This is a genomic window from Pseudomonas danubii, from assembly GCF_042980055.1.
Taxonomy (GTDB): Bacteria; Pseudomonadota; Gammaproteobacteria; order Pseudomonadales; family Pseudomonadaceae; genus Aquipseudomonas; species Aquipseudomonas danubii.
This window is the reverse complement of the sequence record NZ_CP116502.1, coordinates 4050750-4107424: the sequence shown is the minus strand read 5'-3', so window position 1 is coordinate 4107424 and position 56675 is coordinate 4050750. Positions and strand designations below refer to the sequence as shown.

General features: G+C 64.3%; 51 protein-coding genes and 2 pseudogenes (2 of these 53 cut by a window edge). 24 read left to right on the top strand and 29 right to left on the bottom strand.

Annotated features, from left to right (window positions below; genetic code table 11):
• The 3 genes from PFZ56_RS19040 to PFZ56_RS19030 all read left to right on the top strand — a co-directional run.
• On the top strand, window positions 1-458 hold the 3' end of the coding sequence (locus tag PFZ56_RS19040) for a polyamine ABC transporter substrate-binding protein (protein WP_102879720.1). 664 nt of this gene lie to the left of the window's left edge; 458 of the gene's 1122 nt are visible here — the last part of the coding sequence; the start codon falls outside the window, past its left edge; it ends in the stop codon at window positions 456-458.
• A gap of 105 nt (window positions 459-563) precedes the next feature.
• On the top strand, window positions 564-2012 hold the full coding sequence (locus PFZ56_RS19035) for an amidase (protein WP_394304412.1): 1449 nt from the start codon (window positions 564-566) through the stop codon (window positions 2010-2012).
• 63 nt (window positions 2013-2075) lie between these two features.
• A complete protein-coding gene (locus PFZ56_RS19030) occupies window positions 2076-2405 on the top strand; it encodes a hypothetical protein (RefSeq protein ID WP_102879722.1) in 330 nt (109 codons plus the stop codon).
• Between the two features lie 33 nt (window positions 2406-2438).
• On the opposite strand, the gene PFZ56_RS19025 is transcribed toward PFZ56_RS19030, so the two are convergent.
• On the bottom strand, window positions 2439-2870 hold the full coding sequence (locus PFZ56_RS19025) for an HD domain-containing protein (protein WP_170003250.1): 432 nt from the start codon (window positions 2868-2870) through the stop codon (window positions 2439-2441).
• Window positions 2871-3138: 268 nt separating this feature from the next.
• Here PFZ56_RS19025 and PFZ56_RS19020 point away from each other — a divergent pair, with 268 nt between their 5' ends.
• The 3 genes from PFZ56_RS19020 to PFZ56_RS19010 all read left to right on the top strand — a co-directional run bounded on the left by PFZ56_RS19020 (window position 3139) and on the right by PFZ56_RS19010 (window position 6582).
• The gene (locus PFZ56_RS19020) at window positions 3139-3705 is read left to right on the top strand and encodes a GNAT family N-acetyltransferase (protein ID WP_170003252.1); all 567 of its coding nucleotides are present in this window, start codon (window positions 3139-3141) and stop codon (window positions 3703-3705) included.
• Between the two features lie 138 nt (window positions 3706-3843).
• Window positions 3844-5775, top strand: a complete 1932-nt coding sequence (locus PFZ56_RS19015) for a serine hydrolase domain-containing protein (RefSeq protein WP_394304411.1) — start codon at window positions 3844-3846, stop codon at window positions 5773-5775.
• A gap of 6 nt (window positions 5776-5781) precedes the next feature.
• Window positions 5782-6582, top strand: coding sequence for a MipA/OmpV family protein (locus tag PFZ56_RS19010; protein WP_102879724.1), 801 nt, complete (start codon window positions 5782-5784; stop codon window positions 6580-6582).
• An 84-nt stretch (window positions 6583-6666) separates the two neighbouring features.
• Here PFZ56_RS19010 and PFZ56_RS19005 read toward each other — a convergent pair whose 3' ends face one another.
• From PFZ56_RS19005 to PFZ56_RS18995, 3 genes are all read right to left on the bottom strand, one after another.
• Window positions 6667-7956 carry an ATP-binding protein gene (locus PFZ56_RS19005; RefSeq protein WP_102864488.1) on the bottom strand — a complete coding sequence of 430 codons (1290 nt, stop codon included), beginning with the start codon at window positions 7954-7956 and terminating at the stop codon, window positions 6667-6669.
• On the bottom strand, window positions 7957-8667 hold the full coding sequence (locus PFZ56_RS19000; RefSeq protein WP_102879726.1) for a winged helix-turn-helix domain-containing protein: 711 nt from the start codon (window positions 8665-8667) through the stop codon (window positions 7957-7959).
• 185 nt (window positions 8668-8852) lie between these two features.
• On the bottom strand, window positions 8853-9458 hold the full coding sequence (locus tag PFZ56_RS18995; RefSeq protein ID WP_102879727.1) for a tRNA-(ms[2]io[6]A)-hydroxylase: 606 nt from the start codon (window positions 9456-9458) through the stop codon (window positions 8853-8855).
• A gap of 292 nt (window positions 9459-9750) precedes the next feature.
• On the opposite strand from PFZ56_RS18995, the gene PFZ56_RS18990 reads away from it, so the two are divergent.
• A complete protein-coding gene (locus PFZ56_RS18990) occupies window positions 9751-10614 on the top strand; it encodes a universal stress protein (RefSeq protein ID WP_110653529.1) in 864 nt (287 codons plus the stop codon).
• 113 nt (window positions 10615-10727) lie between these two features.
• Here the strand turns inward: PFZ56_RS18990 and PFZ56_RS18985 are convergent, their stop codons facing one another.
• The gene (locus PFZ56_RS18985; protein ID WP_102879728.1) at window positions 10728-11195 is read right to left on the bottom strand and encodes a DUF1289 domain-containing protein; all 468 of its coding nucleotides are present in this window, start codon (window positions 11193-11195) and stop codon (window positions 10728-10730) included.
• 409 nt (window positions 11196-11604) lie between these two features.
• On the opposite strand from PFZ56_RS18985, the gene acnB reads away from it, so the two are divergent.
• Complete coding sequence (gene acnB / locus PFZ56_RS18980) at window positions 11605-14205, top strand: bifunctional aconitate hydratase 2/2-methylisocitrate dehydratase (RefSeq protein WP_102879729.1); 2601 nt, start codon at window positions 11605-11607, stop codon at window positions 14203-14205.
• A 147-nt stretch (window positions 14206-14352) separates the two neighbouring features.
• Here the strand turns inward: acnB and PFZ56_RS18975 are convergent, their stop codons facing one another.
• On the bottom strand, window positions 14353-16032 hold the full coding sequence (locus PFZ56_RS18975; protein ID WP_170003256.1) for a SulP family inorganic anion transporter: 1680 nt from the start codon (window positions 16030-16032) through the stop codon (window positions 14353-14355).
• A 342-nt stretch (window positions 16033-16374) separates the two neighbouring features.
• Entirely contained in the window at window positions 16375-17655 is a 1281-nt protein-coding gene (locus PFZ56_RS18970) for a serine/threonine transporter (RefSeq protein ID WP_102864482.1), read from the bottom strand.
• A gap of 501 nt (window positions 17656-18156) precedes the next feature.
• Between PFZ56_RS18970 and PFZ56_RS18965 the strand changes: the two genes are divergently transcribed.
• From PFZ56_RS18965 to PFZ56_RS18940, 6 genes are all read left to right on the top strand, one after another.
• Window positions 18157-18696 carry a cysteine hydrolase family protein gene (locus tag PFZ56_RS18965; RefSeq protein WP_102879731.1) on the top strand — a complete coding sequence of 180 codons (540 nt, stop codon included), beginning with the start codon at window positions 18157-18159 and terminating at the stop codon, window positions 18694-18696.
• Window positions 18697-18830: 134 nt separating this feature from the next.
• A complete protein-coding gene (locus tag PFZ56_RS18960; RefSeq protein WP_170003258.1) occupies window positions 18831-19226 on the top strand; it encodes a VOC family protein in 396 nt (131 codons plus the stop codon).
• Window positions 19227-19242: 16 nt separating this feature from the next.
• A complete protein-coding gene (locus PFZ56_RS18955) occupies window positions 19243-20193 on the top strand; it encodes a 2-hydroxyacid dehydrogenase (RefSeq protein WP_170003260.1) in 951 nt (316 codons plus the stop codon).
• Between the two features lie 311 nt (window positions 20194-20504).
• Window positions 20505-21572, top strand: a complete 1068-nt coding sequence (locus PFZ56_RS18950) for a phosphotransferase family protein (RefSeq protein WP_110653615.1) — start codon at window positions 20505-20507, stop codon at window positions 21570-21572.
• Window positions 21573-21611: 39 nt separating this feature from the next.
• On the top strand, window positions 21612-22379 hold the full coding sequence (locus PFZ56_RS18945; protein ID WP_110653616.1) for an SDR family oxidoreductase: 768 nt from the start codon (window positions 21612-21614) through the stop codon (window positions 22377-22379).
• A gap of 225 nt (window positions 22380-22604) precedes the next feature.
• A complete protein-coding gene (locus PFZ56_RS18940) occupies window positions 22605-23714 on the top strand; it encodes a Gfo/Idh/MocA family protein (protein ID WP_170003262.1) in 1110 nt (369 codons plus the stop codon).
• A gap of 139 nt (window positions 23715-23853) precedes the next feature.
• On the opposite strand, the gene PFZ56_RS18935 is transcribed toward PFZ56_RS18940, so the two are convergent.
• The 6 genes and pseudogenes from PFZ56_RS18935 to PFZ56_RS18910 form a co-directional block, all read right to left on the bottom strand.
• Window positions 23854-25290, bottom strand: a complete 1437-nt coding sequence (locus PFZ56_RS18935; RefSeq protein ID WP_110596982.1) for an FAD/NAD(P)-binding protein — start codon at window positions 25288-25290, stop codon at window positions 23854-23856.
• A 13-nt stretch (window positions 25291-25303) separates the two neighbouring features.
• Window positions 25304-25554: pseudogene (locus PFZ56_RS18930) on the bottom strand (ABC transporter ATP-binding protein); the annotation flags it as partial.
• A gap of 324 nt (window positions 25555-25878) precedes the next feature.
• The gene (locus tag PFZ56_RS18925; protein WP_170003266.1) at window positions 25879-27276 is read right to left on the bottom strand and encodes an LLM class flavin-dependent oxidoreductase; all 1398 of its coding nucleotides are present in this window, start codon (window positions 27274-27276) and stop codon (window positions 25879-25881) included.
• Window positions 27276-27740, bottom strand: a complete 465-nt coding sequence (locus tag PFZ56_RS18920; RefSeq protein WP_170003268.1) for an acyl-CoA dehydrogenase — start codon at window positions 27738-27740, stop codon at window positions 27276-27278. The genes PFZ56_RS18925 and PFZ56_RS18920 overlap by 1 nt, the downstream gene beginning before the upstream one ends.
• Window positions 27741-27752: 12 nt before the next feature.
• Window positions 27753-28955, bottom strand: coding sequence for an SfnB family sulfur acquisition oxidoreductase (locus tag PFZ56_RS18915; protein ID WP_394304410.1), 1203 nt, complete (start codon window positions 28953-28955; stop codon window positions 27753-27755).
• 201 nt (window positions 28956-29156) lie between these two features.
• A complete protein-coding gene (locus tag PFZ56_RS18910) occupies window positions 29157-29720 on the bottom strand; it encodes a helix-turn-helix domain-containing protein (protein ID WP_102879741.1) in 564 nt (187 codons plus the stop codon).
• Here PFZ56_RS18910 and PFZ56_RS18905 point away from each other — a divergent pair.
• Window positions 29715-30741 (top strand): annotated as a pseudogene (locus PFZ56_RS18905) (DMT family transporter). The gene PFZ56_RS18910 and the pseudogene PFZ56_RS18905 sit on opposite strands and share 6 nt — an antisense overlap.
• Window positions 30742-30797: 56 nt before the next feature.
• Here the strand turns inward: PFZ56_RS18905 and PFZ56_RS18900 are convergent.
• Complete coding sequence (locus PFZ56_RS18900) at window positions 30798-31157, bottom strand: hypothetical protein (RefSeq protein WP_170003248.1); 360 nt, start codon at window positions 31155-31157, stop codon at window positions 30798-30800.
• A 205-nt stretch (window positions 31158-31362) separates the two neighbouring features.
• Between PFZ56_RS18900 and PFZ56_RS18895 the strand changes: the two genes are divergently transcribed.
• From PFZ56_RS18895 to PFZ56_RS18870, 6 genes are read left to right on the top strand one after another with little or no spacing between them, the layout of a single operon-like run.
• Window positions 31363-34281, top strand: a complete 2919-nt coding sequence (locus tag PFZ56_RS18895) for a monovalent cation/H+ antiporter subunit A (protein ID WP_102864466.1) — start codon at window positions 31363-31365, stop codon at window positions 34279-34281.
• The gene (locus tag PFZ56_RS18890) at window positions 34281-34625 is read left to right on the top strand and encodes a Na+/H+ antiporter subunit C (protein WP_011060906.1); all 345 of its coding nucleotides are present in this window, start codon (window positions 34281-34283) and stop codon (window positions 34623-34625) included. The genes PFZ56_RS18895 and PFZ56_RS18890 overlap by 1 nt, the downstream gene beginning before the upstream one ends.
• On the top strand, window positions 34622-36310 hold the full coding sequence (locus tag PFZ56_RS18885; RefSeq protein WP_102864465.1) for a monovalent cation/H+ antiporter subunit D: 1689 nt from the start codon (window positions 34622-34624) through the stop codon (window positions 36308-36310). The genes PFZ56_RS18890 and PFZ56_RS18885 overlap by 4 nt, the downstream gene beginning before the upstream one ends.
• Entirely contained in the window at window positions 36307-36795 is a 489-nt protein-coding gene (locus PFZ56_RS18880; RefSeq protein WP_102864464.1) for a Na+/H+ antiporter subunit E, read from the top strand. The genes PFZ56_RS18885 and PFZ56_RS18880 overlap by 4 nt, the downstream gene beginning before the upstream one ends.
• Window positions 36792-37070 carry a K+/H+ antiporter subunit F gene (locus PFZ56_RS18875; RefSeq protein ID WP_016962858.1) on the top strand — a complete coding sequence of 93 codons (279 nt, stop codon included), beginning with the start codon at window positions 36792-36794 and terminating at the stop codon, window positions 37068-37070. Before PFZ56_RS18880 ends, PFZ56_RS18875 begins: the two co-directional genes overlap by 4 nt.
• Window positions 37067-37435 (top strand): Na+/H+ antiporter subunit G, encoded by a 369-nt coding sequence (locus PFZ56_RS18870; RefSeq protein ID WP_102864463.1) that lies wholly within the window; start codon window positions 37067-37069, stop codon window positions 37433-37435. Before PFZ56_RS18875 ends, PFZ56_RS18870 begins: the two co-directional genes overlap by 4 nt.
• Before the next feature lie 130 nt (window positions 37436-37565).
• Here the strand turns inward: PFZ56_RS18870 and PFZ56_RS18865 are convergent, their stop codons facing one another.
• Window positions 37566-38003 carry a DUF3995 domain-containing protein gene (locus PFZ56_RS18865; RefSeq protein WP_102864462.1) on the bottom strand — a complete coding sequence of 146 codons (438 nt, stop codon included), beginning with the start codon at window positions 38001-38003 and terminating at the stop codon, window positions 37566-37568.
• Between the two features lie 96 nt (window positions 38004-38099).
• Between PFZ56_RS18865 and PFZ56_RS18860 the strand changes: the two genes are divergently transcribed.
• Entirely contained in the window at window positions 38100-38486 is a 387-nt protein-coding gene (locus PFZ56_RS18860) for a DUF2946 domain-containing protein (protein WP_170003274.1), read from the top strand.
• A gap of 87 nt (window positions 38487-38573) precedes the next feature.
• Window positions 38574-40709 (top strand): TonB-dependent siderophore receptor, encoded by a 2136-nt coding sequence (locus PFZ56_RS18855; protein WP_170003276.1) that lies wholly within the window; start codon window positions 38574-38576, stop codon window positions 40707-40709.
• A gap of 36 nt (window positions 40710-40745) precedes the next feature.
• Here PFZ56_RS18855 and PFZ56_RS18850 read toward each other — a convergent pair whose 3' ends face one another.
• The 3 genes from PFZ56_RS18850 to PFZ56_RS18840 all read right to left on the bottom strand — a co-directional run bounded on the left by PFZ56_RS18850 (window position 40746) and on the right by PFZ56_RS18840 (window position 42561).
• Window positions 40746-41759: an ABC transporter substrate-binding protein gene (locus PFZ56_RS18850; protein WP_123393869.1), complete on the bottom strand. Its 1014-nt coding sequence runs from the start codon at window positions 41757-41759 to the stop codon at window positions 40746-40748.
• Window positions 41760-41887: 128 nt separating this feature from the next.
• Window positions 41888-42091 (bottom strand): hypothetical protein, encoded by a 204-nt coding sequence (locus PFZ56_RS18845; RefSeq protein WP_102864458.1) that lies wholly within the window; start codon window positions 42089-42091, stop codon window positions 41888-41890.
• Window positions 42091-42561: a hypothetical protein gene (locus PFZ56_RS18840; protein ID WP_102864457.1), complete on the bottom strand. Its 471-nt coding sequence runs from the start codon at window positions 42559-42561 to the stop codon at window positions 42091-42093. The genes PFZ56_RS18845 and PFZ56_RS18840 overlap by 1 nt, the downstream gene beginning before the upstream one ends.
• 672 nt (window positions 42562-43233) lie before the next feature.
• Here PFZ56_RS18840 and PFZ56_RS18835 point away from each other — a divergent pair.
• Entirely contained in the window at window positions 43234-43464 is a 231-nt protein-coding gene (locus PFZ56_RS18835) for a hypothetical protein (RefSeq protein ID WP_102864456.1), read from the top strand.
• A 179-nt stretch (window positions 43465-43643) separates the two neighbouring features.
• Here PFZ56_RS18835 and PFZ56_RS18830 read toward each other — a convergent pair whose 3' ends face one another.
• The 11 genes from PFZ56_RS18830 to iolB all read right to left on the bottom strand — a co-directional run.
• A complete protein-coding gene (locus PFZ56_RS18830; protein WP_102864455.1) occupies window positions 43644-43862 on the bottom strand; it encodes a hypothetical protein in 219 nt (72 codons plus the stop codon).
• Window positions 43863-43977: 115 nt separating this feature from the next.
• On the bottom strand, window positions 43978-45600 hold the full coding sequence (locus tag PFZ56_RS18825) for a methyl-accepting chemotaxis protein (protein WP_170003278.1): 1623 nt from the start codon (window positions 45598-45600) through the stop codon (window positions 43978-43980).
• A gap of 162 nt (window positions 45601-45762) precedes the next feature.
• A complete protein-coding gene (locus tag PFZ56_RS18820; RefSeq protein ID WP_011060892.1) occupies window positions 45763-46167 on the bottom strand; it encodes a TraR/DksA family transcriptional regulator in 405 nt (134 codons plus the stop codon).
• Between the two features lie 421 nt (window positions 46168-46588).
• Window positions 46589-47611, bottom strand: a complete 1023-nt coding sequence (locus PFZ56_RS18815) for an ABC transporter permease (RefSeq protein WP_102864453.1) — start codon at window positions 47609-47611, stop codon at window positions 46589-46591.
• 68 nt (window positions 47612-47679) lie between these two features.
• Entirely contained in the window at window positions 47680-49245 is a 1566-nt protein-coding gene (locus PFZ56_RS18810; protein ID WP_170003280.1) for a sugar ABC transporter ATP-binding protein, read from the bottom strand.
• 105 nt (window positions 49246-49350) lie between these two features.
• Window positions 49351-50277, bottom strand: a complete 927-nt coding sequence (locus tag PFZ56_RS18805) for a sugar ABC transporter substrate-binding protein (RefSeq protein WP_170003282.1) — start codon at window positions 50275-50277, stop codon at window positions 49351-49353.
• A gap of 538 nt (window positions 50278-50815) precedes the next feature.
• Window positions 50816-51826: a Gfo/Idh/MocA family protein gene (locus PFZ56_RS18800; protein WP_102879750.1), complete on the bottom strand. Its 1011-nt coding sequence runs from the start codon at window positions 51824-51826 to the stop codon at window positions 50816-50818.
• A gap of 34 nt (window positions 51827-51860) precedes the next feature.
• Window positions 51861-53798: a 3D-(3,5/4)-trihydroxycyclohexane-1,2-dione acylhydrolase (decyclizing) gene (gene iolD, locus PFZ56_RS18795; RefSeq protein ID WP_170003284.1), complete on the bottom strand. Its 1938-nt coding sequence runs from the start codon at window positions 53796-53798 to the stop codon at window positions 51861-51863.
• A 69-nt stretch (window positions 53799-53867) separates the two neighbouring features.
• Window positions 53868-54689 carry a TIM barrel protein gene (locus PFZ56_RS18790; protein ID WP_170003286.1) on the bottom strand — a complete coding sequence of 274 codons (822 nt, stop codon included), beginning with the start codon at window positions 54687-54689 and terminating at the stop codon, window positions 53868-53870.
• A gap of 36 nt (window positions 54690-54725) precedes the next feature.
• A complete protein-coding gene (locus tag PFZ56_RS18785; protein ID WP_170003288.1) occupies window positions 54726-56225 on the bottom strand; it encodes a CoA-acylating methylmalonate-semialdehyde dehydrogenase in 1500 nt (499 codons plus the stop codon).
• 43 nt (window positions 56226-56268) lie between these two features.
• Window positions 56269-56675, bottom strand: partial view of a 5-deoxy-glucuronate isomerase gene (iolB, locus tag PFZ56_RS18780; protein WP_170003290.1) — the 3' portion only. It continues 400 nt past the right edge of the window; only the last 407 of its 807 coding nucleotides appear in the window; its start codon lies off the right edge, out of view; the stop codon is at window positions 56269-56271.

Genomic DNA, 56675 nt, shown 5'->3' with positions numbered 1-56675 from the left:
CCTATGTGCGCTACTTCCACAGCGCCAAGTGGATGGGCGATATCGCCAACGGCAACATCTGCGTGGCCGTGGGCTACTCCGGCGGCTTCCTGCAGGCGGCCAACCGCGCCAACGAAGCCAAGAACGGCGTGCACATTGAAATGCGCATTCCCAAGGAAGGCACCCTGGTGTGGATCGACACCGTGGCCGTTCCCGCCGGCGCCAAGCACGTAGACACCGCCCACGCCTTTCTCAATTACCTGATGGAACCGAAAGTCATCGCCTCCATCAGCAACTACGTCGGCTACCCCAATGGCGTGACCGACTCCAAACCGTTCATCCAGCAGACGCTGCTGGACAACCCGGACCTGTTCCCCAGCGCCGAGACCATGACCCGCCTGTACCCCCTGGCACCGCTGCCGGCCAAGGCCGAACGCACCCGGACCCGGACCTGGGTCAAGGTCACCAGTGGCCGCTGAGTTTTTGACCCTCAAGGGTTTGCGGGCCGCCACCAGCGGCGCGTCCGCAGCCCTTGCCCGTTGGCCCGCCACCGGCACCCCACGGCCTTGATAGAAGAGCTGCCCATGTCGTTATCCCCGTCCAGCACACCGGCCCTGCACCTGCTGTCCATCGAGGCATTGCTGCACGGCTTTGCCGCCCGGCAGTTCACCCCGGTCGATCTGCTGCACGCCGTACTGGCCCGGATTGAACGCCATGAGCCGCAACTCAATGCCCTCTGCGAGCGCCAGGACGAAGCAGCCCTCGTCGCCGCCCAGGCGGCTACCGCGCGCTGGGCCGCCGGGCAACCGCTGGGCCGGCTGGACGGCATCCCGATCCTGGTCAAGGACAACAGCGACATCCAGGGCTGGCACACCCGCAGCGGCTCCAGGGCACTGGCCGACCGCCCACCCATGACCCGCGACACCAGCCTGGTGGCGCGGTTGCGCGAGGCCGGGGCGATCTTCATTGGCAAGACCACCCTGCCGGAACTGGGCAGCACGCCCCTGACTGACAGCCCGCTGACCGGCATCACCCGCAACCCCTGGAACCTGGCCCTGCATGCCGGTGGCAGCAGTGGCGGCAGCACCGCAGGCGTGGCCGCCGGTTACGCCCCGGCGGCCACCGGCAATGATGCCGCCGGATCGATCCGCACCCCGTCGAGCTTTTGTGGGGTGATCGGTTTCAAGCCCAGCCATGGCCTGGTGTCCGCCTGCCCGAGCATCGACCCGGGGGGCATGGCCGCCGAAGGCCCGATTGCCCGGCATGTACGGGATATCGCCCTGCTGATGGAGCTGATGAGCGCCCATGAGCCTGATGAACCTTTCGCCTGGCCCCATGCCCCCGGCCAGTTCCTGTCCGGCATCGAGGACGGCATCAGCGGCCTGCGCATCGCCTTCAGCGCCGACCTGGGCCATGCCGCCCATGTCGATCCGCAGATTGCCGCCCGTTGCCTGGCCGCTGCCCAGTTGCTGCAGCAGGCCGGGGCAACCGTGGTCCAGGCCTCGCCGGACATCGGCCAGCCGGCCGCGAATTACCTGCGGGCCTGGCCGGTGGAAGTGGCCAGCGCCATGGCCGAGGAAATCCCGCCGGAGCGCCAGCACCTGGTCGGCGACTTCCTCCAGCAGGCCCAGGTCCGCGCACGCCAGCTCAATGCCCTGGATTACGCCTGCGCGGTGCAGGAGCGGCATCGGGTCGCACAAAAACTGCATGACTTTCTCGGCGACTACGACCTGCTGCTGACCCCCACTGCGGTGGTCGAGCCCTTCGCCGTGGAGCGCCAGATGCCGCCCGACTGGCCGGAGCAGATCAGCGCCATGTGGCAGCCCACCACCTTCCCGTTCAATTTCAGCCGCCAACCGGCGCTGAGCATGCCCTGCGGCCTGAGCGCCGCCGGCCTGCCCATAGGCCTGCAGATCGTCGCCCGCTTCGGCCATGACGAACGGGTCCTGCGGGCCGCCCGGGCCCTGGAAAAACTGCTGCCTGCCGGGGTGTTCGCTCATCCCGCCGGCCTGCTGGACGCCCCCCGGGCGTGAACTGCACTGAACAACCCGCTGACGCAGCAACATCGCGCCGCTTTACGGACAAGGAGGTGGACCATGGAGTCTTCTAGCAGTTGGTATCAAGACACTCAATTCGACCACGACATCTACGTGATGATCATTCGTGAGCCGAGTTCGCCGAGCCTCTATGCACATCAATCCGGCGCCAGCTTCAGCTACGTCGGGCGGCTCACCGGCCATGGCCAGCACCCGTGCTTTTCCGTGCACTTTGCCTGCCCGCCCTACGGCAACGACTACGCCAGCACCGAAGCCGCCCTGCAAGCCGGGCTGGCCCATGGTCGCGCCCTGATCGAACACTGGCGCACCCGGGGCAGCAAGCCACCGGCGCGCAACACCGAAGTCGCCCTTTCCAACTACAGCAACTGAACGCCCCGGCGCCGCTGGCCCTGGGCTAGCGGCTCAAGGCCGGTCCAGGCTGTCGAGGTATTGGATGGCCTGGCGGTACTTCTCCAGGCGCCGCCGGTCATCCTCGCTGGGTTCGGGGATGCGTGACAGGTCACTGTTCTCCGCCAGGTCCGCCCGCTTTACCCGCCGCGCCAAAGGATTCTGTGCAGCGCGGCGGATAAACCCCGGATAGTCCTCACCCTCGACCTTGGTCAGCGCCGCCAGGGCCTGCAGCACCTCTTCACTGAAACCTTCGCCACGCAGTTGTTCCAGGGTCACCGGACTGTCTTCGATGACGTCGTGGAGCACCGCGACCAGCTGTTCCCGGGGGTCGGACACACGCAGCATGACCCGCAGGGGATGGAGGATATAGGGCGCACCGCCCTTGTCGACTTGCCCGGCATGGGCCCGGGCAGCAATGGCGATGGCGCGTTCCAGGGTACTCATGGGCGGTGGCTCCGGATCTCGGCAAAAAATGCTACGGCCATACTAACCCGGCCGATTCAGGCCAGGGCCAGCAGACGCCGGGCCCGTTGCAGCACTGGCGCGTCGACCAGCTGCCCGTCAACCTGATAGGCACCGGATGGGGCCATGACCGGTGATCGCCAGCCGAGGCGCGACAGCAGCGGACATTGATGCTGATCAAGCGCCCGGGGCGCCGGCGGAGTAAAGCTTGTGGCAATCACCTGCCCTTTGCTTCCCCGGAGACTTGATCATGTCCAGCAGCGCCCTCGATGTCCTCGCCCAACCGCCATTTCCGGCCCAGCAAGGCCAATACTGGATCGACGCCCTGAGCGACGGCAGCCACGTGCTGATCCGCCCGCTGCGCCCTGAAGACCGGGGCCGGGAAAAGGCCTTTATCGAAAACCTCTCCCCCGTCACCCGGCACCAGCGCTTTCTCGGTGAGGTCAAGGAAGTCGGCGATCAGTTGCTGGATCAGCTGATGGACGTCGGCACCCCGCAACGGGTGGCCTACGTGGCCCTGGTCCACGACAACGGCGAACTGCGGGAAGTCGGCATCAGCCGCTATGCCCAGGTCGACGACCAGCCCTGGCGCTGCGAGTTTGCCGTGACCATCGCCGATCAATGGCAAGGCAAGGGCCTCGGTGCCCTGATGATGCAGCATCTGATCGACGAAGCCCGTACCAATGGCTTCCAGCAGCTGTATTCGGTGGACAGCGCCGCCAACTACAGCATGCGCCGCCTGGCGAAGACCCTCGGTATGCGCAGCGCCATCGACCCCGACGATGCCACCCAGGTGATCCACAGCCTGGAGCTGTAACCCGCCCAAGCCGCGCCTCGGTCCGAGGCGCGGCCACCTTCGCTTAACACTCTTTGACAGTTTCCAGACAAAGCTGCCAAAGACTCCTCAGACGCCCTTCCCTAGCATCCGCTCATCGAATTTCCGGTCGGGTGCTGCATGTCCCCCAAACTTCTCGGCCTGCCACTGCTGGGCATCCTGCTGAGCAGCCTCGGCTGCAATGGCCAACCACCTGCGCCGCCGGTCATAGCGCCCGGCGACTACGCCAGCATCATCAGCTACTTGAAGCAGTACATCCCCCGGGAGATGGCCGAGCACCGGGTCCCGGGGCTGTCCATCGCCCTGGTGGACGGCCAGGAGCTGATCTGGGCCCGGGGCTTCGGGTTTGCCGACCAGGCACGGGGCCTGCAAGTGACCGAGAACACCGCGTTTCGCGCCGGCGCCCTGTCGCAGTTGCTGACCGCTACGGCGGTCATGCAACTGGTGGAACAGGGACGCCTGCAGTTGGATGCGCCCCTGCAGGACAGCCTCAAGGAATTCTACGTCCGCTCGCGCTTTCACCAGGACCAGAACGCCGCCGACCAGGCCGTGACCGTGCGCCGTCTGCTCAGCCATCAGGCCGGGATGCCCGCCGAGTACCTGCGCGACTCACGTACGCCCCAGGCCCTCAACGAGCTGCCGAGAAAGGTCAGCGGGGTCTGGCTGAACAATGCCCCGGGCACCCGGACCGCCCCCTCCAACCTGGGCTACGCCCTGCTGGGCGCGGCGGTGGAACGCAGCAGCGGCCTGGATTTCGAGATGCAATTGCAAAAAAGCCTGCTGCGCCCGCTGGGCATGAGCCAGTCGAGTTTCATAGGCGGCAGCGGCGCACAACCCTACCGCACCCAAGGCTATACCGACGGCTCCCGCAGCAATGATGTCCTGGTGCGCGACCTGTCCGCCGCTGGCTTGTGGAGCAATCCACGGGACCTGAGCCACTTCGTGCGCATGCTCTTCGCCCAGGGCAGCTACAAGCACCAGGCGTTGCTCTCACCGGCCTCGATCAAGGAGATGGTGCGTCCGCAGAACAGCGGCAACCCGCTGGATTTCGATTGTCAGGTGGGCCTGGGCTGGTTCCTCTCGCCCTGTGGCGACGAGTGGGTCAACCCGGGGATTGGCACTTGGCAGCGCAGTGGCTCCGGCGATGATTTCCACGCCCGGATCAGCGTGCTCCCGGAGCAGCAACTGGCGGTGATCGTGATGAGCAATTCCGGCTCTGGCGCAGCCCTGGCCCAGCCGTTGGTGCCGCAGATTCTGCGCATGCTGCAGCAGGCCCATGGCGCCCCCGAAGGGATGCAAGCCGGCCCTGTTCAGCAGGGCTGCGTTCAGCACGATTCCGGCCAGGATGGCTCCGTCCCGAATGGCTCCGTACCGAGTAGCTCCGTCCAGAGTCGCACTGACCAGAAGGGCTCAGACCAGAACGGCTCCGACCAGCCCAGCCCGCGGCGCCGGGTGCCGGAAGCCGCCGACCGCCAGCATCTGGCGGGGTTCTATGCCACGACCTGGGGCGTGCTGCGCATCAAGGACCAGGACCAGCGGCTGTTTGGCGAACTGGCCGGCACGCGCTTCGAGTTGCTGCGCGACGAACACGGCTGGCTGCGGGCGCAGAAGAAAATCCTCGGCCTGTGGCAGCAGGACCTGGGCGACCTGGGACGGGTGCAACTGGACGTCATGAACGTTCAGGGCAACCGGGTGTTTACCGCCAAGCGCCACGGCCAGCTACTGGCCATGGGGGAACGGATCGACCCGGTGCCCCTGCCCGACAACTGGCTGGCCATGGTCGGCACCTATCACGCCCTCAACGATGACGAAGCCAACGCCCCCTTGAACGGCGTCAGCATCGCCCTGGAAGACGGCTTCCTGATGATCCGCAGCCTGCAACAGGGCCGCACCCTCACCGATTACATCCTGGCTCCGGTGGACAACGCCCATGCGGTGATTGCCGGCCATGGCCCCGGGCTGGGCGACACCGTGCGCCGTCAGGTCAACGGGGTCAACGTCCTCGGCTACTCCTTCAAACGTATCTACACCCCCCACTACCTGAGGTTCTAAAACACTATGAAAAGCCTGAAACGCTGCACCACCGTCGCCCTTTGGGCGGGCACCCTCGGCCTGGCCACAGGGTCTGCAGCGCTGCATGCCGAGGACTGGAAATATGGCGTGCGCGGCGGTGTTGCCAGCGTGCCGCGCTACAGCGGCAGTGACGAGCGCACCGTGGCGCCGATTTTCGGCGGCGAAATCATCAGCCCCTATGGCCTCTTCCTCAACACCGACCAGGGCCTGGGCTGGGGCCATGAATGGGGCGACCTGTCGTTCAGCACCTGGGTCGGCCCCAGCGAAGAACGGCGCGACAAGAACCACCTGGGCCAAGGCTCCAAGCGGCTCAAGGGCATGGGCCAGATCAAGTCACGTGCGCAGTTCGGCGCACACCTGGGTTACGACCTGGGCCCGTTCGAACTGGGAGCCACGGTGACCCACGCCGTGAAGAAGAATGACAACAAGGACACCGGTTCAGCTTACAGCCAGCTGCAGCTGAGCATTGGCACCAACCTGTACGAGGGACGTTTGGGCAGCCTCGATGCCAGCCTCAACAGCCTGTTCGGCAATGCCGACTATATGCAGACCTGGTACGGCGTGAGCGGCACCCAGGCCGCCAACAGCCGCTTCAGCGCCTACCGCGCCAAGGGCGGGCTGGTGAGCAATGGCCTGGACCTGGAATGGACCCTGCCCCTCAACGAGCAGACCAAGCTTTCGACCCTGCTGTCCCTGCAGTACCTGGGCAAGGAAGCCGGCGACAGCCCGATCGTCGATCGGCGCATGCAGACGGTGCTGGGCACCCAGCTTGAGTACAGCTTTTAAGCGGTAGGCTTCGAGCGGCAAGCGGCAAGCAGCGAACTGGCGGCTTGAAGCTTGCCGCTTACCGCTTGCAACTTGCCGCTGCCGCTAATCGACATGGGCCCAGGTCAGGCGAAACGAGGCCCCGCCCCACTCCGAATCCACCACCTCGACCTTGCCGCCATGCCACTGGGAGACCCGTCGCACCAGGGCCAGGCCCAGGCCGAAGCCACCGGTACGCCGGTCGCGGCTGGCGTCGAGCCGGGAAAAGGGTTCAAAGATTTTCTCCCGTCCATCCACCGGCACGCCGGGCCCGTCATCATTGACCCGCACTTCGTAGCCCTGCTCCAGGCGCACCAGGGACACCTCCACCCGCCGGTCGGCGTAGCGAATGGCGTTGCGCAGCAGATTGATCACCGCCCGGGCCATGAAGCGTGGCTCGATCCGCACGTACTCGACCTGGCAGGAGCGGATCAGCAACTGCACCCCCGCCGCTTCCGCCTCCAGGGCGACACTGCCGACCACGCTGTCGAGCCAGCTCTGGGCCTGGATATTCTCGCGACTGATGGTGGCCGCGCCGTGCTCCAGGCTGGCGTAGGACAACAGCTCGGAGACCATGTCCTCCAGTTCGCCAAGGTCGGCGTACATGTCGGCGATCAGTTCGCGGTTTTCCTCCGGGTCCGGTTGCTGCTGCAACTGGTCCAGCTCGAATGACAGCCGCGCGATGGGCGTGCGCAACTCGTGGGACACCGCGTTGGTCAGCTCGCGCTGGTTGGCGATCAGGCCCTCGATGCGCGCCGCCATGCGGTTGAAGTGCTGGGCCAGGTCGCGAATGTTGGAACGCTGGGACAGTTGCAGGCGGGTGCTGAGGTCATTGCCGCCAAAACGCTCGGCGGCCAGGCGCAGGCGCTCCAGGTCGCGCCAGTGCGGGCGCACCCAGAAGTACAGGACGATGGCCAGCAGCGTGCCGAGCAAGGCATAGGCGGCGATGTTGTAGAGCAGGGTCAGGGGTGGGTCTTCCGGCAGCTTGATGCTCAGTAACTGGGGACCGTCGTCGATGCTGGAAATGAATTCGTTGAAATCATCCCGGACCACCAGCTGCTTGGCGCTCAGCAGCGCCCGCTCCTTCTGGTTGAGGTCCAGCTCGCCGGCCTGCACCAGCTTGAGCCCCAGCCCGTAATGGGGTTTGAGCAACTCCAGTTGATGCTGACGCCCGGCCTCGTCAAAGGGCCGCAGCTGCTCGCTGAGGCTGTAGGCCGGCCCGCGCACCGCATCACGGTTGTAGGCCTCGATCAGGTCCACCGCCAGGTAGTTGAGGAAGATGTGTTGCACCGCGGTCATGGCTCCGGCAAAGCCGAGGGCCAGGAACAGGTAGAGCCCCAGAAACAGCCGCAGCATTCAAATCTCCCAGGCGAATGGATTGAACAGATAGCCCTTGCCCCACACGGTCTTGATGCACACCGGCTCGCGCGGGTTGTCCTTGAGCTTGCCGCGTAATTTGCTGATGTAGACGTCGACGCTGCGGTTCAGACCGTCGAACTCGATGCCGCGCATGCGGTTCAGGATGTCATCCCGGGACAGGGTCTTGCCTGCCGCATTGGCCAGCAGCCAGAGCAGCTCGAACTCCATGGTGGTCAGTTCGATCGGCTCGCCGGACAGACGCACCTCGCGGCTGCTGCGGTCGATGCTCAGCACGCCGAACTCCAGGGCCCCGCGCAAGGCGGTCGACTCCGGCACCTGGCGCCGCTGCAGGGCCCGCAGCCGCGCCAGCAGCACCGCCGGCTTGATGGGCTTGATCACATAGTCGTCGGCGCCGGACTCCAGGCCGAGGATGTGGTCCAGGTCGTCTTCCTTGGCGGTGAGGATGACAATCGGGGTATCGGCCACGGCGCGGATTTCCCGGCACACGTGCAGGCCGCTCTGGCCCGGCAACATCAGGTCGAGCACCACCAGCTTCGGTTTGAATTCGAGAAACGCCGCCAAGGCCACATCGCCCCGGTGTACCGTCAGCACTTCAAAGCCATGCTGGGACAGGAAGCTGGCAATCAGCCCGGCGAGCTTCTCGTCATCTTCCACCAGCAGGACTTTGCCAAGACCCAGGTTTTCCATACCTTCCCGTTCGCAAGCACACAATTTTGAGTGCGCGCATTATAGAAGGACCCAGGTTAAAAAAAGGCTAAGGTCGCGGCAAAACCAGCGACTTATCGCGGTTTTGCGCAAAGTTTCATTCTTTTAAGAGTTTTTAACAATTTGCCCCTGTTTTTACACAAGGGCTGCGACACAAGGGTTGTGCCTTACCAGGCCGGCACGCCGCTGTGGAAGCGGAATTCCGGGTCCGGGGACTCGATCAGCTCCTGCTCGGCGGCCCGCACCTTGTCGATCACCTGAGCGATGTCCCGGGCGTCGCCATACTGGTAGGCCAGCTTCAGGTAGCCCTGATAGTGCCGGGCCTCGCTTTTGAGCAGGCCGAAATAGAACTTGCCCAGTTCTTCGTCCAGGTGCGGCACCAGGGCTTCGAAGCGCTCGCAACTGCGGGCTTCGATAAAGGCGCCGACCACCAGGGTGTCCACCAGCTTCACCGGCTCATGGCTGCGCACCACTTTGCGCAGGCCCGAGGCGTAGCGCCCGGCGTGCAGTTGGCGCAGCTCGACCTTGCGTCGTTTCATCAGGCGCATGACCTGTTCGTGGTGCACCAGTTCTTCCCGGGCCAGGCGCGACATCATGTTGATCAGGTCGACATGGGAGTGGTACTTGGCGATCAGGCTCAGGGCGGTGCTGGCGGCCTTGAACTCACAGTTCTTGTGGTCGATCAGCAGGGTTTCCTGGTCGGCCAGGGCCGCCTGGACCCAGGCGTCGGGAGTCCGACAGCCGAGGAAGTCATGAATTTCCAAAAAGTTCATCGGCGCATTTCCGAGCAATCCGCCAGAGCAAGGCGAGCAATGGCGGCACTATCAGTGATCGATAACATGAGGCTCACGAGACAAATAAGGCTTCACAGCGAAAGGCTGGCGATTATACCGGCCACGTCGCAGACCACCAGCGGCCGCGCTTGATATGCATCAACATGCGGCGCGGGCGCCAGCAACTATAGTTGTGCACGCTAGGGTCTGTTCCCGTTTGGTGACGAGCCGCGTTGCTGGGCCAAACGGGAACAGACCCTAACCATTCATCCCTTTCCTGGAGATCCCGATCATGCAAAGTATCCGCAGCATCCTGGTGGTCATCGATCCCACGCCTGGCGAAAGTCTGGCCCTCAAGCGCGCCAAGCTGATTGCCGGGGTCACCCAGGCCCACCTGCATCTGCTGGTCTGCGACAAGAAGCACGAACACTCGGCGCTGCTCAGCGTGCTCAAGAGCAGCCTGACCGGCGAAGGCTACAGCGTTACCACCGAGCAGGCCTGGAACGAGAGCCTGCATGAAACCATCATCGACGTGCAGCAGGCCGAGGGCTGCGGCCTGGTGATCAAGCAGCATTCCCATGACAATCCGCTGAAGAAAGTCCTGCTGACCCCGGCGGACTGGAAGCTGCTGCGCTACTGCCCAACCCCGGTGCTGCTGGTCAAGACCGCCACCCCCTGGGCCGGTGGCGTGGTCATGGCGGCCATCGATGTCGGCAACATGGACGGCGAACACCGCACCCTGCATGCCAGCATCGTTGACTATGGTTTCGACATCGCCAGCCTGGCCAGGGCCCAACTGCACGTGATCAGCGCCCATCCATCACCGATGCTTTCGGCATCCGACCCGGTGTTCCAGCTCAAGGAAACCATCGAGAAGCGCTACCGCGAGGAATGCAGGGCGTTCCAGGCCGAGTTCGATATCGACGATGCGCACCTGCATATCGAGGAAGGTCCGGCGGACGTGCTGATTCCCCATATGGCCCACAAGCTGGGGGCCGTGCTGACCATCATCGGCACCGTGGCCCGTACCGGGTTGTCGGGGGCCTTGATCGGCAACACCGCCGAAGTGGTGCTCGACTCCCTGGACAGTGACGTGCTGGTGCTCAAGCCGGCGGACATCATGGACCACCTGGAAGAACTCGCCGCCAAAGCCTGAGCCCCTTCCCCGCAACGCCAGCGCGTAACCTGCGTCGCCCATGACGACGCTGTCGCTGGCAAGCCCACGCCTGCAGCACCCTTTGCGCAGGAAGTGGCTGGCCGACGAACCTCTCAGCCCAGGGCGTCCTTGAGAAACCCCGGGGCGATGTAGCGCTGGTAGTGGGCTTCCGACAGCAGGAAGAATTCCCGATCGATGGCGTCACGCAACTCCGGCAGGCCCCAGTCGCGGAACTCCGGCAACAGCGCCATGCCGTAGGCGTCGAGCTGGTTGATCACCCGCGCGCCCCGGGCAATCAGCTGGTAGGCCCAGCAATACTCGGACTGGTGCGGCACGAAACGGATCTTGCGCTGCTCCAGTTGCCCGCGCAGACGCGCCGGGTCGAAGACTTCCAGCTTGGCCGCCATCACCTGCACCAGCAGTTGTTCAAGACGCAACCAGACCGCGCGTTTCTCCTCCTCGTTGTAACCGTTCCAGTTGATCACTTCGTGATGGAAACGCTTGCAGCCGCGGCACACCAGGTCGCCGTAGACGGTGGAGCAGAGGCCGACGCAAGGGGTCTTGATGGTCTGATTGGGCATAGAAAAACAACACACGCAAAGGCAAAACAGTCGGCAATGTTAGCCCTTTGTCTAAGATTGATCACCCCTCAAACTTCAATACAGCAACTTACGTTTAGATTTTTTTTGCCGTAGAATCAGCCAGCCTTTTTAGGCGCCAATGTCCGTTTGAAGCTGTTTTCAAAGCGTCACGAGCACAGTCGTTCCTTCAGAGCGGTGTTGGCGAGGGATTTTTCCAGCGGGGAAAAATCCAGCGCCAACCCTCATCAGCTCCCCGTTCTGCAGGCGTAAAACTTTGAAAGCAGCTTCTGTAAGGAATTGTCGGTAATTCTGGCTAAGTGGCCCACAACGCCACGCAGCGCATGAGTACGGCAATTTCGGGATGAGCGTCCCGGACACCCATTTGGGACCACTGATGAGGGTAATAACTGTGCTTGAAGCCTACCGCAAACATATCGAAGAGCGCGCAGCACTGGGTATCGTTCCCCAGCCGCTTAACGCCGAACAAACTGCAGGCCTGGTCGAGCTGCTGAAGAATCCCCCGGCTGGCGAAGAAGCTTTCCTCGTTGACCTGATCACCAATCGCGTTCCACCAGGAGTCGACGAAGCCGCCTACGTCAAGGCCGGTTTCCTCTCCGCGCTGGCCAAAGGCGAAGCCTCCTCCCCTCTGATCGACAAGAAGCGCGCCGTAGAACTGCTGGGCACCATGCAGGGCGGCTACAACATCGTGACCCTGGTCGACCTGCTGGACGACGCCGAGCTGGCGCCTGTTGCTGCCGCTCAACTCAAGCACACCCTGCTGATGTTCGACGCCTTCCACGACGTCGCGGAAAAAGCCAAGAACGGCAACGTTCACGCCCAGGGCGTACTGCAATCCTGGGCCGACGGCGAGTGGTTCAAGAACCGCCCGGTACTGGCCGACAAGATCAGCCTGCGGGTGTTCAAGGTCACCGGCGAAACCAACACCGACGACCTCTCCCCTGCCCCTGACGCCTGGTCCCGTCCGGACATCCCGCTGCACGCCCTGGCCATGCTGAAAATGGCCCGTGACGGCATCGTGCCTGACGTGCAAGGTTCCATCGGCCCGATGAAACAGATCGAGCAGATGCGCAACGACGGCTTCCCGATCGCCTACGTTGGCGACGTGGTCGGCACCGGTTCGTCCCGTAAGTCGGCGACCAACTCGGTCCTGTGGTTCTTCGGCGACGACGTTCCTTACGTGCCGAACAAGCGTGCCGGCGGCTTCTGCTTCGGCAGCAAGATCGCTCCAATCTTCTACAACACCATGGAAGACGCCGGCGCCCTGCCGATCGAATTCGACGTGTCGAAGATGAACATGGGCGACGTGATCGACCTGTATCCGCACGCTGGCAAAGTCACCAAGCACAACAGCGACGAAGTCCTGGCCACCTTCGAAATGAAGACCCCGGTCCTGCTCGACGAAGTCCGTGCTGGCGGCCGTATCCCGCTGATCATCGGCCGTGGCCTGACCGAGAAGGCGCGCGCCGAGCTGGGTCTGCCACCGTCGGACCTGTTCAAGAAGCCTGAAGCTCCAGCCGAAAGCACCAAGGGTTTCACCCTGGCGCAGAAGATGGTCGGCAAGGCTTGCGGCGTGACTGGCGTGCGTCCAGGCACCTACTGCGAACCGAAGATGACCACCGTCGGCTCCCAGGACACCACCGGTCCTATGACCCGTGACGAACTGAAAGACCTGGCTTGCCTGGGCTTCTCCACCGATCTGGTGATGCAGTCGTTCTGCCACACCGCGGCCTATCCAAAGCCGATCGACGTCACTACTCACCACACCCTGCCTGACTTCATCATGACCCGTGGCGGCGTGTCCCTGCGTCCGGGCGACGGCATCATCCACAGCTGGCTGAACCGCATGCTGCTGCCGGACACCGTCGGCACCGGTGGTGACTCCCACACCCGTTTCCCGATCGGCATCTCGTTCCCGGCCGGTTCCGGCCTGGTGGCCTTCGCCGCCGCCACTGGCGTCATGCCACTGGACATGCCGGAATCGATCCTGGTTCGCTTCAAGGGCAAGCTGCAGCCTGGCGTCACCCTGCGTGACCTGGTCCACGCCATCCCTTACTACGCGATCCAGAAAGGCCTGCTGACCGTCGAGAAGAAAGGCAAGAAGAACGCCTTCTCCGGCCGCATCCTGGAGATCGAAGGTCTGGAAACCCTGACCGTCGAGCAAGCCTTCGAACTGTCCGACGCCTCGGCCGAACGTTCGGCTGCCGGTTGCACCATCAAGCTGTCCAAAGAATCGATCGCCGAGTACCTGAAGTCCAACATCACCCTGCTGCGCTGGATGATCGGCGAAGGCTACGGCGATGCCCGTACCCTGGAGCGTCGCGCTCAAGCGATGGAAGCCTGGCTGGCCAACCCTGAGCTGCTGGAAGCCGACAAGGACGCCGAGTACGCCGAAGTCATCGAGATCGACCTGGCCGACGTCAAGGAGCCTGTGCTCTGCGCGCCGAACGACCCGGACGACGCTCGCCTGCTGTCCAGCGTTGCTGGCCAGAAGATCGACGAAGTGTTCATCGGTTCCTGCATGACCAACATCGGTCACTTCCGCGCCGCCGGTAAGCTGCTGGATCAGGTCAAGGGCCAGCTGCCAACCCGTCTGTGGCTGTCGCCGCCGACCAAGATGGACGCTCACCAACTGACCGAAGAAGGCTACTACGGCATCTACGGCAAGGCTGGCGCGCGCATGGAAATGCCGGGCTGCTCGCTGTGCATGGGTAACCAGGCACGTGTAGAGCCGAACTCGACCGTGGTGTCGACTTCGACCCGTAACTTCCCGAACCGTCTGGGCGATGGCGCCAACGTCTACCTGGCTTCGGCCGAGCTGGCGTCGGTGGCTTCGATCCTGGGTCGCCTGCCGACCGTCGAGGAGTACATGGAATACGCCGGTAAGATCGACAGCATGGCAGCGGACGTGTACCGCTACCTGAGCTTCGACCAGATCGCCGAGTTCCGTGAAGCGGCGGCCAACGCCAAGATCCCGGTGGTGCAAGCCTAAGGCTCTAGCGTTGTAAAAAAGAACGCCGCGTATTCCACGATACGCGGCGTTTTTTTATGCCTGTGACTTGTGCTGACTGCCCTGCCCGCTAGTTCGCCCTGCGCTGCGCTGCCACAGGCCAGGCGCGATACACCCAAGCGCCAAGACTCAATGCCAGAGTCCTGCCTGAGCCTGACCGCTCCAGATCTGCAGGCTTTCCTGCAGCGTATCGTCGACGCTGGTGCCACTGAGCAACACCTGATGCTCGGCAGTCGACGGCAGGCCCGCCAGGGCTTCCTTGGCCCTGTGCTTGAGCCGGGCCAGGGCCAGGCGCTTGTGCTCCAGGCGGACCTGACGGAAGAAGTCGTCCAGGGCCTCGATGCTGGTGCCGTCCAGATTCGGCGACTCTTCCAGGCTGAGAATGACCGTGTGAATCGGCGTCTGCGCATGCCGGATCAGGTGCAAGGCACCGCCCAGGATGCGCTCGGCGTTGGCGAAGAACAGCGCCTCCCCCGGACGCAGAATCAGCACCCCCGGCACCTGCCGCGCCTGAGGATGGCGGCTGAGGTCGACAAAATCATGTCCGCTGCCCAATTGACCGAGGATCTGGATATCCGCCGCCGACAACTGGCGCAGCATCAACAGAATGCTCACCCCTACCGAAAGCAGCAAACCATCCAGCACCCCCAGCACCAGCACCGCGGTGACCGCACAGATCACCAGCAACCGATCCCGGCGCCAGATGAAATAGCGCCCCAGCGGTTGCAGGCTCAGGCCATGGCCCAAGGCATAGATGACGATCGCCGCCAGCACCGGCTCCGGGGTCAGGGCGATATAGGGCAGCACCGTCAGAACGATGATCAGCATCACCGCAGCAGCGGTCAGCCCGGCCAGCCGCGAGCGGGCCCCCGCCGCTTCGTTAGCGGAAGTGGCCGAATAGCCGGCGCCGACGGGCATGCCATGGAACAGACCGGAGAGCAGATTGCCAGCGCCCAGGGCCAGCAGGTCGCGGTTGGACGAGACCCGGTCGCCATGCTTGAGCGCCAGGGAGCTGATGGAGCCGTAGGACTCGGCATACAGGATCATCACCAGGGCAAACGCCAGTTCCCCCAGGCGCAACCAGTCGGCAAAGGGCAGGTCCGGCAGGCTCGGCACCTGCAACTTGAGTTCGATCACCCCGATCAGGGCCACCCCATGAGCCGGCAGATCGAGCCATTGCCCGGCGCCAATGCCGATCACCACCGCCACCAGCCCACCGGGCACGTAGGGAATCCGCGAACAGATCGCCAGCACCAGCAAGGCCAATGCCGCCACCGCCGCGCCGGCCCAGTTCCACTGCGGCCACTGCTCCAGCAACTGCGGCAGAAAACGCACCAGGTTGCCGGTGCTCAGGTGCACCCCCACGATGGTGGCGAACTGCTTGAGGATGATGGTCACCGCCAGGCCGAAGGCGAAGCCGCGCAGCACCGGCTTGGCAATGAACGCGGTGACGCCGCCGAGGCGAAACAGCCCCGCCAGGACGAAGAAGCCTCCGGTCAGCAGCACCAGGGCGAACGCCAGGTTCAGGCGCAGCTGCACGTCGCCCTCTGCCAGGGACAAGGTGGCAGCGGCCAGCACCGCCGCCGATGAGGACGTAGCCGAGACAATGGCGAAGCGGCTGCTGCCCAGCAGGCCGTAGCACAGCAACCCGGCGAACAGGGCAATGACCCCGGCCTGGGGCGGCAAGGCGGCAATACCGGAATAGGCCACAGCCTCCGGCAGCAACAGGCCGGCGATGGACAAGCCGGCCAGCAGGTCGCGGCTGCGCTTGGGGACAACAGTTGGCTGGGTGAGGGGTTCAGTGGCCAATCGGGTTCGTCCGTGACAAGGCAAGATTCGAATTCAGAGGGTGTCGCCCAACGGCATCAACGCCTTTGGGCCAGATTGCAGCCCGTGTGGCGGGAGTGGCCATTGACGGGTTCCGGGCAGCAATAAGAGCACCAGCTTAGACCTTTATTCAAGGCAGCAAACGATCCTGATCAATGCCTTGAACGACAACGCCGCCGGTGCTGTGAGCACCGGCGGCGTTGGTTGTGTTGCCAGCAATCGCGTCAGGCTTGAGGGCCTGTCCGCCGGCAAGCCGGCTCCAGGCGGTGAGCGTCGCGCAGGTGTGGAATGCCGGCGAAGGCAGCCGCCAGCGCGTCGCACAAATCACGAAGCCAGGGAGTACACCAGGGCGGTAATGGCCACCAGGCCCACCAGGGTCACGAAGACGTTGGAGGCCTGGCCGCGATAGCGGGCCATGGCCGGCACTTTGCGAATGGCGTACATCGGCATCAGGAACAGGATCGCCGCGATCACCGGGCCACCCATGGTCTCGATCATCGTCAGGATGCTCGGGTTGAGGGTCGCCACGGCCCAGCAGATCACCAGCATGAAGGCAGCGGTAACCCGGTCCAGGGTTTTCGCCCCAGGACGCCGGCCGCTCTTGCCGATCAGGCCCTTGAGGCCTTCGCTGGCACCGATGTAGTGACCCAGGAAGGACTTGGCGATGGCCACGAAGGCAATCAACGGCGCGGCGAAGGCGATGGTCGGATTCTGGAAGTGGTTGGCCAGGTAGGACAGGATCGACAGGTTCTGCGCCTTGGCTTCGGCCAGTTGCGCCGGGTTCAGGGTCAGCACACAGCTGAAGACGAAGAACAGCACCATGCCCACCATCAGCAGGTGGGCACGCGAAAGGATCTGCGAGCTGCGCTCTTGGGCATGCACGCCATAGCGGCGCTTCTGGTCCACGGCAAAGGCCGAGATGATCGGCGAGTGGTTGAACGAGAAGACCATCACCGGAATCGCCAGCCACAGGGTATGCAGGAAGGCCGAAGGCGCCGGGACATCGCTGACGGTGGCAAGGATGCCGCCATTCCAGTGCGGGATCAGGAACACCGCGAGGAACAGCAGGGCCACGATGAACGGATAGACCATCAGGCTCATGGCCTTGACGATCACCTGCTCGCCGCAACGCACCACCACCAGCAGGCCGAAGATCAGCACCAGGGCCAGGATCGCCCGCGGTGGCGGCGCGATGTGCAGTTGATTGGTCATGAAGCTGTCGACGGTGTTGGTCAGGGCCACGCTGTAGATCAGCAGGATCGGGAAGATCGCCAAAAAGTACAGCAAGGTGATCAGGGCACCGGCGGTGAGGCCGAAATGCTCTTCCACCACGTCAGTGATGTCCGCACCGTCACGCCCGGAGAGCACGAAGCGGGTCAGGCCGCGGTGTGCATAGAAGGTCATGGGGAAGGCCAGCAGCGCCAGGATCAACAGCGGCCAGAAACCGCCGATGCCGGCATTGATGGGCAGAAACAGGGTACCGGCACCAATGGCGGTGCCAAACAGGCCCAGCATCCAGGTGGTGTCTTGGCGGTTCCAGCTACTCAGGGTCGCTGGGGTCGCCGTTTCAAAGCGTTGATCAACGCTGTTGGCCTGATCATTCATCCGGTGGGATCTCCACATTCCGGTCGTTTGCCATTCGATCAGGGCGCGTCGGAGTACCCGACAGACAGAGCCCCGACCGAAACAGAGGGGGCGCGATTGTCCGGGATTCCGCGAGCGCTGCATAGACTTAGCTGAGGAACGGTTTGTACGGTGCAGATTTATTTTTTTGCCGTGGCGAAGCGTCTGGCCCGGCTCTCTCCCGCCTTCCCCTGGCACCGGCTTGCCGGCGCAAGCGTCCGCGAAGGCGATGCACATCCCACGCACCTGTTCCTCGGCAAGCCGACGCGCGCTGGGCTGCGTTGACAAGATTCACGGCCAGGCGGCATGATCGGACCCCATGAATATCTACGCGCTCAACCCTACCTCTACCACCACGACTGCCTACGGCGGGTCGTGTGGTAGCTGTGCGGGATGATGCAAGCACAGTAAAACCAAGGCCCCGCCAGCAATGGACGGGGCCTTTTGTTTCTCCGTCCAGCTGGCACTACAAGGAGAGACAAGATGCCTTTATCCAACGCCAAGCGTGCCCTGCTGGTCATCGACATGCAGGTCGGCCTGTTCAACGGACCGGACAAGCCCTACAAGCGCGAACAGACCCTGGAAAACATCAACCAGCTGATCCGCCGCGCCCGCCAGGCCGGGGCGCCGATCTTCGCCGTGCGCCATACCGGCCCCGCCGAATCGCCGATTGCCGCCGGCAGCCCGCTCTGGCAACTGCTGCCGACCCTGGAAGTGGATGAAGAACTGGACTGCGTGCTGGACAAGACCCGCCCCAGTTGCTTTGTCGGCACCGGGCTGGCCGAGCGCCTGCAGGAAGCCCAGGTCAATGAACTGGTGATCGTCGGCATGAAGACCCAGTACTGCGTCGATGCCACCTGCCGCGCCGCCGGCGACCTGGGCTTTGCCGCCGTGCTGGTGGAGGACGCCCATACCTGCATGGACACACCCGTGCTGGGGGCGAAGAAAATCATCGCCCACCATAACGCCACCCTCAACGGCCCCTTCGTGCGCCTGGCCACGACCGCCGATGTGACCTTCTGACCCCATAGTCCCCACACCGCCCCGGGCACGCCGAACATGGCGTGACTCCCCCGGGAACGGTGCCGGCGAGCATTGCCAAAATCCCTCGCAACCCGCACCCTTGAGCCTTCGTCCCCGCCTGTATGGAATCCTCCATGAGCGCCACCACGATCGCCGGCTGCATCCTCTACAGCCTCGACCCGCCGTCACTCGCCCGCTTCTATGCCGACCTGCTGGGCTGGCCCATCACCGAGCAACAGGCCGATTACCAGCAACTGGTGCATCAGGGCTTCGAGCTGACACTGGTCCAGGTGCCTGCGGCGATTGCCGCGCGCATCGTCGTGCAGGAACCGCCACTGCCCCGTAGCGATGGCGCGTGCAAGCCGCTGTTCCAGGTCGCCGATCTGCAACAGGCCAGGCAACGGGCCGCCAGCGCCGGGGGCCGGTTGTACGAGGCCGAGCGCGAATGGTCATTCATGGGGGCGCAGATCTGCGACGGCGTCGACCCGGAAGGCAACATCTTTCAATTGCGCCAGCCCTTGCCCCATTAACTGCTGAGGAACCGTCATGCGCGCCACCGTCCTGGTCCTGGTCGAGAACGTCAACGCCTACCTGCCCTTGCTCGAAGCGCTGGGCTTCAACCTGATCCTGGCCCCCACGCCCGCCGAACGGGCCCAGGCCATCAAGACCCACGCCCCACAGATCGACGCCGTGCTGACCCGAGGCCCACTGGGGCTGACTGCGGCGGAAATCAACGCCCTGCCCCGGCTGCAGATCATCTGCGTGATCGGTGCCGGCTATGAGCAGGTGGACCTGCAAGCGGCGAGCAACCGCGGGATTGCCGTGACCAATGGCGCCGGGGTCAATGCCTCGTCGGTGGCCGATCATGCCCTCGCCCTGTTGCTTTCGCTGGTCCGGGGCATTCCCCAGTCCGATGCCGCCGTGCGCCAGGGACAATGGCCAAAAGTCCTGCGCCCTTCCGTGGCCGGCATGCGCCTGGGCATCCTCGGGCTGGGCGCCGTGGGCCAGGCCATCGCCCGGCGCTGTGCCCTGGGGTTCGACATGACCGTGAGTTATCACAGCCGCCAGCCCCGGCCGGACCAGCCCTACCGCTTTTGCCCGACCCTGCTGGAACTGGCCCGGGACTCGGATGCCCTGGTGATCGCCACCCCCGGCGGCGCCGACACCCGGCATCTGGTGGACCAGCCGGTGCTGCAAGCCCTTGGCGCCGAAGGTTTCCTGGTGAACATCGCTCGTGCCAGCGTGGTGGACACCAACGCCCTGCTGCAGGCCCTGAAACAGCGGCGGATTGCCGGCGCGGCCCTGGACGTGTTCGATGACGAACCGCAAGTGCCGGACGGTTTCAAGGGCCTGGACAATGTGGTACTGACGCCCCACGTGGCCGGCCTTTCGCCCCAGGCCAGCCGCGACACCGTGGACATGGTCGGCCAGAACCTGCTGGCCCACTTCGAGGGCCGGCCACTGCTGACCCCCCTTCCCCTGCCGGCACCGAACTGACCCATCCCCGAGTCAACGCCTATGCTCGTGGGGCGGACAACCTCTGGCCTGCATGGCTTGTGCAGGAGCTGGCTTGCCAGCGAAAGCCAGCGCCGGTCAGGACATCCTCTTCGCCGGCAAGCCGGCTCCTACGAGGGCTTGGTCTCACCGGGTCGTAGATACACGGGGGTAAATTCAAACGCTTGTATCAAAAGCAATGATTGTCCGGCAACACGCGCACCTATAAAGGCTCGCCGCGATTGTGAGGGGCCGGTAGGCGCATTAGATTAGTCAATAATCTCTGGCCTCCAGAATAAGCAGAAGGGATAAGCATGGCGCTTACAGACCAATCCACCCGTACTCGCCCCGGCGAGGAGCTCGATGCCAACCTGATCGATCCGTACCTCAAGGCGCATATTCCCGGCCTCAGCGGCACACCGCAAATCAGCCAGTTCCCGGGCGGTGCCTCGAACCTCACCTACTTGCTGGAGTACCCGGACCAGGAATTCGTCCTGCGGCGCCCGCCCTTCGGTCACAAGGCCAAGTCCGCCCATGACATGGGCCGCGAGTTCCGCATTCTCAACCAGCTCAGGGACGGTTTCCCCTACTGCCCCAAGGCCTATGTGCACTGCACCGACGAGTCGGTGATCGGCGCCGAGTTCTATGTCATGGAACGGGTCAAGGGCATCATCCTGCGCTCCGACCTGCCGGCGGAACTGGGCCTGGATGCCGGCAGGACCCAAGCCCTGTGCAAGAGTTTCATCGACCGCTTCGTCGAACTGCATCGGGTCGACTACAACGCCTGCGGCCTGGGCGACCTGGGCAAGCCTGAAGGCTATGTGCAGCGTCAGATCAAGGGCTGGAGCGAGCGCTACGAGAAAGCCCTGACCCCCGATGCGCCGCACTGGGAAACCGTGAAGGCCTGGCTCAACGACAAGATGCCCGCCGATCACCCAACCTCAAGCATCGTGCATAACGACTACCGCTTCGACAACGTCATCCTCGATCCCCACAACCCGATGCAGATCATCGGCGTGCTGGACTGGGAACTGACCACCCTGGGCGATCCGCTGATGGACCTGGGCAACACCCTGGCCTACTGGATCGAGGCCGCCGACCCGGCGCCAGTGCAACTGATGCGGCGCCAGCCGAGCAACGCCCCGGGCATGCTGACCCGCCAGGAATTCGTCGATTACTACGCCGAACGTTCGGGAATCGAAATCGGCAATTTCGACTTCTACTACACCTACGGCCTGTTCCGCCTGGCCGGCATCGTGCAGCAGATCTACTACCGCTTCTACCACGGCCAGACCCAGGACAAACGCTTCGCGCAGTTCATTCACATGAACAAACTGCTGGAGCAGATGAGCCTGCAGGTCATCGAAAAATCCAGCCTCTGACCGCGCCCTCGGCGCCCGACAGCCCAGCAAGGAAAAACCATGTCCAAGACTCAGTTGTTCGACCTCGACGGCAAGATCGCATTCGTCTCCGGCGCCAGCCGCGGTATCGGTGAAGCCATTGCCAAGCTCCTGGCCCAGCAAGGGGCCCATGTGATCGTGTCGAGCCGCAAGCTCGAAGGCTGCCAGCACGTGGCCGACGCCATCATCGCCGCCGGCGGCAAGGCCACGGCGATTGCCTGCCACATCGGCGAAATGGAGCAGATCAGCCAGGTCTTCGCCGGGATTCGCGAGCAGTTCGGCCGCCTCGACATCCTGGTCAACAACGCCGCCACCAACCCGCAATTCTGCAACGTCCTGGACACTGACCTGGGGGCCTTCCAGAAGACCGTCGACGTCAATATCCGCGGCTATTTCTTCATGTCGGTGGAAGCCGGCAAGCTGATGCGCGACAACGGCGGCGGTAGCATCATCAACGTCGCCTCGATCAACGGCATCTCGCCGGGGATCTTCCAGGGCATCTACTCGGTGACCAAGGCGGCGGTGATCAACATGACCAAGGTCTTCGCCAAGGAATGCGCACAGTTCGGCATCCGCTGTAACGCCTTGCTGCCGGGCCTGACCGACACCAAGTTTGCCTCGGCCCTGGTGAAGAACGACGCCATCCTCAAGACCGCCCTGGCGCAGATCCCCCTCAAGCGCGTGGCCGACCCGAGCGAAATGGCCGGCGCGGTGCTCTACCTGGCCAGCGACGCTTCCAGCTACACCACCGGCATTTCGCTGAACGTGGATGGCGGCTTCCTCTCCTGAGGCCCGCTTGCACCACCGAAAAGGCAGCCTCCGGGCTGCCTTTTTCATTTCCCTTGGCAGCGGCCAGCGAACAGGGCCTTGAACCCAACGCAAGCCACAGGGGCCCTGTCGCCGGCAAGCCGGCTCCTACAGTGCCCGTCAAAATTTTAATTCCAGCAATTGCAATTAGAGAATTTTTATTCCATAACTAGCCCTTCCTAAAACAATAATTCTGCAGGTGCGGCTATGGATGAACTTGGCATTGGCTTGATCGGTACCGGCTTCATGGGCCGGGCCCACGCCCTGGCGTTTCGCAGTGTCAGCGCAGTGTTCGAACTGCCGGTGCGCCTGCACCTGGCGGCCCTGGCCGATGCCGATGCGCAGCGCGCCGAGCACTGTGCCGGGGCCTGGGGCTTCGCCCGGGCCCATAGCGACTGGCAAGGCTTGATCGCCGATCCCCGGGTCAATCTGGTGGCCATCACCACCCCCAACCATCTGCACTTCCCCATGGCCATGGCGGCCCTGGCGGCAGGCAAGGCGGTGTACTGCGAAAAGCCCCTGGCCATCAGCGTCGAGGAGGCCCGGCAGATGCACCACGCCGCCCAGGCCGCTGGGCTGGTGACCCGGGTCGGTTACAACTATCAGCACAACCCGATGATCGCCCTGGCCCGGCAGTTGATCGGCCAGGGCGAGCTGGGGCAACTGGTGAGTTTCCAGGGCGAGTTCAGCGAGGATTTCATGGCCGACCCGGATTCACCCTGGTCCTGGCGTTGCGACCCGCAGCACGCCGGCGGCGCCCTGGCCGACCTGGGCAGCCACCTGCTGGCCATGGCGCGCTTTCTCATGGGGCCGGTGCAGGCGGTGTGCGCCGATGTACAGACGGTGCATCTGCAACGACCGACCCACGCCGGCAGCCAGGAACGGCGCCACATTGCCGTGGACGATCAGGCCCACGCCTTGTTGCGTTTCGCCAATGGTGCGCGGGGCACGTTGAGCAGCAGCTGGATCAAGCATGGCTACAAAAACCACCTGAGCTTCGAGATCAGCGGCACCCTGGGCACCCTCGCCTTCGACCAGGAACGGCTCAACGAACTGCGCCTGTACCGGGTCGGGCAGAAAGGCTTCCAGCGCCTGCTGGCCGGGCCCGAGCTGCCCGGCTACGCCGCCTTCAGCCCGGCCCCCGGGCATCAACTGGGCTACAACGAACTCAAGACCCTGGAAGTGCATGAACTGATCATGGCCCTGTGCGGCCAGGGTCGGGACGGCACGGATTTCGCTGAGGCCTGGGAAATAGAGCGCCTGGCCGCGGCGATCCGCACTGCCGCCCAGGAACAGCGCTGGATCACCCTCCTGTAGCCGCTGCTGAGCCCGCGAAGCTGCGCAAAGGTCCGCAGGACCTTGCCTGACGATCGCCTGCCGATCTTGGACGGCCTCAAGATCCCCGCGTCTCCTGCGTCGGAATGCCGCCCAAGCCGTTCGCAGCCTGCGGCAGCGGCTACAAGGGCAATGCCGCCAGGTGCGCGGCGAGGGCCTTGGCCTGCAGGGCGACGTCGGTGACGGCGGTGCTTTCCCACCACAGGCCACGCAACGGCGGTCCCATGGCGAACAGGCGCTCGGATGCCTGGCCACGGGCGTTGTGCACGGCACCCTCTGCCGTGGCGCTGATGCCCAGGGCCAACGGCCCGGGGGTGACCAGACCACGGGCCAGCAGTTGCTGCGGCAAAGGCCGGGCGACCCGGCGCCAGTCGTATTCAATGCCGCTGGAGTTGATCAGTGCGTCCCCCTCCAGGCGCTCGCTGTGCTCGGTGCCGCGATAACGCAGGCGGATCGTCAGGCGACCCTCCACCGAAGGTTCCAGTCCCTGGTAGGCCGCGGCATGAATGCGCAAACGGCCCTCGGCGTGCAGGCGCGCCACCCGCTCGGCGCTCAAGGGCGGCGAGCGATGGTGGTGGCTCTCCCACCAGGGCCGCACATGCCGCACGAATTGGCGTTTCTGCGCCTCGCTGGCCTGGCTCCACAACCGGCCGATATGCACCCGCACCGTGTCCAGCGGCGCTTGCCAGTCGATGCCTTGAGCCTGGGCCTCGCGGCACTGACGCCGCACCTCCCGCAGCAGTTGTCGCGGGCTGCGCAGCTTGAGGTCGGCCGCGAGGAAGTCCACCCAGGCCGGCGGCTGGCGGCGCACATGGGGCAGCAGGCCATGCCGGGAGAACACCTCGATCGGCCCGCGATGCCCGGCCTGCTCCAGGGACACCACGGCGTCCACCATGGTCAGCCCGGAGCCGATGATCAGCACCGTCGCCTGCGGGTCGAGGCGGGCCATGGCGGCCACGTCCCAAGGGTCCAGGGCTGCGGCATTGAGGCCGCTGGACCGGGTTTGCGGTGTGCGCGCCGCCGGGAACATGCCGGTGGCCAGTACCGCCACTCCACCGCGCAGCTGGCGGCCGTCCGCCAGCGTCAGGCAGACACCGTCACTGTCGGTTTCCAGGTCCACCGCTTCGCCGCGCACATGGCTCAGGCTGGAGCCCTGTTCCAGGCCCAGCTGCAGCGCCTCGGCCAGGCGTTGCTGCACATAGACGCCAAACAGCCCCCGAGGTGGAAACAGCTCGCTGACCGGCACCGACTGGCGGCCCGATTCGGGCCAGCCACCGCCGGCAATATGCTGGGTCAGCCAGTGGGTCAGGTCATCGGCATTGTCCGGATCGACGCTCATCCGTGCCGCGTTGCCGTTCAGGGTATGCCCCAGCTCGACAGCGCTGTAGGCCTCGCCGCGGCCCAGCTCGCTGCGGGGCTCGATCACCAGTATCCGCCGCCGCCCCGGCAGGCGCAGCAATTGCGCCGCCAGCAAGGCGCCACTGAGGCCGCCGCCGACAATCAGAATTTCAGCATCACGGGTGGCTGGGGTTGCCTGTCCGCAGTGGTTTTGGCTCATGGAATACTCACGCTCAGTGTTTGCCCAGGTAGAAGTCCTGCAGATCGCCCCGGGCCAGCAGTTGCTCGGCGGTGCCGGACAGGGCCACTCGGCCGGTGTCCAGCAGGCATGGGGAGCGTATTTGAGCGCCAGATTAATGCGTTGCTCGGCGATCAGAAAGCTCACTCCCGCCTCGCGATTAAGCTGGGCAACGATCTGAAAAATCTCCTGGACGATGATAGGCGCCAAGCCCATGGAAGGTTCATCCAGCAGTACCAAAGTAGGATGGGCGCGGTTGGCGTCATGCGCTGTTCCGTTTGAATTCGGCGACCCAGGCCGCAGTTGTAGGTTGAGTCGTGGCCTGGGGCGGCTGCCAGATGAACTTCAGGCGCCCCCCGCAGCCGGGGCAGCGAACGACAGCAGTGACGGGGGCCAGCCCGGGGCCAATCGGGGCAGTGATTGCAGGTCTGTTCGCTGGCAGGCCCGCCCCTACATGCAGGTCGGCGGCGTCTGTGCAGAAGCCGGCTTGCCGGCGAAGGCGCCGGCAAAGCGGGCGCAGGTCTTGCGGGCCTCTTTGCCGGCAAGCCAGCTCCTACGAGAGGCGCGGGGTCAGGCGCTGGTGCGTTGCGGCTGAAGCCGGGTTGCGAGGTCGCGCCAGGCGCTGCCGGGGTGGTTCACCGGCAGCCGCGGGCCGGCGCCAAAGAGCTTCTCTCGCAGGGTGCCCGGTGCGTATTCGGTCTTGTAGACCCCGCGTTTCTGCAACTCGGGCACCAGCAGTTCCACGGCATCGATAAAGGTTTCGTGGGTCAGGGCGTAGGCCAGGTTGAAGCCGTCGACATCGGTCTCTTCCACCCACTCCTGGAGCAGGTCGGCCACGGTTTCCGGGCTGCCGACAAACAGCGGGCCAAAGCCGCCGATCCCCACCCAGTCGGCCAGTTCGTGAGGGGTCCAGACCTTGTTCGGGTCTGCGGTGGAGAAGGCTTCCACCGCCGACTGGATGGCGTTGGTGTGCACATGCTTGAGGGGCTCGTCGGGCTTGAAGCGGCTGAAGTCGATGCCGGTCCAGCCGGAAATCAGCGCCATGGCGCCTTCGTAGCTGACCCAGGACTTGTATTCCTCGAACTTGGCCTTGGCCAGGGCATCGGTCTCGCCGAGGATCACCGTCTGCAGGTTGAAGATCAGGATCTTCGACGGGTCGCGCCCGGCTTCGGCCGCGCGGCGGCGGATGTCGGCCACGGTCTTTTTCAGCAGCACCTTGGACGGCGCGGCAACGAACACGCATTCGGCCTGTTCGGCGGCGAACTGCTTGCCGCGGCTGGACGCCCCGGCCTGGTACAGCACCGGAGTGCGTTGCGGCGACGGCTCGCACAGGTGAATCCCCGGCACCTGGAAGTGTTTGCCCGCGTGGCGGATCTCGTGGATCTTGCTCGGGTCGCTGAAGATCCGCCGCTCACGGTCACGTAGCACCGCACCCTCCTCCCAGCTGCCTTCCCAGAGCTTGTAGCAAACCTCCAGGTACTCCTCGGCGTAGTCGTAGCGGGCGTCGTGTTCGGTCTGCGCCTGCTGACCGATGTTCTTCGCCCCGCTCTCCAGGTAGGAGGTGACGATGTTCCAGCCGGCACGACCCTTCGTCAGGTGATCCAGGGTCGAAAGGCGCCGGGCAAAGGGGTACGGATGCTCGAACGACAGCGAGGCGGTGAGGCCGAAGCCCAGATGCTCGGTGACCAGGGCCATGGGCGGAATCAATTGCAGCGGGTCGTTCACCGGCACCTGGGCCGCCTGGCGGATCGCCGCCTCGCCATTGCCGTTGTAGACGTCGTAGATGCCCAGCACATCGGCGATGAACAGCCCGTCGAACTTGCCCTTCTCAAGGATGCGCGCCAGGTCGGTCCAGTACTCCAGGTCCTTGTACTGCCAGGAACGGTCCCGAGGATGGGCCCAGAGCCCCGGTGACTGGTGACCGACACAGTTCATGTCGAAGGCATTGAGGCGGATTTCACGGGACATCACACAGCACTCCTGAAACCTTGGGGCAGCACGCCATTGAGGCGGTAGTTGCCGATCAGTTGATACTTCCAGCGCAGCGGGTCTTGCAGGGCCTGTGGCTGCGGGGTGCGCTGGCCGGTGAGTTCGAATTCGGCGTTGCCGGCCGCCGCCAGGGCTTCGGCGGCGGCAATCGCCGCCTCGGCCAGGGCGATGGCGATCTCGGCCGGGTCCTTTCCCTCTTGCAGCCGGTACTGGGCCCGCTCCTGCAGGGCGGCGGCCACTTCGATGCGGATCTGCAGATCGCCAAAGCGGCTGATCACATACGGGTCGTCGCTGGCCTTGCTCAGGCCGCTGCCGGACCAGGGCCGGGCCTGGTCGCGGACGAACTCCAGGGTCCGCTGCAACAGGTCGCGGGCCCTTTGCAGTTGCTCGCCGATCGCGGCCAGGGCGGCCTGGGGGCTGTCGGGTTGGGTCAATGCGTTCATGGCGGTGTCCTTTCAGTTCCAGGCGTGACGGGGTGGCTTGACGCCGTTGAGCAGGAAGTTGCCGATCAGGTGGTATTTCCAGCGGGCCGGGTCGTGCAGGGTGTGGGTGCGAGCGTTGCGCCAGTGGCGGTCGAGGTTGTACTTGGCCGACACCGAGCGGGTGCCGGCCAGTTCGAACAGCTTGCTGGCGGCGAGCAAGGCGCTTTCTGCCGACAGCACCTTGGCCTGGGCCACCACCAGCGAGGCGTGGGCGACGCTGTCTTCGCTGGGGCTGGCGAGGGCCTGATCAACCGCCTCGGCGGCCTTGACCAGGATCGCCTCGGTGCCGTGCACCCGCCATTCCAGGTCACCGATGGCGGCCTGGGTAAAAGGGTCCTGCCAGCCGTGATCCAGGCCACTGTCGATCCACGGCCGGGACTGCCGGGCGTAATGCTTGGCGTCTTCCAGGGCGGCGACGGCGATGCCGGTGTCCACAGCGGCCTGGATGATCTGCGAGATCGGGCCGTCGGCGGTGGGTTGGTCGAAGGCCCGGTGGGCCGGGATCACCGCGCTGCGCGGCACTTGCACGGCCTTGAGGCTGACCCCGCCGCTGGCGGTGGTGCGTTGGCCGAAGCCGTCCCAGCTGTCGATCACCGTGAGGCCGGGGGTGTCGCGCTCGATAAAGGCGATATGGGCCTGGTTGTGCTCATCCACCGCCACCGTCGGCACGATGTGGGCAAACAAGGCGCCGGTGCAGTAGAACTTCTCGCCGTCGACCTGCGCCTGCTCGCCGGTAAAGCGGATCTGGGTTTCAAAGGCACCGACGTGCTTGCTGCCGGCCTCGGAAAACGCGTTGCCAAAGCGGTAGCCCTGCAACACCTTGGCGAAGTAGTGCTGCTTCTGCTCTTCGCTGGCGGTCTGCAACAGGATGTCCACCACCCCGAGGTGGTTCTGTGGCAGCTGGCCCAGGGAGGGATCGGCGGCGGAGATGAGCTTGATCACCTCGGCCAGGGTCACGTAGGACACCCCGGCGCCGCCGTAGGCCCGGGGAATGGTGATGCCCCACAGGCCGCTGGCAGAGAACTCGTCGAGTTCCGCCACCGGCAGGCGCCGTTCGCGGTCGCGTACCGCGGCCTCCACGGCAAAGCGCTGGGCCAGGGCCTGGGCCACGCTGATGGCCTCGGCATCGCTGCGGATGAGGTGGGCACTGGGTGAGGGTTGGGCTGGGGCTGTCATGGGCCGACTCCACGTCCTGAAGATCAAGATAAACACCGCTCGGGTGCTCGCTATCAGGACAATTGCAGGAGTCGTGCCTAAATATAAAATCCTTTTATTTCAACAGCTTGAAGATTACTTCGGAGAAAAGGCATCAACTGAAAACAGGCAGAATGTTCAACCGCTGTTGACTGGCCAACAGTGGCCGGCACGCCTGGGCAATCAGTACACCACGTTGCGCACGAAGCGCGTGGCCTGGGCGCCGTCATTGCGATAGCCGTGAGGCACATGACTGGCGAACATGAAGAAGTCGCCGCTTTCCAAGCGCCGCTCGGCGTCGCCGAAGAACAGCGTCAGGCAGCCCTCGACGACATAGATCTGCTCGCTCCAGCCGACGGTGTCGCACTCCGAGTGATAGACCTCGCCAGGCTCGAGCTGCCACTCCCAGAGTTCCACTTCACGGCTGGCCTCGGCCTTGGCCAGGAGCAGCGCCTTGCTCCCGGGGATGACGCCGGCCCAGGCCAGCTCGTTGATACGGCTCGGGTCTCGGGCATCCGGGGCCTGGATCAGGTCGCTGAAAGCCACGTTCAAGGCCTCGGCCACTCGGTCCAGGGTGCCGAGGCTGACGTTCTTCTCCCCGGCCTCGATGGCCACCAGCATCCGCCGACTGACGTCGGATTTTTCCGCCAGGGCGCTCTGGCTCAAGCCTGCGGCATGGCGCAGGCGTCGCACGTTGAGGCTGACATGTTGCAGGACCGAAGCCCGTTGGACGTTATCTTTGTGCACTATATTGCTCGCTCTCTGGGCCTGCGCAGTATACTGCCCAGCTTCCGGCGCATTGTGCGTCCCCCCTCAGGTAGCACGCAAGGCCATGACTTCAACGCCCTCCCGCGCAATGCGCTTCCCACTCAGCAGGGCCGAAGCGGTGCTGGTGCTGATCACCATGATCTGGGGCGGCACCTTCCTGCTGGTGCAGAAGGCCATGAGCGTCAGCGGTCCGATGTTCTTCGTCGGCCTGCGCTTTGCCGCGGCGGCGTGCATCGTCGCCCTGTTTTCACTGCGCCACCTGCGCGGGCTGACCCTGTTCGAGCTGCGTGCCGGGACCTTTATCGGCACCGCCATCATGCTCGGCTACGGCTTGCAGACGGTGGGCCTGCAAAGCATTCCCAGCAGCCAATCGGCGTTTATCACGGCCCTCTATGTACCTTTCGTTCCCCTGCTGCAATGGCTGTTCATGGGCAAGCGTCCGGGGCTGCTGCCAAGCATCGGCATCATGCTGGCGTTTACCGGGTTGATGCTGCTGTCCGGCCCCAATGGCGCCTCGCTGGATTTCAGCCCCGGGGAGATCGCCACCCTGATCAGCACAGTGGCCATTGCCGCCGAAATCATTCTGATCAGCAGCTTCGCCGGGCAGGTGGATGTGCGCCGGGTCACGGTGGTGCAACTGGCGGTCACCTCACTGCTGGCCTTTGCCATGGTGCTACCGACCGGGGAAGCGTTGCCGGGGTTTTCCTGGCTGCTGCTGGCCAGTGCCTTGGGCCTGGGGGCAGCCAGTGCGGCGATCCAGGTGGCGATGAACTGGGCGCAGAAAAGCGTCTCGCCGACCCGCGCCACCCTGATCTATGCCGGTGAGCCGGTGTGGGCCGGGATTGTCGGGCGGATCGCCGGGGAACGCCTGCCCGCACTGGCGCTGCTGGGGGGAGCCCTGATCGTGCTGGCGGTGATCATCAGCGAATGGAAACCCAAGGGCCGGGCCGCGGATGCCGATCAACCGGCATTGACCAACCAGGCAGCGGACGGCCTGTAGCACCCGGCTTGCCGGCGAAGGCGATCTTGCGGACCTCTTCGCTGGCAAGCCAGCGTCTAGAGCGCGGGGTCGCCGGGGGCGTAGAGCCAGGTCGGGACGGTCAACGACCCCTTGTGCTTGGGCTCCAGCAGCACCCGGTCACCCTCGGGCTCGCCGTGATAGTAGAAATAGGCGTGGTAGAGCACATGCCCCTCGGCAAAGGCGCGGTCGTAGTACAGCACCGTGCCCGCTGGCAGCTGGTAGGTCCGATCATCCCCCGTCGGGCCTTCGATGATCAGCGCCTGGCGGGTCTTGAGCATGTCGGGACGGTCGAGATAATGCTCCACACCCACCCCCAACCCGGCGCCGAAGGCAGTGAACAGCAAGGCGAAACAGCCCCGTCGAAACAGCCGGCCCGTGGCCGATCCTTTAATCATGTGCACCCTTGTCGATCCTTGTGGTGTTTTGACCTAGGCAGGACCTTGGCCCTGCAGCGCCCGGTGAACGGGCGCATCAGGCATTTGTCTCCTACCTTTGAAAGCGTATGTAACATTTCTTTGGGGGGCCGGGCCGCGCATGGCGGTTGGTGATCCAGGGCCTGGCACGTATTATGCGTCATACTTTTCCGCAGATTAGAAGCCTATGTCCCTGATAGTTCTACTGCTTCTGCCATTCATAGGCAGCTGTCTGGCGGCCGTGCTGCCGCACAACGCACGTAACACCGAATCCCTGCTGGCCGGCCTGGTGGCACTCATTGGCACCGTCCAGGTGGCTTTGCTGTACCCGCAGATCGCCGATGGCGGGATTATCCGCGAGGAATATACCTGGCTGCCGAGCCTGGGCCTGAACTTCGTGCTGCGCCTGGACGGCTTCGCCTGGCTGTTCTCATTGCTGGTGCTGGGTATCGGCAGTCTGGTGGCGCTCTACGCGCGTTACTACATGTCGCCGCAAGACCCGGTGCCGCGCTTCTTCGCCTTCTTCCTGGCGTTCATGGGGGCCATGCTCGGCCTGGTGATTTCCGGTAACCTGATCCAGATGGTGTTCTTCTGGGAGCTCACCAGCCTCTTCTCCTTTTTGCTGATCGGCTATTGGCATCACCGCTCCGACGCCCGCCGTGGCGCCTACATGGCGCTGATGGTCACCGGCGCCGGGGGCTTGTGCCTGCTGGCGGGGGTCATGCTGCTCGGCCATGTGGTCGGCAGCTACGACCTGGATCAGGTGCTAGCTGCCGGAGACAAGATCCGCGCCCATGCGCTCTACCCGATCCTGTTGCCATTGATCCTGCTGGGCGCCCTGAGCAAGAGCGCGCAGTTCCCCTTCCACTTCTGGCTCCCCCACGCCATGGCCGCGCCGACGCCGGTCTCGGCCTACCTGCACTCGGCGACCATGGTCAAGGCCGGGGTGTTTCTCCTGGCCCGCCTGTGGCCGTCGTTGTCCGGTACGCAAGAATGGTTCTACATCGTCAGCGGCGCCGGGGCCTGCACCCTGGTGCTGGGCGCTTACTGCGCGATGTTCCAGAACGACCTCAAGGGCCTGCTGGCCTATTCCACCATCAGCCACCTGGGCCTGATCACCCTGCTGCTGGGCCTGAATAGCCCCCTGGCGGCGGTGGCGGCGGTGTTCCACATTCTCAACCACGCCACCTTCAAGGCGTCGCTGTTCATGGCCGCCGGGATCATCGACCACGAAAGCGGCAGCCGCGACATCCGCAAGCTCAACGGCCTGATCAAGCTGATGCCCTACACCGCAACCCTGGCCATGGTCGCCAGTGCCTCGATGGCCGGGGTGCCGCTGCTCAACGGCTTCCTGTCCAAGGAAATGTTCTTCGCCGAGACGGTGTTCATCAATTCCAGCGCCTGGGTGGAAATCGCCCTGCCGGTGATCGCCACCATCGCCGGGACCTTCAGCGTTGCCTACGCCCTGCGCTTTACCGTGGATGTGTTCCTCGGCGAACCGGCCACCGACCTGCCACACACGCCCCACGAGCCGCCACGCTGGATGCGTGCCCCGGTTGAACTGCTGGTGTTCACCTGCCTGCTGGTGGGGATCTTCCCGGCGCAGATCATCGGTCCTCTGCTGGCCGCCGCCGCACGGCCGGTGGTGGGCGGCACCCTGCCCGAATACAGCCTGGCCATCTGGCACGGCCTCAATGCGCCAATGATCATGAGCCTGATCGCCATGTCCTGCGGCATCGTGCTTTACCTGTTGCTGCACAAACCGCTGGTGGCGGGGCGTTTCGCCTACCCGCCGGGAGTGGGCCGACTCAACGGCAAGCTGCTGTTCGAGCGCAGCCTGGTGGGCATGACCCGCCTGGCCCGGCGCCTGGAGCGGCGGCTGAGCACCAAGCGCCTGCAGACCCAGCTGTTTCTGCTGATTCTGGCGGCGGTGATCACCGGCCTGATTCCCATGCTCTACAGCCAGCTGACCTGGGGCGACCGGCCGAAGATCCCCGGCTCCATCGTCTTCGTGACCTTCTGGCTGCTGGCCATCGCCTGCGCCCTGGGCGCCGCCTGGCAGGCCAAGTACCACCGGCTGGCGGCCCTGACCATGGTCAGCGTCTGCGGACTGATGACCTGCGTGACCTTCGTCTGGTTCTCGGCGCCGGACCTGGCCCTGACCCAACTGGTGGTGGAGGTGGTGACCACGGTGCTGATCCTCCTCGGCCTGCGCTGGCTGCCACGGCGGATCGAGGATGTCTCGCCGCTGCCCAGCAGCGTGCCCAAGGCGCGCATCCGCCGCCTGCGCGACCTGAGCCTGTCGATCGCCGTCGGCCTGGGCATGGCCGTGCTGTCCTACGCCATGCTGACCCGCCCCACTCCCAACGATATTTCCTCGTTCTACCTCAGCCGTGCCTTGCCTGAAGGCGGCGGTACCAACGTGGTCAACGTCACCCTGGTGGACTTCCGCAGCTTCGACACCCTGGGCGAGATCACCGTGCTGGCGGCCGTGGCCCTGACCGTGTTCGCCCTGCTACGGCGCTTCCGCCCGCCCAAGGAAAGCATGCAATTGCCGGCGCAACAGCGCCTGCTGGCCCCGGACGTGGTCACCGATCTGGTCAACCCGCGCCAGGCCAGCGACACCGCCTTGGGCTTCATGATGGTGCCGGCGGTGCTGGTGCGCCTGCTGCTGCCGATTGCCCTGGTGGTGTCCTTCTACCTGTTCATGCGCGGGCACAACCTGCCGGGCGGCGGTTTCGTCGCCGGGCTGGTGATGTCGGTGGCCTTCATCCTCCAGTACATGGTGGCCGGCACCCAGTGGGTCGAGGCCCAGATGAGCCTGCGGCCGCTGCGCTGGATGGGCACCGGCTTGCTGTTCGCCCTGGCCACCGGCCTCGGCGCCCTGGCCTGGGGCTACCCGTTCCTCACCACCCACACGGTGCATGTGGACCTGCCGCTGTTCGGTGATATCCATATCGCCAGCGCCCTGTTCTTCGACATCGGCGTGTACGCGGTGGTGCTGGGCGCGACCCTGCTGATCCTCACCGCCCTGGCGCACCAGTCGGTGCGGGCCCACAAGCCGGCCAGCCAGTCCAAATCCCTGATCAAGAGCGGAGCCGCCTGATGGAAGAAGTCATCGCAATCGCCATTGGGGTCCTCGCCGCTTCCGGAGTCTGGCTGGTCCTGCGCCCGCGGACCTTCCAGGTGGTGATGGGCCTGTGCCTGCTGTCCTACGCGGTCAACCTGTTCATCTTCAGCATGGGCAGCCTGTTCATCGGCAAGGAACCCATCGTCAAGGACGGCGTGCCCCAGGACCTGCTGCACTACACCGACCCGTTGCCCCAGGCCCTGGTGCTCACCGCCATCGTCATCAGCTTCGCCATGACCGCGCTGTTTCTGGTGGTGCTCCTGGCGTCCCGGGGCCTGACCGGCACTGACCACGTCGACGGCCGGGAGCCCAAGGAATGAGTTCGTTGTCCCACCTGATCGTCGCCCCCATCCTCCTGCCGCTGCTGACGGCGGCCATCATGTTGCTGCTGGGGGAGAAACACCGCCCGCTCAAGGCGCGGATCAACCTGTTCTCCAGCCTGCTGGGGCTGGCCCTGGCGGCGTACCTGCTGTACTGGACCCAGGTCCAGGGCGCCACCGGCTCCTTCGGCGTGTACCTGCCGAGCAACTGGCAGGTGCCCTTCGGCATCGTGCTGGTGGTGGATCGCCTGTCGGCACTGATGATGGTGCTCACCGGGATCATCGGGGTCAGCGCGCTGCTGTTCGCCATGGCCCGCTGGGACGGCGCCGGGGCCAGCTTCCATGCGCTGTTCCAGATCCAGCTGATGGGCCTCTACGGCGCCTTTCTCACCGCAGACCTGTTCAACCTGTTCGTGTTCTTCGAGGTGCTGCTGGCGGCCTCCTACGGCCTGATGCTGCACGGTTCGGGACGGGCGCGGGTGTCGTCGGGGCTGCACTACATCACCATCAACCTGCTGGCTTCGTCGCTGTTCCTGATCGGCACGGCAATGATCTACGGGGTCACCGGGACCCTGAACATGGCCGACCTGGCGATGAAGATCCCCCTGGTGCCGGAAGCCGATCGCGGCCTGCTGCATGCCGGCACGGCGATCCTGGCCATCGCCTTCCTGGCCAAGGCCGGGATGTGGCCGCTGAACTTCTGGCTGGTGCCGGCCTATTCCTCGGCCAGCGCCCCGGTGGCGGCGCTGTTCGCCATCATGACCAAGGTCGGGATCTACACCGTGCTGCGCCTGTGGACCCTGCTGTTCTCCGGGCAGGCCGGGGCCTCGGCCTACTTCGGCAACCAGTGGCTGATCTACGGCGGCCTGGCGACGATCTTCTGCGCCGCCCTGGCGATTCTTCCGGCCCAGCGCCTGGAGCGCATGGCCAGCCTGAGCATCCTGGTGTCGGCGGGCATCCTGATCGCGGTGATCGGCTTCGCCCAGCCGGCGCTCACCGGCGCGGCGCTGTTCTACCTGTTCAGCTCGACCCTGGCGCTGTGCGCGCTGTTCCTGCTGGCGGAGTTGATCGAGCGCTCGCGCTCGGCGGTGGAAGTGCCTCTGGAAGACGAAGGCGAAATCCTTCCGCGGCCCATGGAAACCCTTCCCCCGCCCCGGGGCAGCAACCTCGACGACGAACAGCAAGTGGTGGTCGGCCAGGTGATTCCCTGGACCATGGCCTTCCTCGGCCTGAGCTTCATTGCCTGCGCCCTGCTGATCATCGGCATGCCGCCGCTGTCGGGCTTTATCGGCAAGCTCAACCTGATCGCCGCCCTGCTCAACCCGACGGGCCTGGGAACCAGCAGCGACACGCCGATCCCGCTGGCGGGCTGGATTTTCCTGGTGCTGCTGATCCTCTCCGGCCTGGCGTCGCTGATCGCCTTTGCGCGCCTGGGCATCCAGCGTTTCTGGAGCCCGGAGGAGCGACCTTCGCCCGTGTTGCGGCGCCTGGAATGCGTGCCGATCGTGGCGTTGCTGGGGCTCTGCGTGCTGCTCAGTTTCAAGGCCGAGCCGCTGCTGCGCTTCACCCAGGCCACCGCCGACAGCCTCAATCATCCGGAGCACTATGTGATGGCGGTACTGGGCACCCGCACCGTGCTCAGCCCTGAGTCCAAGGCCACCCAGGCGGCGGAGGTGCAACCATGAAGCGTCTGTTCCCTGCCCCCTTCCTGTCCCTGGCGCTGTGGCTGCTGTGGCTGGTGCTGAACCTGTCCATCAGCCCCGGCAATCTGCTGCTGGGGGCCATCCTGGGCTTTCTCGCACCGCTGCTGATGCGCCCGCTGCGGCCGCTGCCGATCCGCATCCGCCGCCCCGGCACCATCCTGCGGCTGTTGCTGCGGGTAGGCTGCGATGTGCTGGTCTCCAACCTGATCGTGGCCTGGGGCGTGCTCAACAACGGGCGCCGGCCGGTGCGCTCGGCCTTCGTCAAGATCCCCCTGGACCTGCGCGACGCCAATGGCCTGGCGGCGCTGTCCACCATCACCACGGTGGTGCCGGGCACGGTCTGGTCCGAGCTGTCCCTGGACCGCAGCATCCTCTTGCTGCACGTCTTCGATCTGCAGGACGAAGGGCAATTCATCCAGCACTTCAAGGCGACCTACGAGCGCCCGCTGATGGAGATTTTCGAATGAGCGTGCTGTTGACCAACGCGATCCTGCTGAGCCTGTTCCTGTTTTCCCTGGCCATGGTCCTGACCCTGGTGCGCCTGTTCAAGGGCCCCTCGGCCCAGGACCGGGTCCTGGCCCTGGACTACCTGTACATCCTGGCGATGCTGATGATGCTGGTGCTGGGCATCCGCTACGCCAGTGACACCTACTTCGAGGCGGCGCTGCTGATTGCCCTGTTCGGCTTTGTCGGCTCCTTCGCCCTGGCCAAATTCCTTCTGCGCGGCGAGGTGATCGAATGAACAGCCTGGAACAACTGCCCCTCTGGGTGGAGGTCCTGGTGGCCGTGCTGCTGGTGATCAGCAGCGTCTTCGCCCTGATCGGTGCCCTGGGCATCCTGCGCATGAAGAGCTACTTCCAGCGCATGCACCCGCCGGCCCTGGCCTCAACCATGGGCTCCTGGACCGTGGCCCTGGCCTCGATCCTGTATTTTTCAGCGCTCAAGTCCGGGCCGGTGCTGCATGCCTGGCTGATTCCGATCCTGCTGTCGATCACGGTGCCGGTCACCACCCTGCTGCTGGCCCGCGCGGCGTTGTTCCGCAAGCGCATGGCCGGTGACGATGTGCCGGCAGAGGTCAGCAGCAAACGCAACGAAAGCGGCAACTGAGCGCACCACCCCATGCAGGAGCCGGCTTGCCGGCGAAGAGGCCTTTGAGCCTTGCAGCGAATCGGCTGGCGCCTTCGCTGGCAAGCCAGCTCCTACACCAGCCAGCGCCCACAGTGGGCGGGCTTGCCCTTCAGGCCCAGGCCAGCACCAGCAATCCGGCACCCAGTACCACGCACAGCGGGGAATAGAACAGGGTGTCGAGACGGGCGAACTTCGAGTCACGCACTTGCTTGAAGAAGCCAACCAGCTCGGAGTCGCCAATGGCCCGGGCGAACATCAGCAAGGCAATGGCGCTGATCACCCATTGCAGGGACGGATGGGTCACGGTCGGCAGGTAGAGCCCGACCCGCAGGCAGACCAGCATCGCCACCAGCAACAGCCCCACCGCCACCAGCAAGGTGGCCAGGGCCGGAGGGTGAAAGGCCGGTTGGCTCTGCCCGGGAACCGGCCCCGGCACTTGGGGGATCACCGCGTCGCTGCCGCGCTTGCCTCCGGCGGCCCAGTACAGATGGATCAGGCTGATGAACAGAAAAGTGCCGGACATCCCCTGAGCGAGCAGAAGATTCATGTTCAGACGTCCTTGTAAAAAAGTCGTAAAGAGAATGGACTCGATTGCTGGTTTTTGTAAGTACGTTCGTCGCCTTCGATGATAAAGTGCCGCCCCATGAAATTGACCCGTTCCGATCGCTCGCTCGTTGCCTGGATGCTTTATTGCTGCGTCCTGTTCAACGTGTTTGCCTGCAGCATCGGCCACGGGCAGATGCTCGGCATGCAGCTCAACGGCATCGGCGGGCAGTTCTGCAGCATCGATCCCAACACCCAAGCCCCCCTGCAACAGCCGGCTGACCAGGACTCCCTGCCCACCCTGTCCAAGGCCTTCGGTTGCCCGCTGTGCTCCACCGGCGGCATGGGCCCGGCACTCAACTCCAGCGTCACCCTGGCGCTGTTGCCCCAACCCCAGGCGCCGCCGCTGGCGCGACAGCTTCAGACCCACCTCCCGGCCCGTTTCACCTGGCCCGCCGCCCATCCTCGGGCACCGCCCTACGCCTGATTCTTGCTCGTGCTCGACCCGCCCACTGCGCTGCTGCGCGGCGCGCTTTCGTGGGCCTTTTCCTAGTCAAGAATTCAGGATGCATGCATGAAACACCTTCCTTTACTGGCGAGCCTGCTGGCCTGCCTGTCCGTCAACGCCTGGGGCAAATCCGGCCTGGAGCTGGTCCCTACCACCGTTAACGCCGAAGAGGCGGACGTTGAACCCGGCCTGTCCCTGGAGCAGTCCAGCGGCATGGCCTCGCGTTTGGGCCTGAGCCTGCGGGAAACCCCGGCCTCGGTGGCGATCGCCAGCCGCCAGGACATCGAGCGCCGTGGCGCCCAGACCTTCCAGGACGCCGCCAACGCCCTGCCCGGGGTCAATGCCAGTGCACCACCGGGGTTCGGCGGCTTCATCTCCTACCGCGGCTTCACCAGCAGCCAGATCACCCAGATGTTCAACGGCATCAACGTCGCCACCGGCCTGGCACGGCCGGTGGACGCCTGGATCTATGACCGGGTGGAACTGGTGGGCGGCCCCTCGTCGCTGATCAATGGCGCCGGCTCCGTGGGCGGCTCGCTGAACTACGTGACCAAGCTGGCGGACCGCCGCGAACAGGCGGCCGAGGGCCTGCTCAGCTACGGCAGCTACGACACCACGCAAACCGCTTTCGGGGTCAATCACGCCCTGAGCCCGGCGGGCGCCGAGGTGCAGCACTACGCGCGCTTCGACGTCAGCCACAACACCAGCAACGGCTACATCGACCGCCAGGAGCGCGATGCCTGGAGCCTGGCCTTCTCCCTGCTCAGCGACTTGACCCCTGACCTGTCCCACACCCTGGCGGTGGAATACCAGGACGAGCACGAAGACAGCCCCTACTGGGGCACCCCGGTGCGCAACCCCAAGGCCGGCGAGCTGAAGATCGACAAGCACCACCGCTTCAACAACTACAACGTCGCCGACGGCCTGTATGAACAGCGCACAGTGTGGCTGCGCTCGATCATCGACTACCGGATCAACCCCAGCACCAGCCTGCGCAACACCCTCTATCACCTGGACAGCCAGCGCGACTACCGCAACCTGGAGACCTACCAGTACAGCCCCGACAACAGCCGGGTGAACCGCTCCACCGCCTATCTGGTGCGGCACCAGGGCCAGCAGGACGGCAACCAGTTCGAACTGCGTCATGACGATCAACTGTTCGGCCTCGACACCACCTGGTCCGGGGGTTTTGAGTACAAGGTCAACAGCACCACCAACTCACCGTGGAACGTGCCGGCCAACAACAGCGTGGACCCCGGCAACTTCCAGCCGGGGTACTTCTACGACCTGAAGGGCACCCGCCAGAGCTGGGTCAAGGACAAGACCAACCAAGTCACCACCCGCGCCCTGTTCGTCGAGAACCGCCTGGCCCTGACCGACGAGCTGTCCCTGCTCAGCGGCCTGCGCTATGACGCCATCGACCTGGACGTGACCAACCACCGCGTGATCACCGCCAGCAACCCGCGGCATCTCAAGCGCAGCTGGGAGCCGGTCACCGGGCGCCTGGGGCTGACCTGGCAGTTCCTGCCCAGCGCCAACGTCTACGTGCAATACAGCACGGCCGCCGAACAGCCCAGCGGCACCCAGAACTTCGAGGTGTCCACCGGCAAGCAATGGGAAGTGGGCAGCAAGTTCGACTACCTGGACGGACGCGGCTCGGCGACCCTGGCGGCCTACCGCATCGAACGCAAGGACTTTGCCGTCACCGATCCCCTGGACCCGGCCAACAGCATTCCCGTGGGCCAGCAGACCTCCAAGGGCATCGAACTGGCCAGTTCCCTGCGGGTCACCCCCAAGCTCCTGGCGGAAGCCAACTTCGCCTGGGTCGACGCCGAATATGACGCGTTCAACGAGAAGGTGGCCAGCGGCGCGGTGGTCTCGCGCAAGGGCAACACCCCGACCAACGTCCCCGAGCGGGTGGCCAACCTGTGGCTGACCTATGACCTGGCCCCAAGCTGGCAGACCGGCGTCGATGCCCGCTACGTGGCCTCGGTGTACGCCGACAACGCCAACACCCTGACGCTGCCGGCCTACACCCTGTACGGCAGCTTCCTGCGCTACCAGGTCGACAGCCATACCACCGTCACCGGCCGGGTACGCAACCTGACCAACGAGGTCTACGGCAAGTTCGCCCATGTCTCCCCGGCTTACTACCTGGGCACCCCGCGCACCTTCGAACTGGCGGTGCAGACCCGCTTCTGACCCGACTTGGGGGCCTCTTCGCCGGCAAGCCGGCTCCTACAACAGGGCGGCGGCGACTTTGGCGGCGACGTCCTGGGGCACCCAGTTGCGCCAGAGATCAGGATGCTGCTTGAGGAAGGCCCGGGCCGCGTCACGGGGCGTGCTGTGGTTTTCGCTCATCTGCGCCAGGGCCTGGTTGAGGGGCTCGATGGGCAGCTCGACCTGGCTGAAGAAGCTCACCAACTGCGGGTACTGCTTGTGGAATGGCGCAGACACGCCGATGGACAGTTTCGAGGCCAGGGAACGGCTGGGACGCGGGTTGGGGTTGTCGGCGTCGGTCAGGGTCTTCCAGGCCTCGGCATCAAAGGGCGGCTCTTGCAACTGGACCAGTTTGAAGCGCCCCAGCAGCGGCGTCGGTGACCAGTAGTAGAACAGGATCGGTTTGCCCCGACGGATCGACGAGCTGATCTCCGCATCCAGGGCTGCGCCGGAGCCACTGCGGAAGTTCACGTAGCTGTCCTCCAGGCCATAGGCTTTGAGCTTCTGCTGGTTGACGATCTCCGAGGTCCAGCCAATCGGGCTGTTGAGGAAACGCCCCTTGGTCGGACTCTCCGGGTCCTTGAACACATCCTTGTAGCGCGCCAGGTCGGTGACGCTGCGCAACTCCGGCGCCAGGGCCGCGATGCCCTTGGCGGGATCACCCTTGATCACGTACTCCGGCACCCACCAGCCTTCGGTAGCGCCCTTGACCGTGTCCCCCAGGGCCAGCACCTTGCCTTCGGCCTCGGCCTTGACCCACACCGGGCTGCGCCCCGCCCACTCTTCGCCAATCACCTGGATATCGTTGTTGGCCAGGGCGGTTTCCAGGGTGATGGTGGTGCCAGGCAGTGTATCGGTGGGCAGGCCATAACCCTTCTCGACCACGATCCGCAGGATCTCGGTGATCAGGCTGCCGCTCTCCCAGTTCAGGTCGGCGAAGTGAATCGGCGCGGAAGCCGCCGCCACCGGTGGCGCGTTCAAGGCGGCAAGGGCCAACAGGCTGCTGGCCAGCAGCGCTCGAATTCCTTTCATGGGTGCACCTCTCGGATCAGGACCAAAGGGACACGCCACGCAAAGCTGCCAGGCCCCTGAAGCATTCAGTCAACTGACTGTAGTAGAGGTTCCATATTTTCAACCGGGGTCGCGGCCCGGATCGACCATCAAGGGTCCGCCGGCTCCTGCAGCCGCTGCAACTCGCGGCGCACCATGCTGGCGTATGCCGCCGGGCGCAGGTGGTACAGCTGGCCGGCCACCCAGTTCAGCCAGGCGCCCTGCAAGCGCGCCTTCTCGGCGAACAGGCGTTGAGCTTCGTCACACGCGGCCTGCTGGTGCTGCTGGTGAAACTCGGCGCGGCTCTGACTCATTACTCGCTGGCCTTGAAACTCACCAGTTCACCCTTGCGGAATTTGGCCGCCTTGGCGCTGACTGCCTTGAGGGTCTTGCTCAAGCCTTCCTGCAATTGCTCGTTGGCGGCGAAGACCATCACCACCGAGTGACCTTCCTTGAACACAATCCCCTGCCCCAGGGGACTGCTGACAAAGGCATAGTCGCCCAGGCCGTATACCGTCAGCTTGATCTCGCGAAAGCGGATTTCCAGCTTGCCGCCTTCCCGGCTGGGCAGTACAGCAGCGCGAAAATGATCGCCCACCTTGAGCTCCAGCCGAGGCTTGTCGTCCACCACCAACGCGCTCTCGGTATCGATCTCGGCGATGTAGATGCCTTCGGCGGACTGTTCGGTGATGTAGACAAAACGAGATTGGAACTGCTTGACCAGCTTTGCGCGCAAATCACCCAAAACGAACAACGCATGCATTTCAAGATTACTTACTGCCAAGGAACACTCCCCGATACTCAAAAGGGTGCCGTCCGAGGAAAAACGGACAGCACAAAAAACCGCCATGACGGCGTGATCACCCCAATCAGTTACCCCAAAAAACACTCAAATGCAGCGGGTACTCCAGGCCACGGCGTTAACGCCGGCGCTGAGCAGCGGGCATTTCGCCGAAGCATCAGGCACAGGTCAAAGGCTGTAGGAGTAGGCTCTGACACCCCGAAAAGTGTGGCGGCGAGCTATCTGGGGCGGGTACTGAAACAGGCCGGAAAGCCGGATATACCCTGAGATTGAATCCCCGGATCGGCAGCCACTTCGGGTTGCAGAAGCAATTCTAGAGCAACTTTGTGCATTTCGACCATTTAAAGCGAGCGATTCATGACTGCACGGCCATTCATTAGTACAAAGACTAATGTTGCTCATCAGCGGGTAATGTTGCCCGCAGTCGTCACACAAGGCCCGGCATTCTAACCAGTAACACTCTGGTGCAGTGATCTGGATTGGCGGATTGAAGCGTAAGAAAGTTCACTTTAGTGCCTCAGAACAATCTCTACCTAAAACCGCAATGACATAACTCAGCCCGTCGCAACGCAACAACTGCCATACTCCCTCGCTGGTTGAGCGATCGCGGTACGGGCGCTCAAGCACTCACTCATCTCCAAGGGAAGGCTAGAAGTGACCGAACTAGATATTGGCGAGTTTTTCATTCGTGGCGAGTGCAGAGAAGTCGAAGGCGAATTCCAGGCCGTGATTGCCATGCGCGCCAAACCTCCACTGACCCAGATCACCTTCCACCAGGTGGAACGCGACCGCTGGTTCAAGACCTCCGAAGAAGCTGCAGCGGCGGCCAGGGAATCCGCCAAGGCCCTCAAGCTGGCCATTGACCAGGGCGCCCTGAACGCCTGATACCTGCCACAGCGCGCCGCCCGGGAACCCAGCGGCGCCCCCGTGACCCAGGCGAGATCCGTTTAAGAGCATCATGATGATTAACTTAACACCAGCGACTCGCCTTCGGGCCCTGCCTGCAACAGCCTGAATCCAGACATCCGCCCCAACCGATCAAGCCTCTATCTGCCACCCAAGCATCAAGCCGAATGCTGGAATGCATGGCGCCCAGGCCGGCACTGCGCCAGTTTCGCCTGCCAGGCCTGCCGGCACTCCTCGGCCTCGACGCGGCTGGCAAAGGCAGTGCCACGTTGTTCGCCATTGACCAGCACCACCCAGCACGCCTTGCGTCCCAGGTCCCGCAGCATGGGTGGAACACCACTGCCGATCATCACGGCTACATCAACTTTGCTGTGCATGGAGAACCTCCAGGAATTAGTTAGCTCCCTAACGATGTGAGCATACTAGTCAGTTCCCGGCGTCTGAAACAGTCACATCCTGCACAGCAGTCTTACGCCCCTGGTAACAATGTTCTCAGCCCTTGCGCTGGGGCGGCGCCTGCTCGGGCTTGTAGCCCAGGCGCAACCCTCCCCAATGCCGCCCCTGGACCCAGATCGGCACCGACAAGTCGTGCATCAGTTCGCCGGTATCGCGGGTATAGGTTTGCAGCAACAGCGGTTGCTGGTGACTGCCACAACGAATGCCGGTGCGATCGGCGAACTTGCGCTTGCTGCGGTTATGCAGGTTGTCCGCCACGGGATCGCCGGTCAACGGCTGGGAGAAGGCCAGGTTGTGGGTCGGTACATAACCCTCCTGGGTACAGGCGATGGCGAACACCAGGCCGTCGTGGCGCGGCAGCAGGGATTCCTGGATCGGCGGCAGCACCTGATCGGTGTAGCGGTCGAAACGGGTCTGGTACCTGGCCGGATCGGTGTTGGCGATCAACTGGTAATGGCGGTCGAACAGGTCGTCGAGGCTGATGCGGTTCTGCGCCAGGTCGGTCTCGAACTGCTCGGCGATACGCCGGGCGCCTTCACGGGCCAGGTCATAGATGCGCTGGTGGTAGTCATCCAGCCCCACAGCCGCCAGACGCTCACTGATGGTTTCCGCCTGCCCTTCCATCTGCACCGCCGCCTGAGCCAGGCTGCGGGTCTGCTGATCGCTGACCGCCAGGTCGCTGCGCATCTGCTCCACGGCATGGAACAGGCTGTCCAACTGTTCGCGGTTGGTCTCGGCGCCCCGGGCGATCTCGCTGACCTGGCCTTCCACCCCTGCTGCCAGACGGGCGATGTTGTCCAGGTGCCGACCGGTGTGTTCCACCTGCTCCACCCCCAGGTTCAGGTCGTCGGACAGCTGACGGATCTGCTCCACCACATCGCTGGTACGTTGCTGGATATCGGCCACCATCACCCCGACCTCATCGGTGGCCGTGGCGGTGCGCCCGGCCAGCCCGCGCACCTCGTCGGCGACCACGGCAAAACCCCGTCCGTGCTCCCCGGCCCGGGCGGCCTCGATAGCGGCATTCAGGGCCAGCAGGTTGGTCTGGCTGGCGATGGACTGGATCACCAGGGTCACCCGCTGGATCTCTTCGCTGCGCTGGCTCAAGGCCTCGATCAGCTCGCGGCTGCCACTGGCCCGCTCGCTCAGGGAGTGCATGCGACTGATGGACTCCCCCAGCACCGTGCGCCCTTCGGCGCTGCTGGCGTGGGCCTCACTGGCCGCCTCCAGGGCTTGCCGGCTGAGTTGCGAGGTGGCCTGTTCGGTCTTGATCATCACTTCGGCGTTGCCGACGATGCGCGCCGCGGCATCCAGCTGGGATTGCAGCTTGCCCGCCAGTTGCGTCACCGAATAGGCCACGCCAGCGGCAGACAGGGCGTTATGGGTGGTGCTGTAGGACAGGTCGCGGGTCAGCGAGGACAGCTCGCTGTCGGCCGTTGTCGCCGGCGCCTTGGGCACCTTGCGGCTTCTCAGCCGGGGCAGCCAGACCACCAGCACCGCCAGGGGCAGGCACAGGTACAGCGGCCAGTCACCCAGTGCCTGGCCACCCAGCAAGCCCATCAAGGCCGCGCTCTGCAAAGTCGGCGCCCACCAACGGACGGCGGGTGTTGCTGCCAGCGGTTGCGCGATCGGCACCGCTAGAGATCCTTCTCTTGACATGTTTAGCACCCCACATCGTTCTAATTATTTTCGGCATTAGACGCCACTAGAAGGCCATTATCCATGGTCCCTTAGTCGGGGGTTTGCAGTAGATCAAGGGAATGAGCGGGTATGGAGTCGTACCCGAAAAAACAAAGCCCCCGCTGTGGCGGGGGCTGGCGATCAGGCTTGACGCTGATGCTTGTCGATCTGCTCGTGGCGCTCTTGGGCTTCGATGCAGTACTTGGTGGTTGGGCTGATCAGCAGGCGCTTGAGGCCGATCGGCTCGCCGCTGTCATCGCACCAGCCGAAGCTGTCGTCACTGATCCGGCCCAGGGCCTGCTCCAATTGCGGCAGCATGCGCTGGTCACGATCAATGGCGTTGACCAACCAGGTGCGCTCTTCTTCGACGGAAGCGGCGTCGGCCGGGTCAGCCGGGGTGTCCAGGCTTTCAATGGCGATCCGGTTCTGTTCGATGCGCTCGTGGGTTTCCACCTTCATGGCTTGCAACAGGTCGCTGAAAAAAGCGTGCTGCTCGGCATTCATGTAGTCATCCGCCGGCATGGCCAGCAACTTTTCCTTGGTCATTGATTTCTCTATAAAAAATACGTGCATTAAGGCGAATTCAAACTGTTTCCGGTTGACCCGTCAGGTCATCAGAAAGGCGCCATACCTTCCAAGCGCCACCCGGCACTCAATTTACGAGGGGCGGCAGTCTAAGGCCGGTTTGAGGGCGCAGCAACTGAAATGACAGCGAATCTGTCTGACAAACCGCACAAAGCCCGCAATTGCGGGCTTTGGTGGCGCTTGTCAGAGTGCTTTTATAACAAAAAATTCCATACGAGCAGGTCTTTTAGAAGACAAACGGCAGTACCGGACGGCGGATTCGGAGCCTTTTTCCCCGTTTCTCCGCCGCAAAAACCAACGTGCCGGCGAACAGCCCCGTCCGTTGTACCTCATCTTGTGGGCGCCTTCGCTGGCCAGCCGGCGCCGACAACAGGCTGGTGGATCAGCGCTTGAGCTTGCGCTTGTTGCGGTACTGGTCAATGACCACCGCCACCACGATGATCAGGCCCTTGATGATGTCCTGGATGTAGGCATCCACGCCGACAAAAGTGAAGCCGCTGGCCATGACGCCAAGAATCAGCGCGCCGATCACCGTGCCGGTGATGCGCCCCACGCCACCGGCCAGGCTGGTGCCGCCGATCACCGCCGCGGCAATCGCATCCAGTTCATAGGACATGCCCATCCCCGCCTGCCCGGTGGCGGCCCGCGCCGAGGCCACCACCCCGGCCAGCCCCGCCAGCAACCCGGCGATGCTGTAGACGATCACCAGATGGCGCTTGACGTTGATCCCCGAGGTGCGCGCCGCCTGCATGTTGCCGCCGATGGCGTAGGTGTATTTGCCGTACTTGGTGTAGCGCAAGGCGATGTGGAAGATCACCGCCACCACCAGGAAGATGATCACCGGCATCGCCCCGTGACCGATGGCGGTGTAGGAATCGGACAGCATGCTCACCGGCTGGCCTTCGGTGTAATAGCGGGCCAGGCCGCGGGCCGAGACCATCATGCCCAGGGTGGCGATAAAGGGCGGAATACCAGTGATGGCGATGATGCTGCCGTTGATCGCCCCCGCCAGCAGGCCCACCCCCAGCCCGGCCACTACCGGTATCCACACCGGCAAGTCGGTCAGGGACGGAAACACTGCCCGGGCAAAGTCCGAGGTCTGGGCCAGGCTGGCGGCAATCATCGCCGACAGCGCCAGCACCGAGCCCGAGGACAGGTCGATGCCCGTGGTGATGATCACCTGGGTCACGCCGATGGCCAGCAGGCCGATGATCGACACCTGAAGGATCATCAGCACCAGGCGCTGGGAGTTCATCAGGAAGCTCTGGTCACGCACGATCCAGCCGAACAGCTCGAAGACCAGGCCGATGCCGATCAGGACCAGAAAAATACTCAGTTCGGTGGGAAGGCGCCGGCGCGTTCTAGCGGGCGCCGCGGCCGGTTTGTTTTCAGACATCACGTTCATAACCACTCACCTTTGTTAGTGCCTGGCCGCGGCGAATCACAGCGCCGCCGGCCGCCATCGATTGAAAATCAGTGCACCACCGACATTCCTGACGCCAATTGCATCACCCGTTCCTGGGTCGCCTCGCTGCGGTCGAGGGTGCCCATGAGTTCACCTTCGTGCATGACCATGACCCGGTCGCTCATGCCCAGCACTTCGGGCAGCTCCGAGGAAATCATGATCACCGCCATGCCTTCGCTGGCGAGGAAGGAGATCAAGCGGTAGATCTCGGCCTTGGCCCCGACGTCGATACCCCGGGTCGGCTCATCAAGGATCAGGATGCGCGGGTTGGTCATCAGCCAGCGCGCCAACAGGGCCTTCTGCTGATTGCCCCCGGACAAGGTATCGATGCATTGCTCCAGGGACGGGGTCTTGACCCGCAGCTTCTTGCACATGTCCTCGCACAGGGCACGCAAGGCCTTCTGCTGGACAAAGCCGCCGCCGGCGTAATGCGGCAGCACGGCCACTTCCATGTTTTCCAGGACCGACAGGCACGGGAACAGCCCGCTGAGCTTGCGATCCTCGGTCAGCAGGGCAAAGCCCTTCTCGATCGCCTGGTGCGGGTCGCTGATGCGCAGAGCCTGGCCGTCGAGGACAATCTCGCCGCCGTCGCTAGGGGTGATGCCGAACAGGGTTTCGGCGACATTAGTCCGGCCCGAGCCCATCAGCCCGGCGATGCCGAGGATCTCCCCGGCATGCAGGTCGAAGGACACCCTGTCGAACACCCCGTCCAGGCGCAGGTCGCGGACCTGGAGCAGCAGGTCGCCGACAGGGTTCTCGCGCTGGGGAAACAGCTGGCTCAGCTCGCGCCCCACCATCATCGAGATCAGGCTGTCGCCGTCCAGGCTGTCGGCCCGTTGCAGGCCGATATAGGCACCGTCGCGGAACACCGCCACTTCATCGGCGATGGCGAACACTTCGTTCATTTTGTGGGTGATATAGATGATGCCCTTACCCTGGGCCTTGAGGTCGGCAATGATCGAGAACAAGTGCGCCACTTCCTTGTCGGTAATGGCCGAGGTCGGTTCGTCCATGATCAGCACGTCGGAGTCGTAGGACACCGCCTTGGCGATCTCCACCATCTGCCGCTCGGCAATGCTCAGGTTGCCCACCTGCTCCTCGGGGTCGAGGTTGATGCGCAGGCGTTCCAGCAACTGCGCGGTGCAGCGGTGCATGGCGCGGTGATCGATCATGCGCAGGCCGTTGAGCTGCTCACGGCCGATCCAGATGTTCTCGGCAATGCTCATGTGCGGCATCAGGTTGAGCTCCTGATGGATCATGGCGATGCCCGATTGCAGGGCCTGCAGGGGCGTTTCGAAGACCACTGGCCGGCCCTTGAGGCGCAGCTCGCCGGCGTCCGGCTGATAGATGCCAGCGATGATTTTCATCAGGGTCGACTTGCCGGCGCCGTTCTCGCCCATCAGCGCCAGCACCGTTCCCGGGCGTACCCGCAGTTGCACATCGGACAGGGCGACCACACCGGGAAAGCCCTTGCTGACGTTGATGACCTCCAGCAGATAGGGTTCTTCAACCGATGTGGCGGCAGGCAAGATACCCGCCAGCGGGGTGCTCGAGGCAGTCGCGCTAGAGAACATGATCAGGTACTCCATCGGCAAGGCCGCCCGAGGCCGCCTTGCCACTTATTACTTATTGTTGTTAGAGCCTGTTCTTCTGGAACAGCTCTTGGAAGGTGAGCGGCGTTACTTGAACTGGTCGACGTTGTCCGGGGTGATCAGCCGATACGGAACCCACACCGCCGGCTCTACCGACTCATGCTTGATCATCTTCACCGCGGTATCGATGGAACCGTCCGCCTGGCCCTTGGCGTCCTGGAACACCGAGAGCGCCAATTCGCCCTTCTTCACCGCGCGCAGGCCATCCGGGGTGCCATCGACACCCGCGATCAGCACACTGCCCTTCTCGACCCCGGCCTGCTTCAGTGCCATGGCGGCACCAATGGCCATTTCATCGTTGTTGGACACCACCGCGTCGAACTTGCGGCCCTGGGTCAGCCAGTCGTTGACCAGGGTCATGCCCTTGTCCCGCAGCCAGACCCCGGTCTGTTCCTGGTCGACCTTGATCCCCGGGTACTGGGCCAGCACCTCCTTGACCCCCTTGGTGCGGTTGGTGGTGGAGTTGTTCGCCAGGTCGCCCAGCAGGATCACGATGTCGCCCTTGCCGCCCATCTTGTCGGCCAGGTATTGCATCTGCATTTTCCCGGCTTCCAGGTCGTTGGAGGCCACAGTGACCACGCCCTTGGGCAGGTTCAGGTCATCGGGGCGGCGGTTGACGTACACCAGGGGGATGCCGGCCTTCACCGCAGCCTCGGTGATTTTCTTGGTGGCGGCGGTGTCCACCGGGTTGACCACGATCGCGTCGACTTTCTGGCTGATGAAGTTCTCGACCTGGCTCAATTGCTTGACCACATCGCTGCGGGCGTCTTCGAACTGCAGCTTGACGCCATCGGGCAGGGACTTGGCTTTCTGATCCATCGACTCGCGCAGATAGGTCAGCCAGGTGTCATCGAACTGCGACATGCTCACGCCGATCTTGATGTCGGCGAAGGCGGCCCCACTGGCCAGCAGCATCGACAGTGCAAGCGAGGCAAAACGGATCTTGGTGTTCATCACAGGTCTTTCTCCACATTCTTGTAGGTTTTATGGATAAAGCGCAGAAACCACTCAGAGCGACAGATGCACGATGGGGGCACCGGGTACGCAGCACAGCAGTGAACCGTTGCGTTCTACACACAGAAAGCCGAGGCAGGTCAGGAGGACGGCAGAGCGGCTGGGTCGAGGCGAAGCGGAGGTTGACACGGGCGAGCTGCGAAACCGCGAACGTAGAGCGAGGATGGTGCTAGTGAAGGTTTTCATCGACGGTACCTGTTGTTTTTGTGGGTCGGTCCGCACGCCTCTCATGGTTTGCTTGAGGGCGTGCGACCTAGCGAGTCGGCAACCTGAAAATGACTTTATTGGAAAATAATTTCTATATCAACTCATTTTAGAATTTTATTCTAAATCAGTTAAAGCCTTGAAAATCCTGGCCCCGTGGCGAATGTGCGCCCAAGCCCAATGGGCGCGCGCCCGGGGAAAACCCGGGCGGCGGTTCAGCGGCGCCCAACCGGAGGCGCCCCCGCAAATCCCCCCGGGCGGGCCCGGTACAAGGTCAGGCGTAGAAGCCCGGGCGCTCAGGCAGCTCGATCTTGACGATCTGGCCGCTGCCCTGCGCTTCGATGCAGGCATCGGCCGCCACGGCGGCGGCAAAGCCGTCCCAGGCCGAGGGCCCGCCTACCTGGCCGGCGCGCACGCCGTCGATAAAGGCCTGCAACTCCACGTCATAGGCGGCGATGAAACGGTCCTTCCAATCCATCAGGATGGCGTTGGACAGCTTGGCTTCGCTGCGCAATTGCACCTGGGACGGCTCCGGCAGCCTGGCGATACCGCTCTCCCCCACCACTTCGCACTGGATGTCGTAGCCGTACTGGCAGTTGACGAACACCTCGACGTCGATGCGCGTGCCACGGGCGGTTTCCAGCAGCACGATCTGCGGGTCGCGCAAGTGGGCCAGGGCCTTGCTGGTCTTACGCGGGAACACCACCTGCACCGACACATAATCGTCAGCCAGCAGCCAGCGCAGTACGTCCAGCTCATGGATCAGGGTGTCGGTGATGGCCATGTCGGTCTTGTAGTTCTCCCCCACCCGCGGGTTGCGGTGGGCGCAGTGCAGCATCAGCGGCTCGCCGATCTGGCCGCTGTCGATCACCGCCTTCAAGGCCTGGTAGCCGGCATCGTAGGGGCGCATGAAACCCACCTGCACCAGGCGCTTGCCGTGGGCGATTTCGGCCTCGACGATGCGCCGGCAGCCGGCGGCGGTCACCGCCAGGGGCTTTTCACAGAACACCGGCTTGCCCGCGGCAATCGCCGCCAGCACGAACTCCTCGTGGCTCGGCCCCCAGGAGGTGACCAGCACCGCCTCGACGTCCGCCGCCTTGATCAGCGCGTGGCCATCCGAATAGACCTCGGCGCTGAGCTTGAGGTCGCTGACCACCTTGGCCGCCGAGGCCAGGTTGATGTCGGTGACCGCCACCACCTGGCTGCCCAGCAGGGTCTGGCTGCAACGACGGATATGATCCTGGCCGATGGCCCCGGTCCCGATAACGCCAAGTTTCAAAGACATGCAGATACTCCTGTTGTTGTTCGTTGCAGAGCAATCAGTACTGCCGGGCCTGGGCCAGGCGTTCATTAAGGATCTTGGCCGCCGCATCGGTGCGTTCGCTGGTGGACACCTGGGCCACGCCCACCCGCCACCAGGACAGGTAGCTGTGGATCATGGTCTTGGGCAGGACCTTGATGTCGATCAGGGTCGATACCGTCTGGGTCCGGGCATCGGCCAGGGCCGCCAGCAGTTGCTCCTCAGTGCTGACCTTGTAGGTCTTGCAGCCGTAGGCGGCGGCGCTCATGGCGAAGTCCACCGGCACAAAGCCGCCGTCGAGCTTGCCGCTCTGCGGGTTGCGGTAGCGGAACTCGGTGCCGAAGCTGTCCATGCCGTGGCCCATCTGCAGGTTGTTGATGCAGCCGAAGGTCATGTTGTCCAGCAGCACCACGTTGATCTTGCGCCGCTCCTGGATCGAGGTGACCAGCTCCGAGTGCAGCATCAGGTAGGAGCCGTCGCCCACCAGGGCGTACACCTCGCGATCCGGCTCGGCGAGCTTGACCCCCAGGGCCGCGTTGACCTCGTAGCCCATGCACGAATAGCCGTATTCCACGTGGTAGCTGTTGACCCCCTTGCTGCGCCAGCTGCGCTGCAGGTCGCCGGGCAGGCTGCCGGCGGCGGCGACGATGATGCCGTCCTCGGGCAAGGCCTGGTTGAGCAGCCCGAGCACCCGGCTCTGGGTCAGGCAGGAGCCGGTCAGCTCGATGAATTCGCGCAGCACCGCCGGGTCCATGTGGTCGTTGATCTCCGGGACAAAACCGTCGTCCTGGTATTGCACCTGATACACCCGGTCCACCTCGGCCTCCAACTGCGCCTTGGCCGCACTGATCTGTCCGTCCCAGGCCGCCCGATAGCCGCTGCGGCCCAGGGTTTCGCTCAGGGCCTGCAAGCCGGCGCGGGCATCGGCCAGTAGCTGCACACCCTCCATCTTGAGGCTGTCGCCAGGGCAGACATTGAGGTTGAGGAACGCCACCTCCGGGTGCTGGAACAGCCATTTCGACGAGGTGGTGAAATCGCTGTAGCGGGTGCCGATGCCGATGATCAGGTCGGCTTCCCTGGCCAGCAGGTTGGCCGCCAGGCAGCCGGTCTCGCCGATCCCGCCGACGTTCAACGGATGCTCGGAAACCACCGCGCTCTTGCCCGCCTGGGTTTCGGCAAAAGGAATGCCGAAGCGTTCGGCAAAGGCCTGCAACGCCCGGTTGGCCCCGGAATACTTGACCCCGCCGCCACAGATGATCAGCGGCTTGCGCTTGCCCTGAAACAGCGCCAGGGCATCGCCGAGCATGGCCTCGGTGGCCGGACGGCGGTCGATGCGATGCACGCGCTTGGCGAGGAAGGAATCCGGGTAATCGTAGGCTTCGCCCTGCACATCCTGGGGCAATGCCAGGGTCACGGCGCCAGTTTCCGCCGGGTCGGTGAGCACGCGCATGGCGTGGATCGCCGCGCTCATCAGTTGCTCGGGACGGTTGATGCGGTCCCAGTATTTGCTCACGGCCTTGAAGGCATCATTGGTGCTGATGCTCAGGTCATGGAACTGTTCGATCTGTTGCAGCACCGGGTCCGGCTGGCGGCTGGCGTAGACGTCCCCCGGCAGCAACAGCAAGGGAATCCGGTTGGCCGTGGCGGTGGCCGCCGCGGTCAGCATATTGGCCGCGCCGGGGCCCACCGAGGAGCTGCAGGCGTAGATCTTGCGCCGCAGGTGCTGCTTGGCGAAACCGATGGCGGCGTGGGCCATGCCCTGCTCGTTGCGGCCCTGGTGCACCACCAGGTCGCCACTGTCCTGCTCCAGGGCCTGGCCCAGGCCGAGCACGTTGCCGTGGCCGAAAATGGTGAAGACCCCGGCGATGAACTTGCTCTGGACCCCATCCACCTCGACGTATTGGTTATCGAGGAATTTCACCAGGGCCTGGGCCATGGTCAAGCGTGTCGTACTCATGGTTTGCACCTTCATCTTGTTATGTCGCCCTGCGGGAGCCGGCTTGCCTGCACCCACAAGGAAATGACCTCAGGCCAGGGCCTGCCGCAAGTGGGCAATGCTCGCCGCCAGCGCCTGCTGGATGTCCGCCAGCCCGTGCACGCTCTCGGCAAAAGGCTCGAACGACAGGTAGCCGCTGTAGCCACTGCTGCGCAAGGTGTCGATCTGCGCCACATTGCCGAGGATGTCCGCCTCGCCCACCAGTACCCGATGGCCGTCGCGAATGCGGTTGAGCGGCGCTTGGCGGTCCTCGACACCGGAGATGTGCACCAGCCCGGTCAGCTCGGGGAACAACTCATGCTCGCCGGCCAAGTGGTGGTGGAAGGTGTCGTGCACCAGGCGCAACACATCCAGGCCGCCGATGGCACGGATCGCCTCCACTGCCGTGCGCTTGTGGCGCAGCGCACATTCCTCAAAGCCCAGGGGCTCGATAAACCCCAGCAGGCCGTGATCCCGCAGAATCGGCGCCAGCTCGCTCAAAGCGCTGTGCAAACCGCTGCTGCGCTGGGCCTCAGTGCGCGGGTCGGCGGGGTCATTGAGCGGGCACAGCACCAGCCCCTCGGCCCCGCAGGCTCGGGCATAGGCGGCAAGTTTCAGGGCCTGCTGGCGACGCTCGTCGTTCCACACATCGAAGGGGTACAGGGCGTTGATCGACAACACCTTGAGCCCCTGGGCCGCGCACAATTCGCGGACCTGCTGCGGCGGCGTGCCGTCCTCGATTTCCACGCCCGCAAGGTCATTGCGCAGCTCAATGGCATCGACCTTCAGCGTCAGCGCCAGGTCGATAAACGCCGGCAGTGACAAACGCGGTGCAACCATACGATTCAGGGCGAAACGCAGGGGCTGGCTCATTCTTCTTGTTCTCCAAAATCCATCGCGTCGCGACCGTTACTTGGCCGTCGGCATGCTGAACTCCGGGCCCTTGGCGATGCTGTCGGGCCAGCGCTGCATCACGCTCTTGTAGCGGCTGTAGAAGCGCACGCCTTCCTCGCCGTAGGCATGGTGATCGCCGAACAGCGAGCGCTTCCAGCCGCCGAAGGAATGCCAGGCCATGGGCACTGGAATCGGCACGTTGATGCCGACCATGCCCACCTTGATAGTGCGGGCAAAGGCCCGGGCCACGCCGCCGTCGCGGGTGAAACAGGACACGCCATTGCCGAATTCATGGGCGTTGATCAGCTCCACCGCGCTGGCAAAGTCGGGCACCCGCACAATGCCCAGCACCGGCCCGAAGATTTCCTGCTGGTAGATGCTCATCTGGGGGGTGACGTGATCGAACAGGGTGGCGCCGACAAAAAAGCCCTGCTCCGCCCCCGGCACCTTGAAGCCGCGACCGTCCACCAGCAGCTGTGCGCCCTGGGCCACGCCCTGGTCGATAAAACCCTCAACCCGGGCCTTGTGCTCGGCGGTCACCAGCGGCCCCATGTCGCTGTCGCCCTGCAAGCCGTTGCCGACCTTGAGCTGGTCGATGCGCGGCAGCAGCTTGGCGATCAATTCATCGGCCACCTCGCCCACCGCCACGGCGATGGAGATCGCCATGCAGCGCTCGCCAGCCGAGCCGTAGGCCGCGCCGATCAGTGCGTCGGCGGCCTGGTCCAGGTCGGCGTCGGGCATCACGATCATGTGGTTCTTGGCCCCCCCCAGGGCCTGCACGCGTTTGCCTCGGGCGCTGGCCTGCTGGTGGATGTACTCGGCAATCGGCGTCGAACCGACAAAGGAAATCGCCTCGATGTCCGGGTGCTGGAGCAAACCGTCCACCGCGCTCTTGTCGCCCTGGACCACGTTGAACACCCCTTCGGGCAACCCGGCTTCGGTCAGCAGGCGCGCCAGCAGCAGGCTGGCGGACGGGTCGCGCTCGGACGGCTTGAGGATGAAGCAGTTGCCGGTGATCAGGGCGATGGGGATCATCCACAGCGGCACCATCACCGGGAAGTTGAACGGCGTGACCCCGGCGCACACGCCCAAGGGCTGGCGCAGGTTCCAGTTATCGATGCCGCCACCGATGTTGTCGCTGAAATCGGTTTTCAACAGGTTCGGCGCGCCACAGGCGTATTCGACGATCTCGATGCCACGGGTCACCTCGCCCATGGCGTCGGACAGCACCTTGCCGTGCTCGCGGGTGATGATCTGCGCCAGTTCCTGGTGGTGCCGGTCCAGCAGTTCCTTGAACTTGAACATCACCCGCGCGCGGCGCAGGGAGGACTGTTCGGACCAGGCGGGAAAGGCCTTCAGCGCCGAGGCCACGGCCTCGTCCACGGTCTTCTGGCTGGCCAGGGCCACGCGGGCCTGGACCGCCCCAGTGGCCGGGTTGAACACCTGGCTGAAACGCTCGCCAGCGTCCTGCACCTGACCGCCGATGTAATGACCTATTACCGGGGTGTCGCTCATTGTTCTTGTTCTCCGTAAAGGGTTGCCGTCTGGGTTTGGCGCTTCAGAGATCCAGCAGCCAGCTGTGCTGCGGGTCGTTATGGAACTGCCAGACGCGTTTGGGCCCGGCCATGACGTTCAGGTAATAGGACTCGTAGCCATAAGGCACGCTGACCGGGTGATAGCCCTTGGGCACCACCACCAGGTCGCTGTTTTCCACGGCCATGGCCTGGTCGATGCTGCGGTCGTCGGTGTAGACCCGCTGGAAGACGAAGCCCTGCGGCGGGTTGATCTGGTGGTAATAGGTCTCTTCCAGAAAACTCTGGTGTGGCAGGTCATCGGTGTCGTGCTTGTGCGGCGGGTAGCTGGAGGAATGCCCGGACGGCGTGCGCACCTCCACCACCAGCAGGGAATGGGCCGGCTCGCTGTCGGGCAGGATGTCGCAGACATAACGGGTATTGGCGCCCTTGC

What these genes read in the sequence shown, in the direction of transcription:
- PFZ56_RS18915 (WP_394304410.1), bottom strand. Translation starts at nt 28,955, where the DNA reads ATGACAGCCCCAGCCCAACCCTCACCCAGTGCCCACCTCATCCGCAGC.
- PFZ56_RS18880 (WP_102864464.1), top strand. Translation starts at nt 36,307, where the DNA reads ATGAAGCGTCTGTTCCCTGCCCCCTTCCTGTCCCTGGCGCTGTGGCTG.
- PFZ56_RS18885 (WP_102864465.1), top strand. Translation starts at nt 34,622, where the DNA reads ATGAGTTCGTTGTCCCACCTGATCGTCGCCCCCATCCTCCTGCCGCTG.
- PFZ56_RS18895 (WP_102864466.1), top strand. Translation starts at nt 31,363, where the DNA reads ATGTCCCTGATAGTTCTACTGCTTCTGCCATTCATAGGCAGCTGTCTG.
- PFZ56_RS19005 (WP_102864488.1), bottom strand. Translation starts at nt 7,956, where the DNA reads ATGCTGCGGCTGTTTCTGGGGCTCTACCTGTTCCTGGCCCTCGGCTTT.
- PFZ56_RS19030 (WP_102879722.1), top strand. Translation starts at nt 2,076, where the DNA reads ATGGAGTCTTCTAGCAGTTGGTATCAAGACACTCAATTCGACCACGAC.
- PFZ56_RS18965 (WP_102879731.1), top strand. Translation starts at nt 18,157, where the DNA reads ATGCCTTTATCCAACGCCAAGCGTGCCCTGCTGGTCATCGACATGCAG.
- PFZ56_RS18860 (WP_170003274.1), top strand. Translation starts at nt 38,100, where the DNA reads ATGAAATTGACCCGTTCCGATCGCTCGCTCGTTGCCTGGATGCTTTAT.
- PFZ56_RS18955 (WP_170003260.1), top strand. Translation starts at nt 19,243, where the DNA reads ATGCGCGCCACCGTCCTGGTCCTGGTCGAGAACGTCAACGCCTACCTG.
- PFZ56_RS18820 (WP_011060892.1), bottom strand. Translation starts at nt 46,167, where the DNA reads ATGACCAAGGAAAAGTTGCTGGCCATGCCGGCGGATGACTACATGAAT.
- PFZ56_RS18830 (WP_102864455.1), bottom strand. Translation starts at nt 43,862, where the DNA reads ATGCACAGCAAAGTTGATGTAGCCGTGATGATCGGCAGTGGTGTTCCA.
- PFZ56_RS18960 (WP_170003258.1), top strand. Translation starts at nt 18,831, where the DNA reads ATGAGCGCCACCACGATCGCCGGCTGCATCCTCTACAGCCTCGACCCG.
- PFZ56_RS19000 (WP_102879726.1), bottom strand. Translation starts at nt 8,667, where the DNA reads ATGGAAAACCTGGGTCTTGGCAAAGTCCTGCTGGTGGAAGATGACGAG.
- PFZ56_RS18990 (WP_110653529.1), top strand. Translation starts at nt 9,751, where the DNA reads ATGCAAAGTATCCGCAGCATCCTGGTGGTCATCGATCCCACGCCTGGC.
- PFZ56_RS18845 (WP_102864458.1), bottom strand. Translation starts at nt 42,091, where the DNA reads ATGAGTCAGAGCCGCGCCGAGTTTCACCAGCAGCACCAGCAGGCCGCG.
- PFZ56_RS18805 (WP_170003282.1), bottom strand. Translation starts at nt 50,277, where the DNA reads ATGAACACCAAGATCCGTTTTGCCTCGCTTGCACTGTCGATGCTGCTG.
- PFZ56_RS18865 (WP_102864462.1), bottom strand. Translation starts at nt 38,003, where the DNA reads ATGAATCTTCTGCTCGCTCAGGGGATGTCCGGCACTTTTCTGTTCATC.
- PFZ56_RS18800 (WP_102879750.1), bottom strand. Translation starts at nt 51,826, where the DNA reads ATGTCTTTGAAACTTGGCGTTATCGGGACCGGGGCCATCGGCCAGGAT.
- PFZ56_RS18870 (WP_102864463.1), top strand. Translation starts at nt 37,067, where the DNA reads ATGAACAGCCTGGAACAACTGCCCCTCTGGGTGGAGGTCCTGGTGGCC.
- PFZ56_RS18790 (WP_170003286.1), bottom strand. Translation starts at nt 54,689, where the DNA reads ATGAGCCAGCCCCTGCGTTTCGCCCTGAATCGTATGGTTGCACCGCGT.
- PFZ56_RS18810 (WP_170003280.1), bottom strand. Translation starts at nt 49,245, where the DNA reads ATGTTCTCTAGCGCGACTGCCTCGAGCACCCCGCTGGCGGGTATCTTG.
- PFZ56_RS18970 (WP_102864482.1), bottom strand. Translation starts at nt 17,655, where the DNA reads ATGAATGATCAGGCCAACAGCGTTGATCAACGCTTTGAAACGGCGACC.
- PFZ56_RS19015 (WP_394304411.1), top strand. Translation starts at nt 3,844, where the DNA reads ATGTCCCCCAAACTTCTCGGCCTGCCACTGCTGGGCATCCTGCTGAGC.
- iolD (WP_170003284.1), bottom strand. Translation starts at nt 53,798, where the DNA reads ATGAGTACGACACGCTTGACCATGGCCCAGGCCCTGGTGAAATTCCTC.
- PFZ56_RS18815 (WP_102864453.1), bottom strand. Translation starts at nt 47,611, where the DNA reads ATGAACGTGATGTCTGAAAACAAACCGGCCGCGGCGCCCGCTAGAACG.
- PFZ56_RS19035 (WP_394304412.1), top strand. Translation starts at nt 564, where the DNA reads ATGTCGTTATCCCCGTCCAGCACACCGGCCCTGCACCTGCTGTCCATC.
- PFZ56_RS18850 (WP_123393869.1), bottom strand. Translation starts at nt 41,759, where the DNA reads ATGAAAGGAATTCGAGCGCTGCTGGCCAGCAGCCTGTTGGCCCTTGCC.
- PFZ56_RS18935 (WP_110596982.1), bottom strand. Translation starts at nt 25,290, where the DNA reads ATGAGCCAAAACCACTGCGGACAGGCAACCCCAGCCACCCGTGATGCT.
- PFZ56_RS18920 (WP_170003268.1), bottom strand. Translation starts at nt 27,740, where the DNA reads ATGAACGCATTGACCCAACCCGACAGCCCCCAGGCCGCCCTGGCCGCG.
- PFZ56_RS18985 (WP_102879728.1), bottom strand. Translation starts at nt 11,195, where the DNA reads ATGCCCAATCAGACCATCAAGACCCCTTGCGTCGGCCTCTGCTCCACC.
- PFZ56_RS18825 (WP_170003278.1), bottom strand. Translation starts at nt 45,600, where the DNA reads ATGTCAAGAGAAGGATCTCTAGCGGTGCCGATCGCGCAACCGCTGGCA.
- PFZ56_RS18995 (WP_102879727.1), bottom strand. Translation starts at nt 9,458, where the DNA reads ATGAACTTTTTGGAAATTCATGACTTCCTCGGCTGTCGGACTCCCGAC.
- PFZ56_RS18890 (WP_011060906.1), top strand. Translation starts at nt 34,281, where the DNA reads ATGGAAGAAGTCATCGCAATCGCCATTGGGGTCCTCGCCGCTTCCGGA.
- PFZ56_RS18945 (WP_110653616.1), top strand. Translation starts at nt 21,612, where the DNA reads ATGTCCAAGACTCAGTTGTTCGACCTCGACGGCAAGATCGCATTCGTC.
- PFZ56_RS18950 (WP_110653615.1), top strand. Translation starts at nt 20,505, where the DNA reads ATGGCGCTTACAGACCAATCCACCCGTACTCGCCCCGGCGAGGAGCTC.
- PFZ56_RS18855 (WP_170003276.1), top strand. Translation starts at nt 38,574, where the DNA reads ATGAAACACCTTCCTTTACTGGCGAGCCTGCTGGCCTGCCTGTCCGTC.
- PFZ56_RS19010 (WP_102879724.1), top strand. Translation starts at nt 5,782, where the DNA reads ATGAAAAGCCTGAAACGCTGCACCACCGTCGCCCTTTGGGCGGGCACC.
- PFZ56_RS18940 (WP_170003262.1), top strand. Translation starts at nt 22,605, where the DNA reads ATGGATGAACTTGGCATTGGCTTGATCGGTACCGGCTTCATGGGCCGG.
- PFZ56_RS18900 (WP_170003248.1), bottom strand. Translation starts at nt 31,157, where the DNA reads ATGATTAAAGGATCGGCCACGGGCCGGCTGTTTCGACGGGGCTGTTTC.
- PFZ56_RS18785 (WP_170003288.1), bottom strand. Translation starts at nt 56,225, where the DNA reads ATGAGCGACACCCCGGTAATAGGTCATTACATCGGCGGTCAGGTGCAG.
- PFZ56_RS19025 (WP_170003250.1), bottom strand. Translation starts at nt 2,870, where the DNA reads ATGAGTACCCTGGAACGCGCCATCGCCATTGCTGCCCGGGCCCATGCC.
- PFZ56_RS19020 (WP_170003252.1), top strand. Translation starts at nt 3,139, where the DNA reads ATGTCCAGCAGCGCCCTCGATGTCCTCGCCCAACCGCCATTTCCGGCC.
- PFZ56_RS18925 (WP_170003266.1), bottom strand. Translation starts at nt 27,276, where the DNA reads ATGTCCCGTGAAATCCGCCTCAATGCCTTCGACATGAACTGTGTCGGT.
- PFZ56_RS18875 (WP_016962858.1), top strand. Translation starts at nt 36,792, where the DNA reads ATGAGCGTGCTGTTGACCAACGCGATCCTGCTGAGCCTGTTCCTGTTT.